Origin of the sequence: Erwinia typographi, from assembly GCF_000773975.1 — a bacterium.
Classification (GTDB): Bacteria; Pseudomonadota; Gammaproteobacteria; order Enterobacterales; family Enterobacteriaceae; genus Erwinia; species Erwinia typographi.
Genome location: NZ_JRUQ01000075.1, coordinates 1 through 45463 on the forward strand (window position 1 = coordinate 1; position 45463 = coordinate 45463).

42 protein-coding genes are annotated in these 45463 nt (G+C 55.6%); 17 read left to right on the top strand and 25 right to left on the bottom strand.

Annotation, left to right across the window (positions count from 1 at the left end):
- The 3 genes from NG99_RS23280 to NG99_RS23290 all read right to left on the bottom strand — a co-directional run.
- Nucleotides 1-527, bottom strand: a 527-nt coding sequence (locus NG99_RS23280) for a type VI secretion system contractile sheath domain-containing protein (protein WP_034898412.1), incomplete at its 3' end; no start/stop codon positions are given.
- 33 nt (nt 528-560) lie between these two features.
- Nucleotides 561-1058 carry a type VI secretion system contractile sheath small subunit gene (tssB, locus tag NG99_RS23285; protein ID WP_034898338.1) on the bottom strand — a complete coding sequence of 166 codons (498 nt, stop codon included), beginning with the start codon at nt 1056-1058 and terminating at the stop codon, nt 561-563.
- Between the two features lie 605 nt (nt 1059-1663).
- Nucleotides 1664-2407, bottom strand: a complete 744-nt coding sequence (locus NG99_RS23290) for an SDR family NAD(P)-dependent oxidoreductase (RefSeq protein ID WP_034898340.1) — start codon at nt 2405-2407, stop codon at nt 1664-1666.
- A gap of 94 nt (nt 2408-2501) precedes the next feature.
- Between NG99_RS23290 and NG99_RS23295 the strand changes: the two genes are divergently transcribed.
- The 8 genes from NG99_RS23295 (at nt 2502) to NG99_RS23330 (ending at nt 8436) form a co-directional block, all read left to right on the top strand.
- Nucleotides 2502-3071: a TetR/AcrR family transcriptional regulator gene (locus NG99_RS23295; protein WP_034898342.1), complete on the top strand. Its 570-nt coding sequence runs from the start codon at nt 2502-2504 to the stop codon at nt 3069-3071.
- A gap of 248 nt (nt 3072-3319) precedes the next feature.
- Nucleotides 3320-4063 carry a FadR/GntR family transcriptional regulator gene (locus tag NG99_RS23300; protein WP_034898344.1) on the top strand — a complete coding sequence of 248 codons (744 nt, stop codon included), beginning with the start codon at nt 3320-3322 and terminating at the stop codon, nt 4061-4063.
- 23 nt (nt 4064-4086) lie between these two features.
- Entirely contained in the window at nt 4087-4533 is a 447-nt protein-coding gene (gene rpiB / locus NG99_RS23305; RefSeq protein ID WP_034898346.1) for a ribose 5-phosphate isomerase B, read from the top strand.
- Between the two features lie 20 nt (nt 4534-4553).
- Nucleotides 4554-5462, top strand: coding sequence for an NAD(P)-dependent oxidoreductase (locus NG99_RS23310; RefSeq protein WP_034898347.1), 909 nt, complete (start codon nt 4554-4556; stop codon nt 5460-5462).
- 14 nt (nt 5463-5476) lie between these two features.
- A complete protein-coding gene (locus NG99_RS23315) occupies nt 5477-6154 on the top strand; it encodes an amino acid ABC transporter permease (protein WP_034898349.1) in 678 nt (225 codons plus the stop codon).
- Between the two features lie 12 nt (nt 6155-6166).
- Nucleotides 6167-6853, top strand: coding sequence for an amino acid ABC transporter permease (locus tag NG99_RS23320; RefSeq protein WP_034898351.1), 687 nt, complete (start codon nt 6167-6169; stop codon nt 6851-6853).
- Nucleotides 6854-6871: 18 nt separating this feature from the next.
- Nucleotides 6872-7597, top strand: coding sequence for an amino acid ABC transporter ATP-binding protein (locus NG99_RS23325; RefSeq protein WP_034898352.1), 726 nt, complete (start codon nt 6872-6874; stop codon nt 7595-7597).
- Nucleotides 7598-7638: 41 nt separating this feature from the next.
- Nucleotides 7639-8436 (top strand): transporter substrate-binding domain-containing protein, encoded by a 798-nt coding sequence (locus NG99_RS23330; RefSeq protein ID WP_034898355.1) that lies wholly within the window; start codon nt 7639-7641, stop codon nt 8434-8436.
- A gap of 113 nt (nt 8437-8549) precedes the next feature.
- Here NG99_RS23330 and NG99_RS23335 read toward each other — a convergent pair whose 3' ends face one another.
- From NG99_RS23335 to NG99_RS23380, 10 genes are all read right to left on the bottom strand, one after another.
- Complete coding sequence (locus tag NG99_RS23335; protein ID WP_034898356.1) at nt 8550-9605, bottom strand: galactitol-1-phosphate 5-dehydrogenase; 1056 nt, start codon at nt 9603-9605, stop codon at nt 8550-8552.
- 89 nt (nt 9606-9694) lie between these two features.
- On the bottom strand, nt 9695-10477 hold the full coding sequence (surE, locus tag NG99_RS23340; protein ID WP_198138826.1) for a 5'/3'-nucleotidase SurE: 783 nt from the start codon (nt 10475-10477) through the stop codon (nt 9695-9697).
- Nucleotides 10478-10552: 75 nt separating this feature from the next.
- Entirely contained in the window at nt 10553-10822 is a 270-nt protein-coding gene (locus tag NG99_RS23345; protein WP_034898360.1) for an HPr family phosphocarrier protein, read from the bottom strand.
- Between the two features lie 40 nt (nt 10823-10862).
- Nucleotides 10863-11702, bottom strand: coding sequence for a class II aldolase (locus NG99_RS23350; RefSeq protein ID WP_034898361.1), 840 nt, complete (start codon nt 11700-11702; stop codon nt 10863-10865).
- Nucleotides 11703-11707: 5 nt separating this feature from the next.
- Nucleotides 11708-12451: a GntR family transcriptional regulator gene (locus NG99_RS23355; protein ID WP_034898363.1), complete on the bottom strand. Its 744-nt coding sequence runs from the start codon at nt 12449-12451 to the stop codon at nt 11708-11710.
- Nucleotides 12452-12631: 180 nt separating this feature from the next.
- Nucleotides 12632-13666, bottom strand: a complete 1035-nt coding sequence (locus NG99_RS23360) for a zinc-dependent dehydrogenase (protein WP_034898365.1) — start codon at nt 13664-13666, stop codon at nt 12632-12634.
- A gap of 3 nt (nt 13667-13669) precedes the next feature.
- The gene (locus NG99_RS23365) at nt 13670-15166 is read right to left on the bottom strand and encodes an FGGY-family carbohydrate kinase (RefSeq protein WP_034898367.1); all 1497 of its coding nucleotides are present in this window, start codon (nt 15164-15166) and stop codon (nt 13670-13672) included.
- An 89-nt stretch (nt 15167-15255) separates the two neighbouring features.
- Nucleotides 15256-16644, bottom strand: coding sequence for a PTS galactitol transporter subunit IIC (locus NG99_RS23370; RefSeq protein WP_034898369.1), 1389 nt, complete (start codon nt 16642-16644; stop codon nt 15256-15258).
- Nucleotides 16645-16658: 14 nt separating this feature from the next.
- Complete coding sequence (locus NG99_RS23375) at nt 16659-16940, bottom strand: PTS sugar transporter subunit IIB (protein ID WP_034898370.1); 282 nt, start codon at nt 16938-16940, stop codon at nt 16659-16661.
- Between the two features lie 50 nt (nt 16941-16990).
- Nucleotides 16991-17455 (bottom strand): PTS sugar transporter subunit IIA, encoded by a 465-nt coding sequence (locus NG99_RS23380; RefSeq protein ID WP_034898372.1) that lies wholly within the window; start codon nt 17453-17455, stop codon nt 16991-16993.
- Nucleotides 17456-18014: 559 nt separating this feature from the next.
- On the opposite strand from NG99_RS23380, the gene NG99_RS23385 reads away from it, so the two are divergent.
- Both NG99_RS23385 and dcuR read left to right on the top strand, forming a co-directional pair.
- The gene (locus tag NG99_RS23385; protein ID WP_034898374.1) at nt 18015-19646 is read left to right on the top strand and encodes a sensor histidine kinase; all 1632 of its coding nucleotides are present in this window, start codon (nt 18015-18017) and stop codon (nt 19644-19646) included.
- Nucleotides 19647-19651: 5 nt separating this feature from the next.
- On the top strand, nt 19652-20371 hold the full coding sequence (gene dcuR / locus NG99_RS23390; RefSeq protein WP_034898376.1) for a two-component system response regulator DcuR: 720 nt from the start codon (nt 19652-19654) through the stop codon (nt 20369-20371).
- Between the two features lies 1 nt (nt 20372).
- On the opposite strand, the gene NG99_RS23395 is transcribed toward dcuR, so the two are convergent.
- Together NG99_RS23395 and NG99_RS23400 are read right to left on the bottom strand one after the other, a co-directional pair.
- Nucleotides 20373-21338 carry an FAD:protein FMN transferase gene (locus NG99_RS23395; protein WP_034898378.1) on the bottom strand — a complete coding sequence of 322 codons (966 nt, stop codon included), beginning with the start codon at nt 21336-21338 and terminating at the stop codon, nt 20373-20375.
- A gap of 83 nt (nt 21339-21421) precedes the next feature.
- On the bottom strand, nt 21422-24199 hold the full coding sequence (locus NG99_RS23400) for a flavocytochrome c (RefSeq protein ID WP_034898380.1): 2778 nt from the start codon (nt 24197-24199) through the stop codon (nt 21422-21424).
- Nucleotides 24200-24798: 599 nt separating this feature from the next.
- Here NG99_RS23400 and NG99_RS23405 point away from each other — a divergent pair.
- The 4 genes from NG99_RS23405 (at nt 24799) to NG99_RS23420 (ending at nt 29352) form a co-directional block, all read left to right on the top strand.
- Nucleotides 24799-26310, top strand: coding sequence for an anion permease (locus NG99_RS23405; RefSeq protein ID WP_034898382.1), 1512 nt, complete (start codon nt 24799-24801; stop codon nt 26308-26310).
- A 166-nt stretch (nt 26311-26476) separates the two neighbouring features.
- A complete protein-coding gene (fumA, locus tag NG99_RS23410) occupies nt 26477-28123 on the top strand; it encodes a class I fumarate hydratase FumA (RefSeq protein ID WP_034898384.1) in 1647 nt (548 codons plus the stop codon).
- 307 nt (nt 28124-28430) lie between these two features.
- On the top strand, nt 28431-28910 hold the full coding sequence (locus tag NG99_RS23415) for a cucumopine synthase-related protein (RefSeq protein ID WP_034898386.1): 480 nt from the start codon (nt 28431-28433) through the stop codon (nt 28908-28910).
- A 16-nt stretch (nt 28911-28926) separates the two neighbouring features.
- Complete coding sequence (locus NG99_RS23420) at nt 28927-29352, top strand: DUF3830 family protein (RefSeq protein WP_034898387.1); 426 nt, start codon at nt 28927-28929, stop codon at nt 29350-29352.
- Between the two features lie 32 nt (nt 29353-29384).
- Here NG99_RS23420 and NG99_RS23425 read toward each other — a convergent pair whose 3' ends face one another.
- Nucleotides 29385-30389, bottom strand: a complete 1005-nt coding sequence (locus NG99_RS23425; RefSeq protein ID WP_034898390.1) for an alpha/beta fold hydrolase — start codon at nt 30387-30389, stop codon at nt 29385-29387.
- 88 nt (nt 30390-30477) lie between these two features.
- Between NG99_RS23425 and NG99_RS23430 the strand changes: the two genes are divergently transcribed.
- Nucleotides 30478-31110 carry a TetR/AcrR family transcriptional regulator gene (locus tag NG99_RS23430; protein WP_034898392.1) on the top strand — a complete coding sequence of 211 codons (633 nt, stop codon included), beginning with the start codon at nt 30478-30480 and terminating at the stop codon, nt 31108-31110.
- A 39-nt stretch (nt 31111-31149) separates the two neighbouring features.
- Here NG99_RS23430 and glnT read toward each other — a convergent pair whose 3' ends face one another.
- The 9 genes from glnT to NG99_RS23475 form a co-directional block, all read right to left on the bottom strand.
- Nucleotides 31150-32520 carry a type III glutamate--ammonia ligase gene (glnT, locus tag NG99_RS23435; protein ID WP_084110612.1) on the bottom strand — a complete coding sequence of 457 codons (1371 nt, stop codon included), beginning with the start codon at nt 32518-32520 and terminating at the stop codon, nt 31150-31152.
- Nucleotides 32521-32529: 9 nt separating this feature from the next.
- Nucleotides 32530-33516: an aldo/keto reductase gene (locus tag NG99_RS23440; RefSeq protein ID WP_034898398.1), complete on the bottom strand. Its 987-nt coding sequence runs from the start codon at nt 33514-33516 to the stop codon at nt 32530-32532.
- Nucleotides 33513-34691, bottom strand: a complete 1179-nt coding sequence (locus NG99_RS23445) for an aromatic ring-hydroxylating oxygenase subunit alpha (RefSeq protein WP_034898400.1) — start codon at nt 34689-34691, stop codon at nt 33513-33515. Before NG99_RS23445 ends, NG99_RS23440 begins: the two co-directional genes overlap by 4 nt.
- A 10-nt stretch (nt 34692-34701) precedes the next feature.
- On the bottom strand, nt 34702-35754 hold the full coding sequence (locus NG99_RS23450) for an LLM class flavin-dependent oxidoreductase (RefSeq protein WP_232298361.1): 1053 nt from the start codon (nt 35752-35754) through the stop codon (nt 34702-34704).
- A 56-nt stretch (nt 35755-35810) separates the two neighbouring features.
- On the bottom strand, nt 35811-36704 hold the full coding sequence (locus tag NG99_RS23455; protein WP_034898403.1) for an amino acid ABC transporter permease: 894 nt from the start codon (nt 36702-36704) through the stop codon (nt 35811-35813).
- 118 nt (nt 36705-36822) lie between these two features.
- Nucleotides 36823-37593 (bottom strand): amino acid ABC transporter ATP-binding protein, encoded by a 771-nt coding sequence (locus NG99_RS23460; protein WP_034898405.1) that lies wholly within the window; start codon nt 37591-37593, stop codon nt 36823-36825.
- Nucleotides 37594-37610: 17 nt separating this feature from the next.
- A complete protein-coding gene (locus NG99_RS23465) occupies nt 37611-38372 on the bottom strand; it encodes an SDR family NAD(P)-dependent oxidoreductase (RefSeq protein ID WP_034898406.1) in 762 nt (253 codons plus the stop codon).
- Nucleotides 38360-40024 carry an FAD-dependent oxidoreductase gene (locus tag NG99_RS23470; protein WP_034898407.1) on the bottom strand — a complete coding sequence of 555 codons (1665 nt, stop codon included), beginning with the start codon at nt 40022-40024 and terminating at the stop codon, nt 38360-38362. The genes NG99_RS23465 and NG99_RS23470 overlap by 13 nt, the downstream gene beginning before the upstream one ends.
- A complete protein-coding gene (locus NG99_RS23475; RefSeq protein ID WP_034898409.1) occupies nt 40024-40914 on the bottom strand; it encodes an ABC transporter substrate-binding protein in 891 nt (296 codons plus the stop codon). The genes NG99_RS23470 and NG99_RS23475 overlap by 1 nt, the downstream gene beginning before the upstream one ends.
- 399 nt (nt 40915-41313) lie before the next feature.
- On the opposite strand from NG99_RS23475, the gene treA reads away from it, so the two are divergent.
- Together treA and NG99_RS23485 are read left to right on the top strand one after the other, a co-directional pair.
- On the top strand, nt 41314-42981 hold the full coding sequence (treA, locus tag NG99_RS23480; protein ID WP_034898410.1) for an alpha,alpha-trehalase TreA: 1668 nt from the start codon (nt 41314-41316) through the stop codon (nt 42979-42981).
- A gap of 326 nt (nt 42982-43307) precedes the next feature.
- Nucleotides 43308-45425 carry a TonB-dependent siderophore receptor gene (locus NG99_RS23485; protein WP_034898411.1) on the top strand — a complete coding sequence of 706 codons (2118 nt, stop codon included), beginning with the start codon at nt 43308-43310 and terminating at the stop codon, nt 45423-45425.
- Nucleotides 45426-45463 lie beyond the last annotated feature (38 nt).

Genomic DNA, 45463 nt, shown 5'->3' on the forward strand with positions numbered 1-45463 from the left:
CCCGGGCTGTCGTACTCCGCCGTGTAGGTGTGCTGATATAATCCGCTTTGAATAATTTCCGGCGCGTCTTCAAAATCCTGACGCAAATCGTCTTTCGACAGGTCAAGCAGCTCAATTTTGACGTTCTGACGGAAGTCGGTTTTATCCACCAGCGATTTAGCCCCGCGCCACAGCGACTCAACCCGCTGAAATTCTTTATGATGCATGACGGCATCCAGCTGGCGGCCGATCCTGTAGTCCAGCTCAGCGATGTGATGGTCAATCAGCGTTTTGTCCAGCTTTTCAACCTGTGTCCCCGCTTTACTCAGGCACTCCAGCAGCACCTGCATACCGGCGGTCAGGCGCTGATCGGCGGTGGCATCCGACATCGCCTGCTGATCCTGCCAGATATCCAGCGCGCCCAGCTCAGAGACCGGGCTCAGGTTGATTTTTTCAAACAGGGAGGCATACACGCTGCCGGTTCCCGACTGCTCCAGCACCACACTTTCGCCTTCAGCGGCGCGTTCATTTTTTACAGACATCAGCATTCTCTCTCGTTAATCCATTAAACATCGCTGCCGTTAAGCCTGTTGCGGCGCCAGAGCAGACAGCTCGCGGCGCAGTTCAGCGCTGAGCGTTGGGTCAAGCAGGATTTTCTCCAGCTCTTTACGGAAGGTCTGGTTATCCAGAAGGTTCGCTTTCAGATCGCGAAGGAGGTTACGCATGGCAAGCATGGCTTTCAGCTGCGGTATCTGACGGGCCACCTGCTCTGGCTCAAAATCTTTCATCTCGCCAAAGGAGAGGCTGATGTTTTCTTCGCTGCCGTCACCGGCCAGGGTGTTTTCTACAGAGAGATTTACGCCAGGAGAGAAGTCGGCCAGCACGCGGTCGAAGTTGTGTTTATTGACGTTGACCTTTTCACGCTCCGCCACCGGGCGGTGCTCAGAGCCGTTGCTGTAATCCCCGACGACAACCAGTTTGAGGGGCAACTCGACTTTTTTCTGCGCGCCGCCGGTATGGACACTTAACTGGATGTTAACGCGGGCTTTGGGGATCTCGGACTGATAGGAGTTAGACATGGCTGTCCCTGTTCTATGGAGTGATAGAAACGGTCAGTACCAGCATGAAATTAATAAGAACGGCTTACCCTGCCAGAAAAAATCCTTACTTACGTCCTGCGACGAAAAGCAAAGCCGGGGTCAAAAGCGAGCGCATTCCATTCACTGGCGAGCATGACACGGCATTTTCAGGCAGTTATTCGAAAGAGAAAATTTCGGATAAACACCCGGAGAGAGAGTGTAAAAACGTTATAAAGGTATTGGGAAATTAAATTATGTAACCAAATAATACAAAATAAAAATTTAACAAAATAAGAACATCCTTCTGATTTATAATGATTTTACCTCAACACCCCGGCAAGCTGCATGGAATAAGGGCAGGCTATAATTGGTCGATTTGACTTAAGGCCTGTCACCGAGCCGGGAACCCGTTATTTTAGCCAGAATGCCTCATTTCCCCTTTTTATGAAAAATGAGACATCGGTGGGTCTTACCCTCCGCCTTCAGAATAAAACATTAATCATTTTCATGAAAAAAGTTCCAGAGCAGAGTACCTACGCTGAAACCGGCTGGCTGTCCCCGCCTCTTTTCCCAAAGAAAAGCAAGGATTGGTGCCGAGGGTGCGTTCAGACAGCCATGACGCCCCCATCAACAAATAACTCTACCCCTGCAACGAAGCTGCTTTCCTCTGAAGCCAGAAACAGCACGTTTTTAGCCACCTCCTCCGCCAGACCAATACGCCCAAGCGGGGTCATCTGGTGTAATGCTTCTTCTGCGCCGGGATTATGCTGAAGATAGCTCTCCATCGCCGGTGTCCGAATCATGCCAGGCGCAACCACGTTAACGCGAATCCCCTTACTTTTCAGATCCGTGGTCCAGGTGCGGGCAAATGAGCGAATCGCGGCTTTGGTGGCGCTGTACATCGACAAATTCGCAAAACCTTTGCTGCCCGCAGCCGAACCGGTAAGGATCACGCTGCCGCCGGCGGTCATCAGAGGTAAGGCCTTCTGCACGGTAAAAGCCATGCCTTTAACATTGATGTTGAATAACCGGTCAATATGCTCTTCGTCGAGCGTGTCAATCGATGCGGACTCGGAGACGCCTGCGTTAGCAAAAACCACATCTACCCTGCCGTGATCCTGCCTGATGCGCTCATAGAGTCGATTCAGGTCAGCCTGGCTGGCGACATCGCCCTGAATGCCAACGGCACCGTGACCGATTTGGTTTACCGCCTCTTCCAGTTGTTGCGGCCGCCGTCCCGTCACGTAGACATGGGCGCCTTCTGCGGCAAAGGCTTTGGCCGTTGCCAGACCGATACCCTCACTGCCGCCCGTAATCACTACAACTTTACCTTCGAATCGCTTCGTCATCTTCTCAGTTCCCGCGCTGTTGTTAAGTGGAGGATTGCTCCACTTATAATGTGGAGGTACTCTCCGTTTTACAAGTAATAATGAGAAAAAAGCATTGAGTGATAAAACTTCGCTGCGCGCTGACGCACAAAAAAATCGTGAACGCATTCTGCTGGCGGCGGAAGCCGTGTTTAAAGAAAAGGGAGCGAGTGCTTCACTTGAGGACGTTGCCAGGCACGCGGGCGTGGGGATTGGCACGCTCTACCGGCGCTTTCCCACGCGCGAAGTGCTTTTAGCGGCAACCTACAACGCACGATTTTTATCCTTCGCTGAGGAGAGTCGCGCAAGGGATAACCAGCTTGATGCTGGCAGCGCGGTGCGGGCTTATCTGGAAGAGATAGTCACGCACACTATGGTTTACCGCGGACTGGCGGCCTCACTGGGCACAGTACTTCAGAGCGGCACTCCCGGCTGCCACGCCACCACTGATGAAGGCAGGCGCTTACTTCAGCGGGCGCAGCAGGCCGGCGTTCTGCGTGATGACGTTAGCTTTGAGGATTTGGTCTACGTTGCCACGGCAATTTGTCTCACCGTTGAACAGGATGACTCACCCAAAACGCGCATTGTCCATCTGGTGGATTTGTTCCTCAATGGCATCGGGGAACGTTCGGACAGTCATCAGTGAGTCTATTTCTGAAATAATCAGCTTTCGACCAATCCCCCCCAGGCAAGCCAATTTCTCCCTCATCCCCTCTCTTTTACTGGCCATAAATGAGCTGGCCACCAACGTTTTTCGCCTTCAGCAAGCGCTCAGATCTCTAAACTTCAACCCTGATCACAAAACAACCCGAACAAAAAACGATCAACATCACATTAAAAAATTATTAACATATCTACCATTGGTATTACCACTACAGACCTCTGGTAAATTGCATGGATATCAGGCGTGAAAAAACGGAAAGCGGCAGCGGCTATGACCGGGTTGTTAAATTCTTGCGGGAACAGTTGTTAAGCGGGGAACTAAAGGCTGGCGACAGCTTGTTACCCGAGCGTGAGCTATCCGCCCGGCTGGGAGTCAGTCGCCCGGTACTGCGGGAAGCGCTGCGAGCGCTCGCCATGATCGGTGCCGTTGAGATCCGTCATGGCATTGGCACGGTGGTGACAAAACCCGACGTTTCAATATTGGGTGAGTTCTTCACATTTGTTCTGGCACACCAGCCAAATGTTGTTGATGACGTCATGCAGGCGCGTATTGCTATTGAGCGTCAGGCAGTCCGTCTCGCCTGTCGCAGGGCAACACAAAGTGATTACGATCGACTGGCCGCCTGCCTCAGCGAAATCATTGATACCATTCATACCCCGGAATCAGGGGGCCTGGCAGATTTTCGTTTCCATGAAACTATCGTTAATGCGTCAGGCTCTCCGACGCTGATTAATATCTATCAGTCCATCAGTGTCCTTATGCACCGTTCCCATCTCGACAGGCGCGAGCAAATCATTCAGGTAGAAGGCATTGAAGAATTTCTTATTGACCACCACCGCGCCATTTTTGCTGCCATCGTTGAACGCGATGAAGAGCGGGCCGATGAATTACTGAGCCTCCATTTTGAGATAGGCGCCGATTTTCGTCGTCGCGCCACTATCCGTATGGCGGGCTATCCCCCCTTAGCGAACTAAAACACTTTTATAAGGAACCGCAGATGCAAATCGTCATTGGCAGCGATCACGCAGGATTTCACCTAAAGCAGGAGCTGGCGCAGTGGCTTCAACAATCCGGTTATCAGGTCGAGGATGTTGGCAGTCATAACCCTGAACCTGTCGACTTCCCCGATATTGCTTACACCCTGTGCAGCAAAGTGCGTGAGAACCGCGCCCTTCGCGGAATTTTAGTTTGCGGTACCGGCGTTGGCGCCGTCATCGCCTGCAATAAAGTGAACGGCATCCGCGCGGCCGTTTGTCATGACGTGCATTCGGCGCATCAGGCCGTTGAGCATGATGACGTCAACGTGATGTGTATGGGCGCACAGATCGTCGGTCCCTGGCTGGCACGCGATCTTACAGAGGCATTCCTCAAGGCCGAATTCGTTCAGGAGGCGGATTTCATCCGCCGCGTCGAGAAGCTGTCTCAGCTTGAACAACGTAATTAATCAGCAACAAGGAGAACAGGATGACTACCACGACTTCCGGCATTGTTGGCTTTCTTGGCTTAGGCGTAATGGGCCGCGAGATGGCGCGCAATCTTGCCCAGGCAGGTTTCAGGGTTCGCGCCTTTGATATTGTCAGCGGAGCTGGCGAAGCGTTGCGTCAGTTCGGCGTGGAGATTGTCTCCGACATCCCCGCGGCGGTAAGCGATGCAGACATTGTTATTTCTATGCTGCCGGATACGCCACAGGTTGAGGAGATCGTCTACGGGCCTGGAGGGTTACTCTCCCATCCTCCGCGAGGAAGACTGTTTGTAGATATGAGTACCATCGCGCCTGAAGCTACGCGCAAGATGAGTCGGGATCTGTCAGCCGCAGGCGTCACCATGCTCGATGCACCCGTTTCAGGCGGCCCGGTCGGTGCGAAAAAGGGTTCGCTGACCATTATGGTCGGCGGGGAAGCCCAGGGGTTTGAACAGGCAACGCCTTATCTCAGCGCTATGGGCAGCACGCTAAACCATGTCGGCGCATCCGGCGCCGGGCAGACCGTGAAGCTGTGCAATCAGCTGATCTGCGGCATCAATATTCAGGCAATCTGCGAAGCGCTGGCGCTGGCTCGCGCCTGGGATATCGATCTGCCGCAAATGCGCGAAGTACTGCTTGGCGGTTCAGCGGCTTCCTGGATGCTCGATAAACTTGGCTCCGCGATGATCGAAGGGGATGTCTCAGCTGGTTTTCGCATTGACCTGATGATGAAAGATCTCCGGCTGGTGCTGGAAGCCGCGCAGAAACATCCCGTCCCCCTTCCCGCTACGGCTCTGGTTGCCACGCAATACCAAAATGCGCAGGCCTATGGCGAAGGTTCGAATGGTAACCAGGCACTTTTCAAGGTTTATGACCGAATAACCGGCCAGCAGACCGCATTGACCAAATAACCGGGGTAAAGGTCATGATGCTCGATTTCACAGCAATATTTTCACAATGGCAGCTACTGCTGAACGGTGCATTATTAACCGCCAAACTGGCCATGGTAACCACGGTGACCGGTTTTCTCATCGGCACGCTGTGTGCGGTTGCCCGCCGCTCCCGGTCAGGCATATTGGCAAACATCGCGGCGGTCTATGTTGAATCGATCCGTAATACGCCGTTTCTGGTGCAGATCTTTCTGGTCTATTTCGGCTTCTCAAGCCTGGGTTTTTCCTTTACCGCATTCACCGTCTCGGTGATTGCGCTGACGATCAACGTCGGGGCCTATACTGCCGAAATCATGCGCGCAGGCTTTGAGTCGGTTCACAAAGGGCAATGGGAAGCGGCAGAAACGCTGGGGTTAGCCAAATGGCAGCAGTACTGGCACGTCGCGCTAAGACCTGCGATCGAGCGTGTTTATCCCTCACTGACCAGCCAGTTCATTCTGCTAATGCTGGCCTCTTCAGTGACATCGCAAATCTCCGCTGAGGAACTGACAGCAACCGCTAACTTTATTCAATCAGAAACTTATCGTCCCTTTGAAACCTTCTTCATTGTGGCTGGCATCTACATTGCGCTGTCACTGCTAATGCGACTGGTTTTCTGGTTATTTGGGCTGGCCCTTTTTCCCCGCCGTCGCAAACTTGGCACCATGATTTAGGGAAGCATGACGATGAATATTCCGCTCAATTTCGCCCATATCCAGTTTTTACTCGAAGGCACGTTATGGTCGGTGATCCTGTCGCTGATGGCTTTCGGCGGCGGCGGCCTGGCAGGCTTTCTCCTCGCCCTTGGACGCATAGCGCCATCCCCGGCGCTACGTCTGATTATCAGCAGCTGGGTGCAGTTAATTCAGGGTACGCCGCTGCTGATCATCATGTTTATGGTCTATTTCGGCTTGCCGCAGCTAGGCCTGTCAATCTCCCCGCTGCTGGCTGCCGGCTTATCTCTCACCATTTATGCCAGCGCATACCTCGGTGAAATCTGGCGGGGCTGTATTCAGTCCGTTCCCCGCGCGCAGTGGGAAGCCGCTGAGTGTCTGGCACTCTCTCGTACGCAACGCATGTTCAAAGTGATACTGCCGCAGGCCATCAAGCTGGCTACCCCACCCACCGTGGGATTTTCGGTTCAGATTATCAAAAATACCTCGCTGGCATCGGTGGTGGGATTTGTTGAACTGGCGCGCGCGGGGCAGCTAATTAATAACTCAATCTTTCAACCTTTTATTATCTATCTCATCGTTGCGGCGATCTATTTCTGTCTCTGTTTTCCGGTATCGGCGCTAAGCCGAAGACTTGAGCGGGGCGCGACCGAAAAAAAGACCCGTCGTCTGCAAACGGTCACGCCGCGAATCAACTAAGTGCTGAAGGTAATCATCATGCCCATCATTACGTTAAGTAACGTGCAAAAAAGCTTCGATCATAATCACGTACTGAAGGATGTTTCTTTTTCAGTCAATCAGGGACAGGTCGTCGCTCTGATCGGTGCCAGCGGCTCAGGCAAAAGCACGGCGCTACGCTGCATCGACCGGCTGGAAACCATCAACAGCGGCAGCATTGAGGTGTGTGGACACAAAGTTGAAGACCCGCACGTTGACCTGCGCAAGCTGCGTCAGGACGTTGGTATCGTCTTTCAGAGCTATAACCTGTTCCCCCATCTGACCATTGAGCAAAACATCACTTTGGGCCCGGTCTCTGTGCGAAAAATGGCGAAAGCAGAAGCCAGAAGACTTGCCCTGTCGGTGCTTGAACAGGTTGGGCTGGCTGATAAGGCCGACAGTTACCCGGAGCAGCTCTCAGGTGGACAGCAGCAGCGTGCCGCCATCGCTCGTTCGCTGGCGATGAAGCCTAAAGTGATGCTATTCGATGAGGTCACGTCTGCGCTTGACCCCAAACTCACCGGTGAGGTACTGCGCGTTATTGAACGCCTGGCCGGCAGCGGCATGACCATGATTATGGTGACCCACGAAATGAATTTTGCCCGCAGGGTTGCCGACAAAGTTATTTTTATGCATCAGGGAACAGTACATGAAAGCGGCACGGTAGCCATTCTGAAAACGCCAGCGACTCCGGCTCTCCAGGAGTTCGTCTCAAACGATCTGTGAATCACCCTGCATCCAGAATTATCCCTATCAGGAGAATAATAATGAACCCTACAAAAAAAATTATCTTTATCGCCACATTGCTGTCTGCCATTGTCATCCAGCCAGCTTCAGCAAACGCCCTCCAGGATATTCAGCAGCGCGGGGAGCTGCGCGTCGCCACCGATATGTCCCTGCCGCCTTCAGGTATGCTGGATGCCTCAATGAAGCCCGTAGGCTCCGACGTTGAGACCGCCGAGCTGTTAGCTAAAGATTGGGGGCTAAAACTCAAATTTATCGAAACCACCGGCCCGACACGCATCCCAAACTTACAAACGGGTAAGGCCGACATTGTCATATCAACCCTTTCCGTCACGCCGCAACGGGCGCAGGTTATTGACTTTACCAGAGCGTATGCAGGATTACGGTCGGTGATCGCCGCTCCCGCTGCAACCAAAATTAGCGACTGGACCGATCTGAAAGGACACGCCATCACCGTGACCCGAGGTACAACCCAGGATTCCATGTTAAGCAAAGACGCCATGACGAAAGGGATTACCGTTCAGCGTTACGATGACGATGCGACGCTGGTTACGGCAGCCGTTAGCGGTCAGGCCTGGGCCGTTGCAACCTCAGCCACCCTCGTCAATCAGATCAAAAAGCAAAATCCTAAGCTGGCATTTGAACCTAAAATGACGCTGACCGTGTTTGATTTAGCGATTGGATTGAAAAAAGGCGAGCCTGAACTGAAGCAAAAACTCAACCAGTGGATTGAAACCAATTTAAAAAATGGCAAGCTAAATGCTATTTACCAAAAATATCATGGCGAGCCCATTCCAGCAGAAATTATCAACAGAAAATAGTGAGTAAAAGAAAAGGAGAATGCGTAAAGCATTCTCCCGCTCATCATCCAGAGCCTCAGGATAATCAGGTAAAAGAGAAATTTTGTTATCAGTCATTCAGAATCAACTTTCCGCTAATGCCCTTCATCTATATCAATCAGCACCTTAATAAAGTGAAATTTTCGCTGATACAGCTGCGGGAAAATGCCAGGCGCCTCTTCAAGTTTGATCCTGTGGGTGATCAGCAAAGAGGGATTTACTAATCCTTTGCGCATGTAATCTAATGAGGTTGCCCATTCACGGCCCGGAAAAGGCGCGGATAATGAGTTCCACGATCCGCGTACCGTCAGCTCATTGCGGATGATTTTCTCAAAACTGCTCCGGTCAAAGGGGACATCGCCATAGGGTATGCCTAAAAGCAATACGGTGCCGCCCTTACTGGCCAGATTCATACAGCTGGCGATCCCGGCGGCATTGCCCGAGGATTCAATCACCAGATCGACACCTTTGCCGTGAGTTACCGTCGAGAATTTTTGCTCAAAATCCGCAGCCGTTGCGTTAAAAATATCATCAGCCCCCGCTTTAAGCGCAACATCAAGCTTTTGCTGTTCCGTATCGCAGACGTAAACCTTCCCGGCACCGTAGATCCGCGCCCATTGTACGGCAAGCTGCCCTATCGTCCCGCAGCCGACCACCACCACGCTGCTGCCAGCTTTGATACTCACCCGATCAAGAGCATGAACCACTACGGCGGAAGGCTCGACAAAGCTGGCGGCATCAAAATCAAGATCGTCGGGAATGCGCACGACATTCGCCGCAGGCACGCTAATATATTCAGCGAAAGCGCCTTTCCTGTGCCCGCCAAGGACTTTCAGGTCGGTACATTTAGCGTAATTGGCCCGATGGCAGTGCTCACAGTTAAAACAGGGAAAACACGGGCAGGCCACCACCCGATCGCCAGCTTTAACGGATGAGACGCTTTTTCCCGTTTCAGCAACAACTCCGGCGAATTCGTGCCCCCATATCAGGCCTGGATTATAGGAACCAATTTTACCGAAGCGGGAAATATCAGAACCACATATGCCTGCCGTTTTAACCTGAATAATGACGTCATCCTCCCGCTCAATATTAATCATCGGGACATCTTCAAACCTTACATCCTGTTTGCCATAAAGTTGCAGCGCTTTCATTGTTAACTCCTGACGCAGAATAAGAATAACGCCAACCGAGTTGCGAATTAAACACCCGCCCTGACGGGCGGGCTTAGTTCACTGAATTATCAGTCAGCGGATTTAAGCTGGGATGATAATGTTGACCAGATATCCATTGAGGTCCGCTCCCAGGTCAGAGGCGTTACCGAAATATAGCCCTCGGCCACGGCAGACACCTCGCTATGCTCCGGTAGATCCGTATTACCGTGTTCAACTCGCAGCCAGAAATAATTTTCCCCATGGGGATCGGTAGTCGGCGTGACCGTAATACCATTTACCTTGCCAATTCCCTGTCGGGCGATCTTTATTCCTTTAACCGGCCCTGCCGCCAGATTGGGGAAATTGACGTTGAGACAGCACTCAGCGGGTAAGCCTGCGTTAAAAAGCGTTTGCAGGACCGGCAAACCGTGTTGTTCTGCCGTGCGCCAGTCCGGCTTATCTTCAGGTCGTCTGTCCTGGCTGAGTGCGATTGACGGTATGCCCAACAGGACGCCGGTAATTGCGGCCCCCACCGTCCCGGAAAGGACCGTTTCAAAACCGATATTTGAGCCATTATTTATCCCCGACAGCAGAACGTCCGGCGGCGAATGCTTCATCAAATGCCTGACGGCGACCGCAACGCAATCAGCAGGCGTACCGTGAACGGCAAACTTTCTCGTACCGCGAGCTTCAACGCGAACCGGCTCACGCAGGCTGACCGAGTTGGAAACGCCGCTCTTGTCGGTTGCTGGCGCCACCACCCAGACCTCGTCTGCGAAATGCTCCGCGACGCGCTCCAGGATTTGGATACCCGGCGCCTCTATGCCGTCATCGTTGGCCAGTAGAATTCTGCGAAATAGCTTTTCTGACATCATCATTCTCCCTGTTTTGGACGTAAAGTGTCCTGAGATATTACCCCATTTTAAAACGGTGGTCGGGATTAAGGATTATTCTTTTTCGCCAAACCCACTGGCGAATAATCCTTTGATTTCAGTCATAGCATCCTGCTCGTCAGCACCTTCACAGATAATTTCCACTTCAGAATGGCCTTTGACACCGGCCCCCAGTACGCTCATTAATCCTTTTAAAACAACTTCTTTGCCATTATTAACCAGCGTGACTGAGGAAGCGTATTTTTTTACGGTTTTAATCAACGTCGCCGCCGGACGCGCATGAAGCCCCGTGCTGTTAACAACACGTATATTTTCTCTAATCATGTTTAACTTCCCGATTTTGCAGGTAAATTTATTACTACTATCAGGACACGCAGTTCATCATCTGAATTTTACTGAATACGTCGGCTTCCACCGCCGCTTTTGCGCTGGTCATCACGCGTGCCAGGTTTGCTTCGTTATTATTTTCAGTCCAGGCTTTACCCACCGAAGTAATAAAAGCCTTACGCAGGTCGCTGGCAATATTCACCTTCACTACGTTATATTTCACAAAGCTGCGGATAATCGCTTCATCAATACCTGATCCCCCGTGAATAACCAGCGGCACCGGGCAGATCGAGGCAATCTGCTGCAACAGCGGAATGTCGATTCGCGGAATATCTTCCAGACCGTGCACGTTGCCGACCGAAACGGCGAGCATACTGCAACCGGTTTCCTGTACAAAACGAAGGACCTGCTCAGGGTTGGTTTTGCAGTCCGCTTCGCTGACGTGGTCGTCCTCTTTACCCAGAATTGCGCCCAGCTCAGCTTCGACCGGCACGCCAAATGACTTACAGAAATCAACGGCCGCCTTAGTAAAAGCAATATTCTCCTCGTACGGCAGTTCAGCGCCATCGATCATCACCGAGGTGAAGCCCGCGCGAACCGCCCGCTTCACGTCATCCAGTTCTTTACCGTGGTCAAGGTGCAGGCTGACCGGCACATCCATGGTAGCCGCACGTTTTTTTACGATTTCATAAATGTAATCGTAGCCTGACAGTTTGGCGTTAGTCGGCGCGATCTGAATAAAATTAGGCAAACCTGAACGCTCAATAGCGTCCAGAATTGACATGGTGGTTTCCAGGTTAGTGGTATTGAACGCGCCGGCCAGCACGCGTTTTTCCTGAATGCAGTTCAGCAGAATATTCCCGTTTACTAATGGCATAACATTTACCTCTCTCGTCGTTGAAGAACCGTACCTAAATAATATTTGTCGGATTTCAGCCAGACATTGCCGAATTCAATCGGCATGTCCTGCTGGAAGAAGACCAGCTGTTCCAGATGGAGCACCGGCGCGTCTTCATTAACTTCCAGGTAGTGCCCCCGCTCCGCTCCAATAATTTTGGCGGCGTAGCGGCTTTCAGAAAAACTGATCTTTTTACCTGACAGTCTTTCTATAGTTGGAAACAGGTTATTGTTGTTGAAATCGATATCCGCAATGCCCGGGCAGTGCGCAATGTTGATGCGATTCTCAATCAACATCACTTTCTCGCCTTCGACGCTACGTACACGCTCCAGGTACAGAATCGGCGCGCCCACTTCAATGCCCAACTTTGAGGCCACCAGCCTTGAGGCCTCGTCCAGCCGGGAAGTGATAACCTGGGTTTCGAAGCGCAGGTGCTGACTTTCCAGTGACTCGGCAAACGACAGCAGCCCTTCGCCCAGCGAGTAAGAGATATTTTCGCTTTTGACGAAGGTCCCCTTACCCTGCACCTGAATCAGCAGCCCTTCATTGACCAGCAGGGTGACGGCTTTTTTTACCGTGCCGCGGCTGACGCCGAGCATCTCCATGATTTTATTTTCAGACGGCACGCGATCGCCGGTAGTCAGGTCTCCCTTATAGATGTTTTCACGTATCCACTCTGAGACCTGAAGATAAAGCGGTACTTCAGAGTCTTTCAAAACGGTATTCATGCGATGTTCCCTCTTTAGTTAAGATCGTCTATGTACGACTATGCACAAGTATCGCCCGAACATAACCTGATTTCCCGGTATTCACAAACGATCTGCTTCACAAAATCCACGCTGTCAGTCCACTGGAACACAGCGGAGGATCAGGGAATATCGTCAAAAATAAGCGCGTCCCCACTGCGGCTAGTCGTCCATCTGCATGATGACCTTAAGCACATCGTGCTGCGGGTTGGCGGCGAATTCTATCGCCTCGCCCAGCGAGGACAGCGGCCAGCGATGGGTGATCATCTCATCAATGTTGATACGGTTACGGCTGATGATCTCCACCGCCTCCGGCATCTCATAGGAAGAGAGCGAGTAGGTACCGACAATCGAGATCTCATCGCGGAAGAAGCGTGCTGCATCAATGCTGACCATGTTGTTCTGGTCAAACGGAGAGAAGACCACCACTCGTCCTCCGCGTCGCAGCAGATTGACGGCCTGCGGCAGAAGTGAAGACACCCCTGCGGCGATGACCACCAAGTCAACGCCCAGACCGTCAGTAATCTCGCCAATCCGCGCCTCAAGATTTTCCTGCGCCGGATTGATGGCGTGATTGATCCCCAGACGAAGGGCAAGATCCAGCTTGAAGGGCGACAGGTCGGATACGATGACGTTGGACGCCCCCATCATCGCAGAGAGCTGCGCGCTAAGCAGGCCAATGGTGCCAGAGCCCATCACCAGCACGCTGCATCCGGGGGTAATCGCCGCCTGCTTCAGCCCGTGCAGACAACATCCGATGGGTTCAACCATGGCCGCTTTTTCCCACGACACCCCCTGCGGAATTTTGTGCGTCAGATGCTTAACGTGCAGCTCCGGCAGGCGGATGTACTCGGCAAAGCCGCCGGGCTCAATATTGGTGGGCTTAAATTGCTCACAGAGGGTGAAATGGCCGCGATCGCAGTAGTGGCAACTGAAGCACGGAACGTGGATCGCGGTGACCACCCGATCGCCGGGACGGAAGCGGGTCACCCGCTTGCCGACTTTTACCACCTCAGCCGCGATTTCATGGCTCAGCACAACCGGCCCGGTCACGGTCTGATGCTGGGCTTTGTGAATGTCGGTCCCGCACAAACCGCAGCTCTTCATTTTTACCAGGATATCGCCGTCCTCTATCTCAGGCACGGCGACGTCTTCATAGCGGATATCGTTTTTACCGTAATAAACGCTGGCTTTCATGATTCAGGTCCTGTTCATCTGATTTTCAATATGGATTTTGGTCTCGTAGAGCTGCTTGTAGATCTGCTGATAGACAATATCGAAGCGCTCTGCGGATTTTGCGTCTGGCTGATAGCGTTCCAGTGACTCCGCAGGCAGGCTGACGTCACCCGGCTCGAAGCCCGCTCCACGCGCCCCCAGTAAGGCTGCGCCGCGGCTGACCGCTTCCGGTATCTTACAGGCCACGATTTCCCGGTTGAGAATGGTGGCCTTGAGCTGTAGCCAATAGGGGTTTTGACAGGCCGCGCCAATCACCATTAGCGATGGCCAGCGGCTGCCCGTCAGGGACTCATACGTTTCCAGCAGATGCCGGAGTTCATAGCAAAGGCCATGAAAAACAGCTTTTAAAAAGGCTTCCGGATCGGTCCGGTCTTCCACGCCGTACATCAGCCCTTTGGCATAGATGGTTCTTTTCGGTGGGCCACTGCCGCGCAGATGGGGAATAAGGAAGCTGTCCGTCGGCGTTTCCGCCGCGCCTTTATTCATCAGCCAGCGTGTCATGCTGGTAAAGTCCGCAGGCTTGAGGTTGAAAAGATGGGAGAACCATTCAATGGCATAGCCGGCCGACGGCAGCGAGGCGTAAAGCGTGTAAGCCTCGCGCAATACGTGGTGGCCGTTAGAAACGCGCGACTGGTAGTACCGTTCCGTCGCCGCTGGCTTGCTGAGCACCACAAGCAGCCCTTCAGTGGTGCCCGTCGAATTGAGGATTTGCTGTTCCTCCGTAATGCCTACCGCGACGGAGCCAACCATGTGATCGTGACCGGAAATGGAGATTTTCGCGCTACGGGAGATACCGGTAGCCTCGCTTAACTCAGCAAGCAGTTCGCCCGTTGGCGTACCAGCGGCAACCAGCGGGCTGAACAGGCCGATCGGGATGTCCACAGCAGAACAAATTTCTGCCGACCAGCAATCCTGAGTGATATCAAAAGCCAGTGTACGGGAGGCAAGTGAATACTCTGCGCGTTTGACGCCGCTCAGCCGAAAAGCCACGTATTCCGCCATGCAAAGCCAGCTGGCTGGCGTCTGATGTTCACAGTGCTCGATCAGCCATAAAATTTTATTCAGGCTGTAGTTACTGTGGGCAGGTATCCCGGTGATTTCATAGAGACGGCTTTCGCCGATGCGGCTGACGATATGCTCCAGCTGCGGCTGGGTACGCGTATCGTACCAGGTCATAACCGGCCCCATTACCCGATCGTCTGCGTCGAGCAGCACCCCGGCCTCACCTACACTGGCGACTGAAATAGTGACGATATTTTCGGGGTCGCTAACGGCTGTCGCGACGCGGCTCAGACCATCAACAATGCCCAGCCACAGCCCGCTAATATCAAAATCGCTACCATATTCGCTACTTTTCTTTGGCGTAATGAAACTGTGTTTTTTTATTAACTGTAGCTCTGCGAGGCGATATAAGCAGACCTTACAGTTTGTTGTTCCAACATCAATGCCAATTGCGTACATATCTCTCCCCTCAATAAGGGAATAACCTCAGTCATTAAGAAAGAAGGGAAATACCGCTCTGCCTTCCCCTTTTAAAATTACTCAGTTACTCATTTAGACATTGCAGCCTGCTCAGCAGCGTTTTCAGCCTGTTCTTCCCGCTTCATCTGCTTAGTCGTCATGCGATACAGCAGCAGACAGGTAATGAAGATGACCGGAATAAGGGCCAGCGCTATCAGGTTTCCTTCAAAGATTTTCACCATCCAGAAGCGGTAGGGGTTCCCGCCGTCCAGCAGGCTGGAGATTTCACTGTCCGTATTGATCGGGAAGTGAATACTTTTGGCAACCGCCGTCAGGATAGGCGCCGCAGCAGAAGCGACATACAGATTCACACTCAGCAGCGGAATTCCCAGGATGAACGCGCGAGCAATGTTGCCGCGGCACGCCAGTACCACCATGGAAATCGGCACCCAGATATTGGCTAAATCCCCTAACGGCAGCAGACGGTTACCCGGCAGAATCACGGCCAGCAGCACGCCAACCGGAATCAGCAGCAGCGCGGTGGAGAGCACAGACGGGTGCCCCACGGCCACCGCGATATCGAGGCCAATGTAGAGGTCATCACGATCCGGATATTTCTTGCGCAGGAACTTTTTCACTGCCTCAGACAGCGGCAGCAGGCCTTCCATCAGCAGCTTAACCATGCGCGGCATAATCAGCATGACGGCACCCAGGCTCATCGACAGGGTTAACACGCCTTTGAAATCGTAGCGGGCCAGAAGACCAATTCCCGCCCCCAGAATCACCCCCAGCATCATCGGCTCGCCGAAGATCCCAAAGCGTTTCTGAATGGTATCTGCATCGGCATTTAACTTATTGATGCCCGGAATTTTATCCAGGATCAGGTTACCGAGCAGGCCAAACGGGAAGAAGATTGCCGATGACAGCGTGGGCAGTGAAATCCCCGGCAGATTGAAATATTTCTGAATCATTGGCGCACACCAGTCAGCCAGCAGCAGCGTAATGACTGAGGTAATGCCAGCGATCAGCAGCCCGAACAGGAAGCTTCCGGTGACGTTGTAGACCATCGCGCCAACCATAGAGAAATGCCAGAAGTTCCAGACGTCAATGTTGACAGTACGTGTCCACTTGAGCGTCAGCATCAGCACATTAATACCAATGGTGAGCGGCACCACGAACGGCGCAACCTGAGATGCCCAGGCAATCGCCGCCAGCGGCGTCCACCCCAGATCCACGACCGGCAGGTTGATCCCGGTGTGTTTGACCATGTCTTTGGCGGCGGGGCCCAGGTTGTCCAACAGCAGTCCGAAGACCAGGAAGATCCCGATGAAGCCCATACCAATGGTCAGCGCCGAGCGCAGCGCTTTGCTAAATCCTGCGCCAAGGCACAGGCCCATGATAAAGATGATAATTGGCAGCATAATGGTGGGGCCAAGCCCCAGCAAATATTGAATCCCGCCATAGAGAGTTGCGAGCATCAGCCTGTCCTCTGTTATTTTTTCAGAATTGAGACGATTTTTTCGAGGAGATCTTCTTCACCGAAACCGGTCAGCAGCGGCAAACCATTCAGCACTGGCGTCTGTAGCGTAGTTTTTACGGCTGAGGTGACAATGATCAGGTCGGCCATGCCGTCCTGAGAGGCAATCGTGCCGATGTTGGACTGCATCGGCTCAACGGTGATGCCCTGCTCTTTGCAATAGTTAACGACCTTCTCGGTGGCTACGGCAGAGGTGGCAATACCGCTGGTACAGGCGAAGATAATTTTCTTATTCATATCAGACTCCGTTATTGGTAATCGGGATGGCAAAACGTTTGGGTACGATTTCAGTCGAGATTTTTGGCCAGAATCTGCATGACTTCCTGGGGGGAAGTGGAACTGAGCAGCGCGTTCATCTCGTCCGTCTTTTGAAACAAAGAGATCAGCTTCATCAGAAATTCGAGGTGGGCGTCTTTCTCTTTCAACAGCAGGAAGAAAATGACGTTCACATTCATGGTCAGGTCGGGATCTTCTGCCTGGTTGAACTCAATGCCCTGCGGGCATGTGACCACCACCAGCCGTTCTTCACGGACATGTTCAACATCCACATGAGGAATAGCGACGCCCAGCGTTTCCAGCTGCATCGCCGTCGGGTGATTCTGCTCACGTAAGGCCAAAGCCTCAGGGTAGCTCTGCTCAACAATCCCTTTTGCCAGCAGCCGAGCGCTGATTTTGCTGAACAGCGCATGGCGGTCCTGTGGCGCCTCGTGCAGATAGATGAGCTCGCTATCCAGTGATGTGTTCAATGGCATCTTGTCCCCCTGTCCTTCCAGTTAAACGAATGGCCCAATCTGTTGCGGTTAATGTCATGCATGGTTGTCTATGTACAACTATGTTCAACCTGAGTGAACCCTACTCCTGTCCTGTACCGGTGAGCAATGTGCTGTCGCTGGATCTGTGCTTTTGCTCACACAAAATATTTAAATCCCGTAAAAGCGCCTGCCGAGCCAGACCTGTAACCACATGAATTAAAGTGTAATTCTGGTTGAAAGCGGAGAGTGGAGCGCGGTGTTTTGCCTGGCGGGAAAGCGAGAAAACAAATAATGACCGGAGGAATTAAAGGCGGGAAATCGAGTATGTTTTGCGTCAATCCCCCCTCTCTGGAAATATCTCTTCAGGTCAGGACCTGAAGATTCTCATCCAACTGGAACTCCCTTGAGGGAAGCCCTACTATATCCCCACTGCTTTTCCCACCTCAGGTAACTTTATGGACAATTATTACTTAGATCATCTGCCGGGATGCGGCTTCGATCACCGTGACGCCCTTTCAGGCGCAGCGATTGACGATGTACCGATGCTGAGGAGGTGCCGGTGACCAGCCCGCAGTTTCTTACTTCTCGCCTCAAGCGCCCAATGAAGCTCAGTACCTCCGTCAGCCTGATGGTTAGCTCGGTGATTATCGCCGTGCTGCTGGCGGTGCATTTTTTCTATTTCCTGCAGGTAAGCCAGGTTACCAGCGACGGCGTGCGGGATAAGGCGCTGGCGGTCGCCCGCACGCTGGCTGACTCAGCGGACATTCAGCGCGGCCTGCTTTTACCGCCGGACAGCAATCTGATTCAGCCGCTGGCCTCGGCAGTCCAGCATAGCAACAACCTGCTGTTTGTGGTGGTCACCAACATGGACGGCATTCGCTTCTCTCACCCCAATAAAGAACTGATTAATCAGCACTTCATCGGCGATGATTTGCAGCCAGCGCTGCGGGGAAAAGAGAATGTCTCAATCAATCAAGGCAAACTGGCGCAGGCGCTGCGAGTTTTTACACCCGTTTATGATGCTCAGCAGCGGCAGATTGGCGTAGTAGTGATTGGTATTTCGCTCAGCGCCGTGACGGAGCAGATCAATCAGAGCCGCTGGAACATTCTCTGGAGCGCGCTGTTCGGCATTCTGATCGGCGCTATCGGCACCTTTCTGCTGGTGAAGGCTTCCAGACGCATCCTGTTTGGCCTTGAGCCATACGAAGTGTCGGCGCTGTTTGAGCAGCGTCACGCGATGCTGTACGCGATTAAAGAAGGCGTCATTGCGGTGGATAACGCCGCACAGGTGAAGCTGATCAACCATGCCGCCCGCAAGCTGTTCCGCGAAACCGGGATGCCAAAGGCGTCGGAAAGTGAGATCGTTAAAAGCATTGAAGCGACCGGTCCGCTGATCGCCAACCTTCGCGCCGTGTTGCAAAGTGGGAAACCGCAGAGGGATGAAGAGGTGCTTTTGCGCGGCAGAGTTCTGCTCTGCAACACCATGCCGGTGCTTAAAGGAGAGGTGATGATCGGCGCCATCTGCACCTTCAGAGACAAAACCGAGGTGACCCAGCTGACGCAGCGCCTGAGCGGCATGGTCAACTACGTGGATGCTCTGCGCCAGCACTCGCATGAGTTTATGAATAAGCTGCATGTGATCCTCGGGCTGCTGCATATGAAAAGTTACGCGCAGCTTGAGGACTATATCCTGAAGACGGCCAACAATTATCAGACCGAAATCGGCTCGCTGGTGCGAAAAATAAAGTCGCCGGTGATCGCCGGTTTCTTATTAAGCAAGATGAACCGCGCGTCTGACCACGGTCATCCCCTGCTGCTGAGCGAGGACAGCTTCCTGCCCGACGGCGGCAGCGAGCAGCAGACCTCGGTGCTGATCACCGTGCTGGGCAACCTGATTGAAAACGCCTTCGACGCGCTGTCCCAACAGGCCGAGGGCGAGGTCAGCGTGCTGCTGCACTACCAAAACGGCTGGCTGAGCTGCGAAGTAAGCGACGACGGGCCGGGTATCCCTGCCGGTAACCTGGAAACCATCTTTGAGAACGGGTTTTCCACCAAGGGTGAGCAGCGCGGCGTCGGTTTATTCCTCTGCAAGCAGCAAATCCAGAGCCTTGGCGGCGAAATTACTGTAGAGTCCGATGCTGGGGTTTATACCCAATTTTTAGTCCAACTGCCCTGGGATGGAGGAAACTGAATCACATGCTAAATGTGTTAGTTGTTGATGACGATGCGATGGTCGCTGAGTTGAACCGCTGCTACATTGGTCAGATCCCAGGGTTTTCGTGCTGCGGCGTGGCCTCAACGCTGAAACAGGCCAGAGAGGCTGTGCTGCACGGCGAACAGACTGTGGATCTGATCCTGCTGGATATTTATATGCAGCAGGAGAACGGGCTGGATTTACTGCCGGAACTGCGCGCCGCGAAGCGCAATGTTGATGTGATCGTGATCTCCTCCGCCGCCGATGCGCAAACTATTCAGCAATCGCTGCATTATGGCGTGGTGGACTATCTGATTAAGCCGTTCCAGTTCTCCCGATTTGAGGAAGCGCTGACCGGCTGGCAGCACAAAAAATCGCTGAAGGATCAGCATCCCTGGTATCAGCAGGCCGACGTTGACGCGCTGCTGCACGGCAACCCGCCGGACGTAGCGGAATCGCACCGCCTGCCGAAAGGGTTAACGCCGCAAACCCTGCGTACGCTTTGCCTGTGGATTGACGCACACCATGACAGCGAATTCTCCACCGACGATCTGGCCGCCGCGGTGGCTATCTCCCGCGTGTCGTGTCGTAAGTATCTGATCTGGCTTGCCCAGCGAAAAATCCTGTCAACTAACCTGCATTATGGCCTCACCGGCCGGCCGGTTTATCGCTACCGTTTGCAGGCCGAACATGCCGATCTGCTCAGGCAATTTTGCCAGTAGCTCACGCCTGGTGAAAATCTTCGTCCAGCAGCGTAAAGGTAAACTGTCGCGCTGAAGAACTGATAACCTGGCCGTCCCTGGTAACAAAAATGGCTTCGATCTCCGGTCTGGCGGCGAGATACGCGAGGCCTTTTTCCACCCCCATGCCATATAACAGCGTGGTGTAGATATCCCCCTCAATGGAATCTGCGGAGATCACCGTCACGCTGAGCAGTTCGTTATCGAGAGGATAGCCGCTGCGGGGGTCAAGGATATGGTGATAGCGCTTGCCTGCCAGCTCGAAGTAGCGCTCATAGACCCCCGAAGTGACCACCGATTTCCCCCTGACGTTAATCACGCCAATCAGCTCGTCAGGCCCGGCAAACGGCTTTTTCAGACCGATCCCCCAGCTTCCGCTCTCGCTATCCGCAGCCCCTCCCAGCGTCTGGACGTTACCGCCGAGATTAATCAGCGCGTCCTCAACCCCCTCCTGACGCAAAAAGTCGCGCACCAGATCGGCGATATAGCCTTTCGCGATGGCGCCAAGATCGATTTCCATCCCGCTTTTTTGCAGAAACACCGAGCGGTCACGGTCATTGAGGATCACATGATGGGGATTGGTCAGCGCCAGCAGCGCCTGAATCTCCGCTAGCGGAGGAACGCTGTTGCCCTGGAACCCGATTTTCCAGCGTTTGACCAGCGGGCCAATGGTAAAGTTGAACAGGCTGCCCGGCAGCACGCTGGCCGCTCTGGCCCGCGCGATTAGCTCGAACACCGGCTGGCTGACCACTACCGGGCTTTCGCCCGCAGCATGATTGATGGACATCACTTCGGAGTGCGGCCGGTTGACCGTCAGCAGGATCTCCTGCTGTTTAATCAGTCGGAAAACGCGGGCGGCGAGGGTTTGGTTGTGGTCAAACAGTTTGAGGAGGATCGGAGAACCCAGCAGAACGGCGGAGTAGGCATAGACGCGATCGTCAGGCGACATGATAGATTCCTTCTTGCGGGCCGGTAGCGCGTCCCTCACCTTGTAGCCCGTGGGCCGGACGCGTCCGGCCCACATTATACCGCTTAACGGCGTGCGAGCGCTGCCGCGTTACGGCCTGCCAGTATACCGAAGATAATGATATCTGCCACGGCGTTACCGCCGATGCGGTTAGCGCCGTGAATGCCGCCAACCACTTCCCCGGCGGCCCAGGCGCCGTGAATAACCTGTTTCTGGGCATCCAGCACCGCGGTATCCGTGTTGATCGTCACGCCGCCCATAGTATGGTGAACGCCCGGCGCGATGCGGATAGCGTAGAACGGTCCCTGGTTCAGCGGATGGCGCAGCGCGGTTTTACGGCCAAAATCTTCGTCATCCTGCTTCTCAACAAAGACATTGTAGCGTTCCAGCGTGGCAAGCAGCGCATGAAGATCCATGTTCAGCTTCACCGCCAGCTCCTGCGGTGACGGCGCGCTGACCACAAAACCTTTGGCGATATACTCATCGGCGGCTTTGTTGTTCAGGCGAACCTGCTCGTCGAAGATGACCCAGGCACTTTTCTCCGGCAGCGCGATAATCTCCGCCGACACTTTGTCGCGGGTCTCCATCTCGTTGTAGAAGCGTTTACCGGCCTGGCTGACCAGAATCGCCCCGCCGCCACGAATGGCTTCCGAGATCAGATAAGAGGTGGTCTGCTCAACGGTTGGGTGGATCTGGATTTCGCCCATATCCACGGTATCCGCGCCAATTTTTTGCAGCATGGCGATGCCGCTACCGGTGGCGCCCTTATGGTTGGTGGTTACGAAGCCATCCAGCTCAGGACGGTATTTCACCACCATTTCACGGTTCGCGCTGAAACCGCCGGTGGCGACAATCACGCTTTTGGCATTCAGAATGCGGCTGTCGTTATATTCGTCAACCACCTTCACGCCGGTAACCGCGCCGTTTTCAAACAGAATGTCCGCGACCGACGTTTCCAGCAGTACTTCGATATCGCGTTTGTTGATGTTCTTCACCAGGCCGCTAATCAGGAAGCCCCCCACCGCTGAACGGTCTGCCGGACGGTGAGTACGGTCAATGCTCATCCCGCCGGTGATGGTGATGTCATTCAGTTCAATGTCTTTCGCCGCCAGCCATTCGATGGCTTCCGGCGCCAGCTCGACAAACTCTTTCAGCAGCACCGGATTGTTTTTAAACTTGCCGCCTTTCAGGGTTTCTTCGTAGAACAGCTCTTTACTGTCTTCGATGCCTTTCAGCTTCTGGAAACGGGTTTCAGCCGCGTTCATGCCAACCGAGGCCTTAATGGTGTTGCCGCCGATAGTCGGCATCTTCTCGATAATCACCACGCGGGCGCCGTCATCGTGGGCCTGAATCGCGGCGGCCAGCCCTGCGCCGCCGCTGCCGATCACCACGACATCGTAGTTTTGCGGCGCGGCAGGATTACCGCCTTCCTCAATAACGTGCTCTTTGCTGGAGGTTGCCAGCGCGCGGGAAACCGCCTTTTTCAGCGCCTCGCTCTGCGTGGTAGCGCCGGTGATGGCATCAACATGCGGACTGTTGGCTACCAGTATGCGGGTACGCAGGCTTTCAAAGGTGGTGGTAAAATCGACGTCCAGCGAATCATCCGGTATCAGCATGATATCGGTGATACGGTCGGTATCCAGGGTGACGTTGATTTTCAGCTTCAGCGCTTCGGCCTCCACTTTTTCCTGATAAACCCCGGCTTTGTATTTACGGCCGGTGGCGCTCATGTCGCGGATCATCGCGTCAACCAGCGAGAAGCGCCACAGCGGTTCGGGAATGTTCAGCGCTTCGCGTTTGTTGCTGTCAATAAACAGCTCAAGCTGTTCATTATTGGTAATGCGGTCTGCCCAATCCGGGTAAGCAATGCAGGCTTTCCCGATCGCCACCAGATCGAAACCGTGCTCCAGCGCGCTTTCAGCATCCGCTTTATTCACCACGCCGCCCACGCCAATCACCGGCACTTTGGCAAGCTCAGGAGAACGCATAGCGATAAATTTAGTGATTAACGGCGTTGGGTCTTCGCGGTCAACAATCGAAGGACGCAGTAGCTGACCAACGGAGAAGTGAACATAGTCCAGTCCCCGCGCGGCGAGCTTCTCCAGCAGATACATCGTATCGTCAAAGCGGATGCCGGGGACTTCAAGCTCTTCCGGCGAAAAGCGGTAGCCGATAATAAAGGAAGAGTCGGCGAACCGCTCCGCCATTTTATGGGTGATATCGAGCACTTCCAGCGGGAAGCGGGCGCGGTTGTCGCGGCTGCCGCCCCACTTATCGTCACGCTGGTTGGAATTCGGCGAGTAGAACTGCTGAATCAGGTAGGTGTTTGCGCCGTGGATTTCGACGCCATCGAAACCGGCCTTAATCGCACGGTTTACCGCGTCACCGAATTTGGTGATCATCACCTCCACTTCTTCCGCCGTCAGCGCCTGCGGCGTGGTAGCGCCTTCACGCGGCGCGGCAATGGCGCTTGGCGCAACCGGCGTACGGCCGCCGATCAGCTCCGGCTCCACCATTCTGCCGCCGTGGTAAATCTGTAAAATGGCCTTTGAGCCTTTGGATTTGATGGCGTTAGCGATTTTGCTCAGGCCAGAAATTTTGTTGTCGCTGTCGATAGCGATCGCGCCGGGAAACGCCGGGCCTTTAGGATCGATAAAGCAGCATTCTACGATCACGGTACCAATGCTGCCGGCACGGTCACGGTAGTATTCCACCAGCTCGCTGGTGACGGTGCCGTCGTAAAAGCCGGTACAGGTGGTCATCGGCGCCATCAGCAGTCGGTTTTTCAGGACGGCCCCGTTCGGGAGAGTGAGAGGATTCAGGATCGGGGTGAGTTTGTGCATTGTGAGCAACTCCAAAATTTAAAAGCCTTGAATTCTGTCGCGGACTCACCAATCTCCCTATATTAAGTGGTCCGATGTCATTTGATTAATATAACAATTTCTTTGTTTTCATAATCGCTAATTTTAGTTATTAAACTTTTAAATCAACCAGAGTCGCCTAATTAACGGCAATCAACATCTTACCAGCAGTAATTGTTAACCAAGAGTTGACAAAAATCAACTTTCGATTAACATAGCATGAAAATCACATCAAAATCAATGAAGTGAAAGAGTGATGGCGTTTTGCGAAAATCGATTCTACAGTCTTATGAGCAAACAGGATGACAAATGAAAACCAGTCCCACTTATAAATTTATCTTTCTTATAAAATAAATAGAAACGAAATTAAAAATTGATCCAGATCAAAATCAATTATTTATATAGCTCGCATGATATTCATACTTATTAAATATTACGTTTAAAAGTACTCTGGAAGAAAAGACCACCTATTTAAGACGTCATGGTTAAATAGCTAAAAAAATAATTAAGTAACTAAAAAAAGCAATGCTAGTCTTACCGGGACGTTAAATCGCATTCTTCATAACTTGCAGACAAATACTATGAAACCAACATCCACCATGAATGACCCCGTCAAGGCTGTTCCTGCCCCAGCGGGACAAAAAAAACGCATGATAATGCTGTTCCTGCCGGTGCTGGTGGCGGTGCTACTGCTGCTGGTTCCGGTCCCCGCAGGGCTGGAACCCTACGCCTGGCACTTCTTTGCCATCTTCGTCGGAGTCATCGTCGGGTTGATCTTTGAACCGCTGCCCGGCGCGGTCATTGGCCTGACCGGGGTGGTGGTTATCGCCCTGTTCAGCCAGTGGCTGCTGTTCAGCCCGGCAGAGCTGGCCGATCCTAAATTTAAGATCCCAGGCGCGGCCTTTAAGTGGGCGGTCAGTGGATTCGGCAACTCTACCGTCTGGCTGATCTTCGGTGCCTTTATGTTCGCCGCCGGCTATGACAAAACCCAGTTTGGTCGTCGACTGGCCCTGATCCTGGTGAAGTATCTGGGTCGCCGCAGCCTGACGCTGGGTTATGCCATTACCTTCGCCGACCTGCTGCTGGCGCCGTTTACGCCGTCGAACACCGCGCGCAGCGGCGGGACTATCTATCCCATTATTGCCAACCTGCCGCCGCTGTACGGCTCTAAGCCAAACGATCCGAGCGCGCGTAAAATCGGTTCCTACCTGATGTGGGTAGCGATCACCGCGGCCTGTATCACCAGTTCGATGTTCCTTTCCGCGCTGGCGCCTAACCTGCTGGCGCTGGCGCTGGTTAAAAGCATCATCGGCTATGAAATCTCCTGGGGTAACTGGTTCCTGGCCTTCCTGCCGCTGGGGGTAATCCTGATCCTGCTGATGCCTTTACTGGCCTACTGGTTCTATCCGCCGGAAGTGAAGGTTAACGATGAAGTTCCGCGTTGGGCAACCAGCGAGCTGGAGAAACTGGGCAGGCTGTCCCGTAATGAGATCCTGCTGCTGGTGTTTGTTTGTAGCGCCCTGCTGATGTGGATTTTCGCCACGGACTGGATTGAGCCAGCCATGGCGGCGCTGCTGGTCGTGGTGCTGATGCTGTGGACCGGCGTGCTGAACTGGAACGACATTACCAGCAACAAACCGGCCTGGAACACCTTCGCCTGGTTCGCCACCCTGGTGGCGCTGGCGGATGGCCTGGCGCGCGTCGGCTTTATTGCCTGGTTAGGGAAAGAAGGCAGCCACCTGCTGCAAGGCTATGACCCACAAATTTCTGCGGTCGTGCTGCTGGTCGCCTTCTTCCTGCTGCACTATCTGTTTGCCAGTACCACTGCGCATACCACCGCGCTGCTTCCGGCGACGCTGACCATCGCCGCATCAATTCCAGGCATCAACATGCCCGTGTTCTGTCTGATGATGGTGACTTCACTGGGCGTGATGGGGATTATCACCCCTTACGGCACCGGCCCAAGCCCGATTTACTACGGGAGCGGCTACCTGCCAACTAAAGACTACTGGCGTCTGGGCACCATCTTCGGCGCTATCTTCCTCGGCGGCATGATGCTGATTGCCTACCCATGGATGGTAATGATGTTCTGATGTTCAGCGGCGTCATGCCGCCGGACATGTAGATGTTGATAAATTGTTATATTATCCATCCCCTTGCCAGTCAGAGCCGGCTGGCAAGGATGACCACCTGAAATTATCCGTCGCCAATGATTTTGCCTGTTGATTCAGCGGCAACACGTCATTAAGTGAGAAAACAATGTCGAACAAACCTTTCTATTATCAGAACCCCTTCCCGCTCGCCCCGGACGAGACCGAATACTATCTGCTGACTGAGGACTACGTTTCCGTCGCGGAATTCGACGGGCAGGAAGTGCTGAAGGTGGACCCGCAGGCGCTGACCGTCATGGCGCAGCAGGCCTTCCACGACGCCTCCTTTATGCTACGCCCGGCCCACCAGCAGCAGGTTGCCGCCGTGCTGGCCGACCCGGAAGCCAGCAAGAACGACCGCTACGTCGCGCTCCAGTTTCTGAGGAACTCTGAGATTGCCGCTAAGGGCGTGCTGCCAACCTGTCAGGACACCGGCACGGCAATCATCAGCGGTAAAAAAGGCCAGCGCGTCTGGACCGGCGGCGGCGATGAGGCGGCCCTGTCCCAGGGCGTCTACAACACCTACATTCAGGATAACCTGCGCTACTCTCAGACCGTGGCGCTGGATATGTATAAAGAGGTGAATACCGGCACCAACCTGCCCGCGCAGATCGACCTCTACAGCGTTGATGGCGACGAGTATAAATTCCTCTGCATCGCCAAGGGCGGCGGTTCAGCGAACAAAACCTATCTCTATCAGGAAACCAAGGCGCTGCTGAGTCCGGCTAAGCTGAAGGATTATCTGATCGGCAAAATGCTGACGCTTGGCACCGCCGCCTGCCCGCCGTACCATATTGCGTTTGTGATTGGCGGTACCTCGGCAGAAAGCACCCTGAAGACCGTTAAGCTGGCTTCCACCCATTACTATGACGGGCTGCCGACCGAAGGCAACGAGCACGGCCAGGCCTTCCGCGACGTGCAGCTGGAACAGGAGCTGCTGGCCGAGGCGCAGCAGCTTGGGCTGGGCGCGCAGTTTGGCGGCAAATACTTCGCGCACGATATTCGCGTCATCCGCCTGCCGCGTCACGGCGCGTCCTGCCCCGTTGGCATGGGCGTTTCCTGCTCCGCAGACCGCAACATTAAGGCGAAGATCAACCGCAGAGGGATCTGGATTGAAAAGCTTGAGGACAATCCGGGCAAATATATCCCTGCCGAGCTGCGTGAACAGGGCGAAGGCGAAGTGCTGCATATCGACCTTAACCGTCCAATGAAAGCCATCCTCGAGCAGCTTTCCCAGCACCCGGTTTCCACGCGCCTGTCGCTGAGCGGCACCATTATCGTCGCGCGCGATATCGCCCATGCCAAACTGAAAGAGCGTCTGGATAATGGCGAGGGCCTGCCGCAGTACGTCAAGGACCATCCGATTTATTATGCAGGCCCGGCCAAAACGCCGGAAGGTTATGCCTCTGGCTCCTTAGGCCCAACTACCGCAGGCCGTATGGATTCCTACGTTGACCAGTTGCAGGAAGCTGGCGGCAGCCTGATTATGCTGGCGAAGGGCAACCGCAGCCAGCAGGTGACGGATGCCTGCCATAAGCACGGCGGCTTCTACCTGGGCAGCATCGGCGGCCCGGCAGCGGTGCTGGCGCAGCAGAGCATCAAAAGTCTGGAGTGCGTGGAGTATCCAGAACTGGGTATGGAAGCGATCTGGAAAATCGAGGTGGAAAACTTCCCGGCGTTCATCCTGGTCGATGACAAAGGCAACGATTTCTTCCAGCAAATTCAGCAGGAACAGTGCACACGGTGCGCGAAATAATAGCCTGACCGGTGCCCCGTGATGGTCTACGGGGCGCCTTCACCCACAACCCTCCCCGTTACCTGCGACAAGTCATTTCCTGTTCTGCTCAACTACGCCTGAAGGACCATGCTGGTGCAGCCGCACCGTCTTATAGCGCCCTTTTTTCTGCCTGCGATCGCTGAACTCTCAACCCACTGTTAATTAACTGATTAATTTACCGTCAGCCTGGCACACTCTTTGCAAAATTTAATTACTCGATTAATTAATCGGGTCCTTGCCGGGTAACGGGCACGGTCAGACCACGTTATTTCACAGGAGAAAAGTTATGACGGTTGACGACGCGATCGCGCTTTTCGATCAGCAACGAGAGAAGATTTGGTTCGAACAGCCCGCTGAAATCACGGCGCTGGGCCGTGGCGAAGTGCCACGCGGCACCGGCTCGCGGGGACAGTATCTCAGCACCATTATTTTTGCCGAAGGCGAAGCGCGCACGCTGGCCGACGAAATGCTGTGGGGAGTGATCCGCGTGGCGGAAGATAACCCAACGGGCGCGGACCTGAAGACGCTACAGATGATCATCAAAGAAATTATCGGCTACAAGGCCGACTTCTTCGACTTCGTCAGCCTGCCGGATGCGGCAAGGCTGCTGCATACCTACGTACAGGTGGCCAGCGAGTGTCAGAGCCTGGACGAACTGGTACGCCTGTCCCACGCGGCCCTCTCCTGGGCCAACCGCCTGCATATGTGGGTCGACTTTATTCTTCCCTGGGGGCTGGGTGACGGCTTCCGCCGCGTCAAAGCCTGATACGCCTGGAGAAACCATGAAATTACAGATGAGTGTGGCGGGCGAGAAAGTCTGCGTGATTGAAGTGTGGGATGACAAAGTGCCTAACCTGTGCAGCGCGCTGCGCGAGAAGCTGCCGATGAAAAGCGTTTTGCAGCACGGCAAGCTGATTGGCGATATGGTGTTTTTCACCATGCCGATCGTCGCCCCGTGGGAAAACAAATACAAAACGGAAGAGGTAGGAAAACTTCGCCGCGAGCAGTATGGCAAAGTCACCGGCGCGGTCTGCTATTACAGCCCGCGTCAGCAGTTCTGCGTGGTGTACGGTGATGATACCGCCGAAGAACCGCTGCCGATTTCCTATATCGGTGAAGTGGTGGAAGGCGCGCTGGAACTCCGCGTTACCGGCCTGGAAACCTGGTTCGATCAGGGACGGGTGGTCGAGCTGAGCATTATCGGTTAGGCAGGCGGGCCGGTGCGCAACCGGCCCACTCCTCAGGCCAGCAGGTCGCGCATCGCCTGCTCAATCTGCGCGGACTCCTGCGCAAATCGCCCCGGCGCTCCGGCGCAGTGGCCGCAAGGCGAAACGATCGGCTGGAACTCCCCTCCGCTGACCAGTCCGCATTCCAGCCTGCTCTCCTCCAGAGTAAAATAACTGTCCGTGTCGCAGGGCATCACCCTCGTTCTGGCCGTTATGGCCTTTAATGCCGCCGTCCAGTCGCCTCGGTAGTCAGCCAGCAGCCCGATGTCAGCCTGTTGCCAGGCGTAGAGCATTGCCAGCAAATCGTTAGCATCGCAGCCCTGATGATCTTCTTCCCACGCTTGCAGCAGCGCCTGCTGGCTGGCGAATCCCAGCTGCTGGTAGCGCTGCTCGCGGAAAAACTGCGCGGAGTACGCCCATCCGGCATAGACCCGCCCAAATGCCGCCAGCCCCTTCAGCGGCGGCGAACTGTAGTTGCCCCCCTGCCAGGCTTCATCCGCCTGAAGCGCCGCTTTTACGCCGTCGAGGAAAAGGTGGTTAAGCGGCCAGCAGCGCGCCGAACCGCACACCGCGAGCACATTACGCACCAGACTGGGCCAGGCCGCCGCCCAGTGCCAGGCCTGCATCGCCCCCATCGACCAGCCGCTGGCCAGCGCAATCTGCCTGATACCCAGGTGATTAATCAGCAGCTGGTACTGCGCATGAATATTGTCGATCAGCGTCACTTGCGGAAACTGGCTGCCGGGCTGTAGCCGCGAATTGCTGGGTGAGGTAGAAACGCCGTTGCCAAACATATTCACCAGCACAATGTACCAGCGGGCAGGATCCAGCGCTCTGCCCTCGCCGATTAACGGGTGATAGCTCCTGTCGCTGCCGGTGTAGTAGCTGAACAACACCACGGCGTTATCCCGCGCCGCGTTCAGCTGACCAAAAGCCTGCCAGCCAATCTGCGCCTCGCGCAGCACGCCGCCCTGCGCCAGCGCCAGATCGCCCAACTGATGAAATTCACGCTTGCTCATGCCCACGCCCTCAGTGACTATGATATGATTAATTAATCAGTTAACTTAATTGAAAATGTTTTCACGCAGGCAGCATAAGGGTGTTCAGATGAAGGAAGCGGAACGTTCCACCAGCGAGACCGGCAGTAAAAAAGCGAAGAAATCCCAGAGTGAAGTGGCCGACCTGCTGCAATCCTCCGCCTTTGAACTGTTTGCCCACCAAAACTACTCCTCGGTCAGAATCAAAGATATTGCTACCGCGACCGGCATGAATTCCGCGCTGATCTATTACTATTTCGGCTCAAAGGAAGATCTGTTTATCAAGGTGATCGAAACCGCGGTCGAGAACGCTTTTCGCAAGTTTGACAGCGTCATCGGCAGTGAAAACGGGCCGAAAGACATTCTGTTTTTATGGATTGAGATCCATATTACCCAGTTCCACCTGCTGCAAAAGCTGGCAAAAATCAGCCTCGACTACTCAAGCACCAATGGCCGCATCCCCTCGATCGATAAAGCGATTAAAAAGTTTTACGAGAAGGAGTCGGTGATCCTGAAAAACACCCTTAAAGAGGGCATTGCCGCCGGACACTTCCGCGAGGTCAACCCGGCGGAGATGGCGATGCTGATCTCTACCTTCCTTGACGGCGTGCTGTTTCGCAACGTGATGTTCCCGACCTTTAAATACCGGCACGCCATCCAGGTGATGCGGGAATTTGTCTTCGATCAGCTGGAGCCGCGCTAACCGTCAGGGCGACCTCGTACGCCCTGACGCGGGTTTGCATCAGAAAATCGTGCTGTAACGGTCGATCTCCCACTGGCTGACGTGCAGGTGATAGCTGTTCCATTCCTGTAGCTTGTACTTCACAAACTCATCCTTCAGCGCTTTGCCGAGCGTCGCTTCAACAAAGGGATCGCTGTCAAAGGCTTCCACCGCCTCCAGCAGGTTTTGCGGCAGAAAATCAATCCCGCGCGCTTTACGCTCCGCCTCGCTGATGGCGTAAAGGTTGTCTTCGTTAGGCTGACGGGGATCGATTTTTTCGCGGATGCCCTCCAGCCCCGCGGCCAGCGCCAGCGTGGCGGCCAGATAAGGATTCACCGCGCCGTCGGCGTTACGCGATTCGCAGCGGCCGCCGCCAGCCGGTACGCGGACGGCGTTGGTGCGGTTATTGGAACCCCAGGAGTTAAATACCGGCGCCCAGCTGAAGTAGCTCATCGCCCCCTGACGGACCAGCCGCTTGTAGCTGTTGACGGTTGGCGCAAAGGCGGCGCACAGCGCGCGGCCGTGTTTCAGCAGCCCGCCGATAAAGTGATAGCCAGTTTCGCTAAGCCCGAGTCCCCAGGGATCGTCGTTGCTGCCTGCCTGATGCTTAAACAGGTTATCGCCGGTTTTCAGGTCATACAGCGACATATTAAAATGTGCGCCGGTGCCGGTTTTGTCCGGGAACGGTTTTGGCATTGTCGTCGCTACCAGGCCCAGCTCTTTGGCGTAGTGTTTAGCCATAAAGCGGAAGAAGATGAAGCGGTCGCAGGAGGTCAGCGCATCGGCGTAGTTAAAATCGAACTCGAACTGGGAGTTGCCGTCCTCGTGGTCCAGCGAGTAGAGGTCCCAGCCCAGCTCGTTGATGGTAGTGGAGACTTTATCCAGCCAGGCGAACTGATCGACAAAGCCCTGTAGGTCATAGCAGGGTTTGGTCAGCTTATTGTCCTTCTCCGGCACCGACAGCGAGCCGTCCTCGTCACGCTTCAGCAGGTAGATCTCGCACTCGATCCCCAGGTTGAAGCCGTAGCCCATTTTATTCGCCTGGCTGAGCACATTTTGCAGCGCCACGCGGGTGTTCAGCTCGTAGGGTTTGCCCTGGAAATGGTTGTCTGCCGGCATCCAGGCGATTTTGGGCTCCCAGGGCAGCTGGATAATATGATCAAGGTCGGGGACTGAGGTCAGCTCGTCCTCATTGGGTAACTGGCCCAGCCCGTCCAGCGCATAGCCGGTATAGCGCTCAGAACCTGCGGCCATTTGCGGCAGGTGCTCTATCGGCACCACTTTCCCCTTGGGCACCCCGTGAATATCCACATAGGCGCCGATGCAATACTCCACGCCCTTTTGTTTCAGGCTCTGCTTAATTTCCGCAATCTGTCCGGCTGTTTTCATCATTATCCTGCCTCAGCTATGTTCTACGATCGGGTGCGGGACATACGGCGCTTCAAGCTGGCCGATCTCCTCCGCGGTAAGGGTGAGCTCGCTGGCGGCCACCGCCTCTTCAAGATGGAGAAATTTCGTCGCGCCTATCACCGGGGCAGCCACCGCTTTGCGGGTATAGAGCCACGCCAGCGCGATTTGCGCCTGGGAAACCCCGCGTGAGGCCGCCACCGTCGTCACCGCCTGGATCACCCGGCGGTCGGCCTCTTCAGTGGCTTTGTAGAGAAATTCGGCGTAGGAATCTTTCCCACCGCGCTCGCTGCTCTGCTGCGCCTCCACCGGGCGGGTCAGCCTGCCGCGCGCCAGCGGGCTCCACGGCGTGACCCCAACGCCTTCGCTGGCGCACAGCTCAAGCATTTCGCGCTCTTCCTCGCGGTACAGCAGGTTGAGGTGGTTCTGCATAACGATAAATCGCGCCCAGCCTTGATACTTCTGTAGCTGGAGCGCTTTGCTGAACTGCCAGGCGTACATGGAGGACGCGCCGAGATAGCGCACCTTGCCCGCTTTGACCAGGTCGTGCAGCGCTTCCAGCGTCTCCTCCAGCGGCGTCTCGTAGTCCCAGCGGTGGATCTCATACAGATCGATATAGTCAGTGCCCAGGCGGCGCAGGCTGTGATCGCACTCGGCAAAGATCGTCTTGCGCGACAGGCCTTTGCTGTTGGCTCCCTGGCGCATCGGGTTATAGAGTTTGCTGGTGATCACCACTTCATCACGATTAGCAAAATCCTTCAGCGCCCTGCCCAGCACCTCTTCGCTGGCGCCTTTGGCGTAAATGTTCGCCGTATCGAAGAAGTTAATCCCCAACTCCAGCGCTTTTTTAATAAATGTCCGGCTCTGCTGTTCGTCAAACGTCCAGCTGTAGCCGCTGGCGGCAGGCGGAGCGTAGGTTACGCAGCCCAGGCTCAGGGCGGAGACTTCCAGCCCGGAGTGGCCCAGCTTCAGGGTTCTCATCGCGATTCCTCAACATTCAGTTTGCGTTTCAGGTAGTTGGCAAGGTGCCAGATCGAGGTTTCCAGATGGCTGAGCCGTCCGGGGCGGGCCAGCTGTGAACGGCTGCCCCGCTGCTGGAGCTCGTTGATCTCCAGATCTTCGGCGACGATGGTCATCACCCCCGCACGCATCCGCTCGACGGTGGCGCTGAAGTCCGCTCTTGACGCGGCCTGTTTCGAAACCAGCACCACGCGGTGCCATACCGACATCGTGTTGCTGAGCGGCAGAATAACGTTGATCGTCACGCGGTCAGGGTTCAGCGACATCAGGCAGGTGGGGTACAGCAGCAGCAGGTCGCTACGGCGCAGGTCATCGCCCTCCAGCCCGCTGAACGACTCCAGCCCTTCGGTCATGATTTCGCTCATTTCGCCATTTTTGCGCAGCGGCTGATGGCAGACAGTCCAGCCCGGCGTGTCTTCACCAATCCAGGTGAGGCGTCCGGGGAAGCTGTCTTCCAGCGTGGTGCGATGCACGCCCGCGTGGTGATAGCATTCGATAAAGGTCTCCACCGCCATTTTCCAGTTGAACGGGCAGTCATAGTCCAGGGTGAACGCGCACTGGAGGTCGGTAAGATGATATTTTTCGAGCACCGGCACCAGCGGAGCAAGCCGCTCGCTGAGCGGGGCAATCGTGGCGGAGAAGGTAACGAAGATCATCCCGGCAACGATTTCATGGCGGATCTGCGGCAGCTGGCAGTCGTGGCGATCGAAGCCTTCCGCCTGCTGCATGGAGGGCGCGCCGCTCAGCTTGCCTTCGGTGTTGTAGCTCCAGTTATGAAAGGGACAAACGAATACCCGCGCGTTGCCGCTGCCGCTGGCGATGGGCACCCAGCGATGCAGGCAGACGTTAGACATCACCCGGATGCCCTGAGCGTTGCGCACCACCAGCAGCGGCTCGCCGACCACGTCCAGCGTAAAATAGTCGTTTTCAACCGGCAGTTGCGCAACGTGACCGACAAACAGCCAGTCCTCGCGTAGCACTTTCTGTTGTTCAATGCGGAAGAACGCCTCGCTGTTATAGGCTTCGGCCGGTAAGGTTTCGGCCCTGGCGGCGTTCTCACTCTGCTGCCCAAGGATCTGGCGGGTAATGGCTTCGCCGTCGTCATAGCGGTAGGCGATTTTCTGTTCAGTCTGCATGAAATTATCCTTAGCGGCCTGGCGCCGCGGGATGAAGGTCAACGGTGATTTTGCCTAACTCGGCTTCCAGCAGCGGGATCACCCGCTCGCCAAACAGCTCAAGTGAACGGCGCGCCCTGGCTATCGGCATATCACCAAACTGGAAAAAACAGTTGTAATGGCTGGGACGAATGTCGCGCACTTCGCTGAGAATGCGCTCGGCCACCGTCCCGGCATCGCCAAACATCAGGTTGTCGCAAACCTGATCCAGCCAGGGTTCGCCTGCGAAAGGAGGCGCTTCGATAAACGCGTCGCCGGTCACCTTGGTGTTGCCCTGTAAAGCCACAATCATCCGGGCGACGAACATCGCCCGTTCGGCGGCTTCCCGCGCTTCACTCCGGCTGTCGGTGACGTGAATATATTGCTGGACCGCTACCGGCATGTTGCCGTCCAGCCCGGCCTCCTGCCAGCCTGCACGGGCATCCCGCACCCTCTGCCGCAGCTTGTGGCTGCCACGGTAGCCCGCAGTCATAAACGGCGTAGCCTGCCAGGGCTGAAAAGCTTTCAGTACTGTCGGATTGGTGGAGGTGATGTAGACCGGCGGCAGCGGCTGCTGCAGCGTATCCAGCAAAAAGTCGGTGTTCAGCGGCGCGCCATGACGATCGGTACTGACCGTTTTTCCGCTAGTCAGGGCGTCGCTGACCAGCTGCCAGTGCGCCAGCAGCCGATCGCTACGGGTTTCCACGTCCAGCCCGTAGCGATCAAATTCCCAGGCCTGATAGCCGCTGCCCACGCCCAACACCAGCCGCCCCTCGGTCAGTCGATCCACCAGCGCGATCTCCTGAGCGATGCGCATCGGCTGGTATAGCGGCAGCACGATCACCGCCGTACCCAGCTTGATCCGTCGCGTGTAGCCCGCCATATGCGCGGCCATCAGCAGCGGCGACACGCTGATCGAGTAGTTGGTAAAGTGGTGCTCAGCAAACCACGCGGTCTCAAAGCCGATGGCTTCCGCCAGCTGAATCATCTCTCGCGTATCCTGAATAACCCCCTGCAAACCTCGGGCGTTATCCTTAAAAGACATCAAGTTAAATAAACCCAGTCTCATCATCTTCCCCGGACAAGTAGAAGCACGGTGAGCTATCTCACCCGACCTTTGCTGTAATGTTTTTCTATGCGGGTCTGCACAGCGCTGAGCAGCGTTGTTGCGACCAGATACCAGATGCAAGCCACAATCAATAAAGGAATGTTTTCGTAGGTTCTTGAATAAATGGCCTGCGCGGAATAGAGCAGGTCCGACAGCGAAATCACGCTAACCAGCGAGGTGGTCTTCAACATGCCGATGATCTGATTGCCGGTCGGCGGAATGATAAACGGCACCGCCTGCGGCAGCGTGACCCGCTTCAGGTACTGGGACTTTTTCATCCCCAGCGCGCGGGCGGCTTCCTGCTGTCCGTCATCCACCGAGGAGATCCCCGCGCGGATAATCTCCGCCATATAGGCCGACTCATTCAGCCCGAGACCGAGGATCGCCGCCGTCCAGGGGGTGATCAGATCGTTCATGCTGCCCTGCCACAGCGTAAACACGCCGGGGATACCCACAGTGACCGTGGGATAAAGCACGGCCAGGTTGTACCAGAAGATCAGCTGCACCAGCACCGGCGTACCGCGAAAAAACCAGATCCAGCCGCCGCTAAACCCCACCAGCAGCGGATTGGAAGAGAGGCGCATCACCGCAATCACCACGCCCAGCACAATCGCCAGCAGCATAATGACCAGCGTCAGCCAGCTGGTCGTCGCTAACCCGCTGAGAATGGTTGGCGAAAACAGGTATTTACCTACCGTTGCCCAGCCGAAGTTCTGATTGGTGACCATTGATTCACCGACCAGCCCAATCAGCGCGGCGATCGCCAGCATCGATATCCAGCGGCCGTAATAGCGGGACGGCATCACCTTTAGCTGGTCATGCGGCCAGGGATTTTCTTTGCTGGCCCGTAATCTGCTGGCGTTAAGCGCCTGGTGGTTATCTGTCATCACAATTCTCTTTTCGTTACGCATGGGAACAACCGTACAGAAAGTCGAATTAATTAATCGATTAATTAACACTACAGGCGATCGGTTAGATCCGTCAACACAATTCCCTGCCGGTCGATTATAAAATTCGCGTGAGGAAATCCCGCGTGCGCGGATGAGAAGGCGCGCTGAACATCGCCTGTGGCGCCCCGCTTTCAACGATGGCCCCGTTATCCATAAACGCCACCTTCGAGGCGACGTCCCTGGCAAAAGACATCTCGTGAGTCACGATCACCATCGTCATTCCTTCCCTGGCCAGCACGCGCATCACGTCCAGCACTTCGCCAACGAGCTCCGGGTCCAGCGCCGAAGTCGGCTCGTCAAACAGCATCAGCGTCGGCTTCATGGCCAGCGCTCTGGCAATCGCCACCCGCTGCTGCTGGCCCCCCGACAGGGACGAGGGATAAGCATGGTAACGGTGGCTGAGTCCTACGCGATCCAGCAGCGCTTTCGCCTCCATTTTTGCCTGCGCCCTGGGGATCTTTTTCACCGTTACCGGCGCCTCCATCACGTTCTCCAGCGCGGTCATATGGCCAAACAGGTTAAAACGCTGAAAGACCATGCCGATCTGCCTGCGCTTCAGCGCTATCTCCGCCTCTTTGAGTTCATAAAGACGATCGCCCTCGCGTCGGTATCCCACCATCTCGCCATCGACGTACAGCGCGCCGCCGTCGATTTTCTCCAGGTGGTTGATACAGCGTAAAAAAGTCGATTTCCCCGAGCCGGAAGGCCCGATCAGGCACACCACGTCGCCTTTACCAATCGTCAGATCCACACCTTTAAGGATCTCCACGCCGCTGAACGATTTTCTGACCTGGTGAGCTTCCACTACCCCAACTTCAGCCGTCATCCTCTTCCCCTTTCAGATTAATGCGTCATATACCAGGTACTGGCTCCGCCGCCGTCGACCAGCAGCATCTGGCCGGTGATATAGCTGGCCGCATCCGAGGCCAGAAAGCAGACGGTCTGGGCAATTTCTTCCGGTGTTCCGGCCCTTTTTAGCGGCAGACGCGCCACCTCTTCGGCCAGCTCCGGCTCCTGCTGCTGCCAGCCCGAATCTGCCGGACGAATAGGGCCGGGACTGACGCCGCAGACTCTAATCCCCAGCGGCGCCCACTCCAGCGCCATCTGCTGAGTCAGATTCACTACCGCCGCTTTCGACGGGCCATAGGCTCCCGCCCCCGGATAGCAACGATGAGCCGACGCGCCAGCGATGGTGATGATGACGCTACCGTGCTGCATTCGCCGCGCCACCTCCGTGCAGACGACGAAAGTCCCATCGAGATTGGCGCTGACAACCTGCCGCCACCGTTCATCGCTGAGGGCAAGCAGCGGTGCCTGAGCCGTACTGCCCGCATTGTTGACCAGGAGCTGAAAACTGCCCAGCTCCTCTCCGATAGCCTCAAGCGCCGCTACCACTTCCGACCGCACCGTCATGTCCGCCTTGCGGTAACAGGCTCTGACGCCCAGAGCCCGCAGAGAAGCCACCGCGTTTTCCGCCGCTGCGCTATCCGAGCGAATAATCAATGCAATATTGACGCCATTCCTCGCCAGCGCCTGGGCGATAGCCAGGCCAACGCCTTTCGAACCGCCGGTCACCAGCGCCGTTTTTCCCGTTAATCCCTGCATGATAATGCCTCCGGTAAAAAGGTTTCCGGCACGCCCTCGGCCAGCGTGCGCCCGCAGAGATAGCCCCACGTCAGGTTTGGCCCTAACGTGGTGCCCGCCCCCACCGCGCGGGTGCCGATTGGGTTTGCCATTGCCACCCCAGCGCAGAACAGCCCCTGAATCGTCCCGCCGTCTTTATGCTGCACGCGGCCATAGCGATCGGTACGCGGGCCGCCCTTGGTAGCCAGGAACGTGCGGTTAAACGGGATGGCGATATAAGGTGCCCGCTTAATCGGCAGCAGGCCGCCGCGCAGCCGCGTATCGCTTTTGCCGTGAGCCTGAGCGCGATGACGCTGAAAATCACCGTCCTCGCCGCGCAGGCAGAAGTCGTTAAAGCGGGTGACGCTGGCCTGCAGCGCTGCTGGCGGCAGCGCCGTTTGCGCCGCCAGCGCGGTCAGCGTCGGCGCCCTGCGCAGCCAGCCAGGCGTACGCCAGGCGTAATAGCGCAGCAGCGGCGAGCGGCTGAGCAGGCTGGCATCGGCAATCAGCCAGGCGGGCAGCTGTTTCGGGCTGCCGTCCGCTTCACGTTCGTCCAGCGCTTCGCCCAGGTTAAAGGTGAATTCGTTTACGAAGCGCTGCCCCTGCCGGTTAACCAGAATCGCGTTTGGCTCATACTGAAAAAAGACCGACAGGCCATAGCGCTCACCCAGATAGCGGCCCGGAATGCCGCCGCCTATCGTCGCCTGATCCATATGCGCCAGCTCAGCCCCAACCGCTTCCGCCATCCGGTGGCCGTCGCCGCTGTTGGTCGTCGGGCTGGCGATAAAATCCATCGCGCCGGGAAAATGCCGCTGACGACGCTGGGCATCCCATTCAAACCCGCCACAGGCCAGCACCACGCCACGGCTGGTAAGGATGCGCAGCAGCCTGCCCCGCTGGTTGATTAGCGCGCCGCTAACCTGCCGATCGCTGCTGGTCAGCAGCGTTTCCACCCTGGCCTGCGTTTCCACCTGACAACCGAGCCTCAGGCAGCCTTCCAGCAGGCCCGCTATCAGCGCCGCCCCCTTGGTTCGGGTACGCGTGACCGCCCGCCAGACCAGCTTAGGGGCCATGCGCAGACTTTCACGCAGCGGATGATGCCAGATGTCCAGCCCTATGGTTTCGTGATAGGTATAGAGCTGCGGCAGCGGCGAAGGCCGGATTTTCCAGCCCTTCTGCCGAATAACCGAAGACCTCAGCGGCAGAGGCGCCACCATTCGTCCCTGGCTTTTTGCTCCGGGCACGTCAGGTAACGGATCGGCTTCAGAGGTCAGAGCAAATTTCAGCGGCGTGTGCCGTTCGATAAATTGCAGCATTTCGCCTGCGCCTTCGGCAAACGCCTGCCAGAGCGCCGCCTCGGTCTGCGACCAGCCGTCAGGCGCGCTGGCGCTCAGGTAGCGCAGAGCCTCTTCCGGCGAATCGGCCAGCCCGGCGGCGCTGGCATGATGATTAGCCGGAACCCAGGTGGCGCCGCCGGACATCGCCGTGGTGCCGCCCAGCCAGGCTGATTTCTCAGCCACCAGCACCGATAGCCCAGCCGACGCCGCCCGCAGGGCAGCGCTGAGCGCCGCGCCGCCAGATCCCACCACCAGCACGTCGCAGTGGCGGGTTTCATCAGCGATAAGCGGCGACATTACAGCGGATTAGTGCTGGTGAGGTTGATCCCCGGCTTCTCAAGCTTCATCGGGCCAAGGTCCCACTTCTCCATCACTTTGTCGTAGGTGCCGTTGGCCACCAGCACGTTCAGCGCCTTCAGCAGCACCTCAGCCAGCTGTTTATTTTCATGCGCCACCACGATCCCCAGGTAATATTTCGGCATCAGAGGCATTGAAACAGTGCGAATCGGCTTCGGCGCTTTCTTCTTAATATCATCCACCGAGGCGGCGTCGTTCAGCACAAAGTCAACGCGCCCGGAGTACAGCCCCAGCAGCACCGCATCGGCGGAAGGCAAGGTCACGCTTTGAATGGCAGGCTTGCCGTTTTTAGTACAGTTGGGCGAATAGATCTCATTGATGGCATGCTCAAAGTCGGTGCCGGTCTGGACTCCCACCTTCAGGCCGCACAGCGTCAGAGGGTCGGGCTTGATAGTTGTTTCGCTGGCGAGGGTATAGACCTCGCTGGTGGCATAGGCGTAGTTCACGAACGTGACCTGCTTTTCACGCTCCAGGCTGTCGGAGATGCACTCCATCGCCACATCGTAGCGGCCGCTTTTAACGCCGGGGATCAGCCCGGCAAAATCGATCGATACGGGCTTAACGCTGACGCCCAACACCTCGCCCAGCGCATTCCACAGGTCCGGCTCAAAACCGACCATCGTTTTGTTGTCTTCGGCAAAAGATTCGCAGGGTGGATAATGCGCGTCAGTCACCAGGTTAAGGGTTTTACTGCTGCGGATTTTCTCAGGGAGCTGCGCATGCAGCGCCGCGTCCATCGCCAGCGGCTTTTCTGCCGCCGGGGCGTAAAGTGAAAACGCGCCAAGGGAGCAGGCGGTGATGGCGCTTAACAACAGTGTTTTCATGCTCATGCTTTTAACTCCAGATAGAAAGGCGAATCGCCTGATGGCCCTGATGATCAAAAAAGCAATAAGTGAATCAGAACGTTGCCCCTGGTCCCGGCTGACGTTTCCAGCAAAAGATTTGCAAGCCTTGTGCCATTTTTTAAATAACTAATTAATTAACAGCCGAACAAGGCTTTGCCTGCAAAGTGAGTGAAGTGACGATAAAAACCGTGCTCAAATTATCACCACAAAGGTGCAAGGGAGATCATTTTCTGGTGCAGAGCGGAAGGGATAAAACGACCTGAAAAACCCTGACCAGCTCACATTTTCCGGGTTACTGGCGCCTGACGCGGTAAAAATCGTCTAAAGTTTGTATCGGGGTCAATAACTTACAGACAATGATCGTCTGAAGATGGAGAACGACGAATGCAGAGAGTCGAGAAGCGTCAATGGAAAGCTGTTCTGGTGCTGCCGCTGTTGGTCGCGGCGCTGACACAAACGGGCTATGCGGCGCAGGGAGAAGGTGAACAGCGCCTGCTGAACCCGGCGCCCCAGCCGCCTGATGTGGTGCTGGGCCCCTTATTCCACGCGGTTCAGGCGGCAAAACTTTTCCCCGACCAAAAAACGTTCGCGGATGCCGTCCCCAACAGCAATCCCACGTCGATTCTGGCCGACTGGCAGATGCAGAAAAAGCAGCGGAATTTTGATTTACGCCACTTTGTGGACGCCAATTTTACCCTTTCCGCCGACGGGGAGAAATACGTACCGCCCGCCGGACAAAGCCTGCGCGAACACATTAACGGTCTGTGGCCTGTGCTGACGCGTTCTGCTCAGCAGGCCAGCCAGTGGGATTCGCTGCTGCCGCTGCCCAAACCTTACGTCGTGCCCGGCGGTCGTTTCCGCGAGGTTTATTACTGGGACAGCTATTTCACCATGCTGGGCCTTGCCGAGAGCGGGCACTGGGACAAAGTGCAGGATATGGTGGAAAACTTCGCTCACGAGCTGGATGCCTGGGGCCATATCCCTAACGGCAACCGCAGCTATTATCTCAGCCGCTCGCAGCCGCCATTCTTCAGCATGATGGTCGATTTGCTGGCGCAGCATCAGGGCGACAGCGCCTACAGTCACTATCTGCCGCAGTTGCAAAAAGAGTATGACTACTGGATGGCGGATGCCGACAGCGTGAAGCCCGGAGAGGCCAGCAAGCGTGTGGTAAAACTGAAAGACGGCACCGTGCTGAACCGCTACTGGGATGCCCGCGACGTGCCGCGCACCGAATCCTATATGGATGATATTGCCACCGCCCAGAAGGCCAGCGGTCGCGATAAGCCCGAACTGTACCGCGACCTGCGGGCCGGTGCCGCTTCCGGCTGGGACTTCAGCTCGCGCTGGTTCGATAAGCCTGACGATCTCTCCACCATTCATACCACGCGGATTATCCCGGTCGATCTGAACGCGCTGATGTTCCACCTGGAGAAAACCCTCGCCCGCGCCAGTAAAGTGGTGAATAACGACCAGGCGGCGCAGCGTTTCGATCGGCTGGCGGAGAAGCGCCAGACCGCTATAAATCGTTACCTCTGGGATGATAAGCAGGGCTGGTACGCCGACTATGACTGGCAAAAAAACGCGGTTCGCCCGCAGCTAACGGCGGCGACGCTGTTCCCTCTTTATTTACAGGCGGCAACCGGAGAGAAAGCCACCCGCACGGCCGCGGCGGTTAAATCCCGCCTGCTGAAAGAGGGCGGTCTGGCAACCACCAACGTTAGCAACGGCCAGCAGTGGGACGCGCCAAACGGCTGGGCTCCCTTACAGTGGGCGGCCGTTCAGGGGTTGAATAACTATGGTCAACAGCCTCTGGCTAAGGATATCGGTATGCGCTTCCTGCAAAACGTGCAGGCTACCTATGATAAGGAGCATAAGCTGGTTGAGAAGTACGTGGTGGAAGGTAAAGGACTGGGCGGCGGCGGAGGCGGCGAGTACCCGCTGCAGGACGGCTTCGGCTGGACCAACGGCGTTACGCTGAAATTAATGGACCTCTACTGCCCGAAAAACAGCACCTGTAATAACGTCAGCGATTTGACCAAAAGCCAGTAATCGCCGGGAATGGCGGCACAGTTGCCTGACGCGGCTTTGACTGAAAGGATTAGCCGTTCTGATAGCTGGCGCCGTCATGGGCGTGATTGCCGGACCGGGTCCGGCAATGCTGGCAGAGGCTCACCTCCCCTGCCTCCTGCCATAACGAGATAATTCCCTTATCTTTACGGGTGAACAGATAAGCAAATTCAATGCTTGAAACCTACCTGCGGAAAGATAATAATTCTCATTGAGATTATCATAAATCTTTACATTATCGTAAGGCGCGTCTTTCACCTGTAACAGCGCCTACGGATTTCACTTCGCATTTTGTAAGGGAATTGACAATGAGAATGGCTTTTACTTTAAAGCGTTCTGCCTTGCTTTGCTCCATTGCTCTGGCTACACCCGCTTTCACTTTCGCAGCAGATACCCTGGTTGTCACCGCGCAACCCGCCGAGACCGCGTCCACACCAACAGAGGGTTACACAGCAAAAACCACTAAAGGCGCAACCAAAACCGATCGCCCGCTGATCACTACCGCCCAGTCCGTTTCCGTCGTCACCCACCAGCAGATAGAAGACCAGGGCGCGATGGATGTTAACCAGGCGCTGAACTATACCGCCGGGGCATTTACCAACTTCGCCGGCGCAGCGACCCGTTACGATACCGTTTCCCTGCGCGGCTTCCACGGCGGCGATGTGGACAACGTCTTCCTCGACGGTCTGCGTCTGATGAGCGATCCCGGCAGCTACAACGTGTTGCAGGTAGACCCGTGGTTCCTTGAGCGTATCGACGTCATCAAGGGTCCTTCCTCTGCCCTGTACGGTCAGACGGTGCCGGGCGGCCTGGTAATGGAAACGTCTAAACGTCCTCAGTTTACTCAGGAAGGCCATTTCCGCGCCTCTACGGGCACCAACTCCACCAACAGCGCCGCCTTTGATTACACTAATGCGATCAACGATCAGTGGGCGTTTCGCCTGACGGGGATCACCCGCAACAGCGATACCCAGTACGATCACACCCGTGAAGAGAAATATGCGATCTCCCCTTCCGTGCTGTGGCAGCCGGATGAGGACACCTCGCTGCTGCTGCGCGCCTATTTGCAGAAAGATCCCTCCGGCGGCTACCACAGCGCCGTGCCGGGCGACGGCAGCATTACCGAACACAATGGCCGTAAGCTGAGCAACGGTTTCTACGACGGCGACAGCTCGCTGGATCAGTTCAAGCGTAACGAGCAGATCTACAGCTATGAGTTCTCGCACCGCTTCAATGACACCTGGGCCTTCCGCTCGAACGCCAGCTATTCCCACTCTAACGTCGATCTGGATCAGGTTTATCAGATTGGCTGGGACAGCGTTAACCCTGACCTGCTGAACCGCTACTATTCCGGCTCGCGCTCTTCGCTGGATGCCTTTGCGATTGATAACCAGCTGGAAGCGGATTTCGCTACTGGCGAAGTGGATCACAGAGTGGTACTGGGCGGCGAATACCACCAGTATAAGAACGACCTGAGCGATGCCGCCGGGCTGGCCAACCAGCTGAACGCGCTGACCGGTCAGGCCGTGGGCGCGCCGCTGAGCTATACCTTTACCAACTCGCAGCGCCGTTACTACCAGACCGGCGTCTATCTCCAGGATGAAATGACCTGGCAGAAATGGCACCTGGATCTGTCCGGCCGCTATGACCGCATCGTTTCAGAGACCAATGATTACTCGACCGACACGAAAAACCGTCGTCAGGACGATCACGTCAGCGGACGCGCCGCGCTGCTGTATGCCTTCGACAACGGCATCTCGCCTTATGCCAGCTACAGCCAGGCTATCACCCCGCAGTCGCTGTCTGGACAGGACGGCAACCTGCTGAAACCCACCACCTCAGAACAGTATGAGGCCGGGGTGAAATACCAGCCAAACGGCACTTCCGATCTCTACTCGGTGGCCGTTTACGATCTGACGCAGAAAGATGTCGGTAACCGCGTAGTCGTCGGCTCCTACTATGAGCCTGCCGGTAAGGTTCATTCACAGGGTATTGAGCTCGAAGCTCATAACCAAATCACCCCGCGTCTGAGCACCATCGCCAACTACACGCTGAACCATGTTCGTTTCAAGGATTCGGTGGATGGCAACGATGGGCATACGCCTTACGTCACGCCAAACTCAATGGCGTCGGCCTGGGCGAAATACCAGCTTGACTGGGGGATCAGCGTGGGTGCGGGCGTTCGCTATATCGGCAAACAGTGGGCAGACAATGAGAACACCACTCGCCTGCCGTCCGCCACGCTGTTCGATGCATCGGTTCGTGCCGATCTGGGCAACTGGAACAGCAGCCTGAAAGGCGCATTTGTGCAGGTTAACGCCAATAACCTGACCGACCGCGAATACGTGTCTGCCTGTTACGGTACCGGCTACTGCTACTGGGGTGCCGAGCGCACCGTGGTCGCCACCGTCGGCTACGATTTCTAATCCGCTACAAGCAGAAAACGTGACTAGTCCTGATATAG

What these genes read in the sequence shown, in the direction of transcription:
- NG99_RS23400 (WP_034898380.1), bottom strand. Translation starts at nt 24,199, where the DNA reads ATGCACAAACTCACCCCGATCCTGAATCCTCTCACTCTCCCGAACGGG.
- NG99_RS23365 (WP_034898367.1), bottom strand. Translation starts at nt 15,166, where the DNA reads ATGTACGCAATTGGCATTGATGTTGGAACAACAAACTGTAAGGTCTGC.
- surE (WP_198138826.1), bottom strand. Translation starts at nt 10,477, where the DNA reads ATGTCAGAAAAGCTATTTCGCAGAATTCTACTGGCCAACGATGACGGC.
- NG99_RS23430 (WP_034898392.1), top strand. Translation starts at nt 30,478, where the DNA reads ATGAAGGAAGCGGAACGTTCCACCAGCGAGACCGGCAGTAAAAAAGCG.
- rpiB (WP_034898346.1), top strand. Translation starts at nt 4,087, where the DNA reads ATGCAAATCGTCATTGGCAGCGATCACGCAGGATTTCACCTAAAGCAG.
- dcuR (WP_034898376.1), top strand. Translation starts at nt 19,652, where the DNA reads ATGCTAAATGTGTTAGTTGTTGATGACGATGCGATGGTCGCTGAGTTG.
- NG99_RS23450 (WP_232298361.1), bottom strand. Translation starts at nt 35,754, where the DNA reads ATGTCTTTTAAGGATAACGCCCGAGGTTTGCAGGGGGTTATTCAGGAT.
- NG99_RS23470 (WP_034898407.1), bottom strand. Translation starts at nt 40,024, where the DNA reads ATGTCGCCGCTTATCGCTGATGAAACCCGCCACTGCGACGTGCTGGTG.
- tssB (WP_034898338.1), bottom strand. Translation starts at nt 1,058, where the DNA reads ATGTCTAACTCCTATCAGTCCGAGATCCCCAAAGCCCGCGTTAACATC.
- NG99_RS23320 (WP_034898351.1), top strand. Translation starts at nt 6,167, where the DNA reads ATGAATATTCCGCTCAATTTCGCCCATATCCAGTTTTTACTCGAAGGC.
- NG99_RS23355 (WP_034898363.1), bottom strand. Translation starts at nt 12,451, where the DNA reads ATGAATACCGTTTTGAAAGACTCTGAAGTACCGCTTTATCTTCAGGTC.
- NG99_RS23465 (WP_034898406.1), bottom strand. Translation starts at nt 38,372, where the DNA reads ATGCAGGGATTAACGGGAAAAACGGCGCTGGTGACCGGCGGTTCGAAA.
- NG99_RS23335 (WP_034898356.1), bottom strand. Translation starts at nt 9,605, where the DNA reads ATGAAAGCGCTGCAACTTTATGGCAAACAGGATGTAAGGTTTGAAGAT.
- NG99_RS23325 (WP_034898352.1), top strand. Translation starts at nt 6,872, where the DNA reads ATGCCCATCATTACGTTAAGTAACGTGCAAAAAAGCTTCGATCATAAT.
- fumA (WP_034898384.1), top strand. Translation starts at nt 26,477, where the DNA reads ATGTCGAACAAACCTTTCTATTATCAGAACCCCTTCCCGCTCGCCCCG.
- NG99_RS23345 (WP_034898360.1), bottom strand. Translation starts at nt 10,822, where the DNA reads ATGATTAGAGAAAATATACGTGTTGTTAACAGCACGGGGCTTCATGCG.
- NG99_RS23445 (WP_034898400.1), bottom strand. Translation starts at nt 34,691, where the DNA reads ATGCAGACTGAACAGAAAATCGCCTACCGCTATGACGACGGCGAAGCC.
- NG99_RS23290 (WP_034898340.1), bottom strand. Translation starts at nt 2,407, where the DNA reads ATGACGAAGCGATTCGAAGGTAAAGTTGTAGTGATTACGGGCGGCAGT.
- NG99_RS23425 (WP_034898390.1), bottom strand. Translation starts at nt 30,389, where the DNA reads ATGAGCAAGCGTGAATTTCATCAGTTGGGCGATCTGGCGCTGGCGCAG.
- NG99_RS23360 (WP_034898365.1), bottom strand. Translation starts at nt 13,666, where the DNA reads ATGAAAGCCAGCGTTTATTACGGTAAAAACGATATCCGCTATGAAGAC.
- NG99_RS23380 (WP_034898372.1), bottom strand. Translation starts at nt 17,455, where the DNA reads ATGCCATTGAACACATCACTGGATAGCGAGCTCATCTATCTGCACGAG.
- NG99_RS23420 (WP_034898387.1), top strand. Translation starts at nt 28,927, where the DNA reads ATGAAATTACAGATGAGTGTGGCGGGCGAGAAAGTCTGCGTGATTGAA.
- NG99_RS23440 (WP_034898398.1), bottom strand. Translation starts at nt 33,516, where the DNA reads ATGAGAACCCTGAAGCTGGGCCACTCCGGGCTGGAAGTCTCCGCCCTG.
- glnT (WP_084110612.1), bottom strand. Translation starts at nt 32,520, where the DNA reads ATGATGAAAACAGCCGGACAGATTGCGGAAATTAAGCAGAGCCTGAAA.
- NG99_RS23330 (WP_034898355.1), top strand. Translation starts at nt 7,639, where the DNA reads ATGAACCCTACAAAAAAAATTATCTTTATCGCCACATTGCTGTCTGCC.
- NG99_RS23460 (WP_034898405.1), bottom strand. Translation starts at nt 37,593, where the DNA reads ATGACGGCTGAAGTTGGGGTAGTGGAAGCTCACCAGGTCAGAAAATCG.
- treA (WP_034898410.1), top strand. Translation starts at nt 41,314, where the DNA reads ATGCAGAGAGTCGAGAAGCGTCAATGGAAAGCTGTTCTGGTGCTGCCG.
- NG99_RS23350 (WP_034898361.1), bottom strand. Translation starts at nt 11,702, where the DNA reads ATGCCATTAGTAAACGGGAATATTCTGCTGAACTGCATTCAGGAAAAA.
- NG99_RS23315 (WP_034898349.1), top strand. Translation starts at nt 5,477, where the DNA reads ATGATGCTCGATTTCACAGCAATATTTTCACAATGGCAGCTACTGCTG.
- NG99_RS23370 (WP_034898369.1), bottom strand. Translation starts at nt 16,644, where the DNA reads ATGCTCGCAACTCTCTATGGCGGGATTCAATATTTGCTGGGGCTTGGC.
- NG99_RS23300 (WP_034898344.1), top strand. Translation starts at nt 3,320, where the DNA reads ATGGATATCAGGCGTGAAAAAACGGAAAGCGGCAGCGGCTATGACCGG.
- NG99_RS23415 (WP_034898386.1), top strand. Translation starts at nt 28,431, where the DNA reads ATGACGGTTGACGACGCGATCGCGCTTTTCGATCAGCAACGAGAGAAG.
- NG99_RS23310 (WP_034898347.1), top strand. Translation starts at nt 4,554, where the DNA reads ATGACTACCACGACTTCCGGCATTGTTGGCTTTCTTGGCTTAGGCGTA.
- NG99_RS23485 (WP_034898411.1), top strand. Translation starts at nt 43,308, where the DNA reads ATGAGAATGGCTTTTACTTTAAAGCGTTCTGCCTTGCTTTGCTCCATT.
- NG99_RS23375 (WP_034898370.1), bottom strand. Translation starts at nt 16,940, where the DNA reads ATGAATAAGAAAATTATCTTCGCCTGTACCAGCGGTATTGCCACCTCT.
- NG99_RS23475 (WP_034898409.1), bottom strand. Translation starts at nt 40,914, where the DNA reads ATGAGCATGAAAACACTGTTGTTAAGCGCCATCACCGCCTGCTCCCTT.
- NG99_RS23455 (WP_034898403.1), bottom strand. Translation starts at nt 36,704, where the DNA reads ATGACAGATAACCACCAGGCGCTTAACGCCAGCAGATTACGGGCCAGC.
- NG99_RS23405 (WP_034898382.1), top strand. Translation starts at nt 24,799, where the DNA reads ATGAAACCAACATCCACCATGAATGACCCCGTCAAGGCTGTTCCTGCC.
- NG99_RS23395 (WP_034898378.1), bottom strand. Translation starts at nt 21,338, where the DNA reads ATGTCGCCTGACGATCGCGTCTATGCCTACTCCGCCGTTCTGCTGGGT.